General features: G+C 74.4%; 52 protein-coding genes and 1 pseudogene (1 of these 53 running past the window's edge). 39 read left to right on the top strand and 14 right to left on the bottom strand.

The window, feature by feature from the left end; genetic code table 11:
* Positions 1 to 214 precede the first annotated feature (214 nt).
* The 6 genes from V6U81_RS08500 (at position 215) to V6U81_RS08475 (ending at position 5,665) form a co-directional block, all read left to right on the top strand.
* Positions 215 to 634: a TraR/DksA family transcriptional regulator gene (locus V6U81_RS08500; protein ID WP_334486313.1), complete on the top strand. Its 420-nt coding sequence runs from the start codon at positions 215 to 217 to the stop codon at positions 632 to 634.
* 67 nt (positions 635 to 701) lie between these two features.
* Positions 702 to 1,316, top strand: a complete 615-nt coding sequence (gene lspA, locus V6U81_RS08495; protein ID WP_334486310.1) for a signal peptidase II — start codon at positions 702 to 704, stop codon at positions 1,314 to 1,316.
* A complete protein-coding gene (locus V6U81_RS08490) occupies positions 1,313 to 2,257 on the top strand; it encodes an RluA family pseudouridine synthase (protein WP_334486308.1) in 945 nt (314 codons plus the stop codon). The genes lspA and V6U81_RS08490 overlap by 4 nt, the downstream gene beginning before the upstream one ends.
* Before the next feature lie 34 nt (positions 2,258 to 2,291).
* Positions 2,292 to 3,194: a hypothetical protein gene (locus tag V6U81_RS08485; protein ID WP_420883994.1), complete on the top strand. Its 903-nt coding sequence runs from the start codon at positions 2,292 to 2,294 to the stop codon at positions 3,192 to 3,194.
* 95 nt (positions 3,195 to 3,289) lie between these two features.
* The gene (locus tag V6U81_RS08480) at positions 3,290 to 4,828 is read left to right on the top strand and encodes a MinD/ParA family ATP-binding protein (RefSeq protein ID WP_334486305.1); all 1,539 of its coding nucleotides are present in this window, start codon (positions 3,290 to 3,292) and stop codon (positions 4,826 to 4,828) included.
* A gap of 57 nt (positions 4,829 to 4,885) precedes the next feature.
* Positions 4,886 to 5,665: a DUF2567 domain-containing protein gene (locus tag V6U81_RS08475; protein ID WP_334486303.1), complete on the top strand. Its 780-nt coding sequence runs from the start codon at positions 4,886 to 4,888 to the stop codon at positions 5,663 to 5,665.
* Here the strand turns inward: V6U81_RS08475 and V6U81_RS08470 are convergent.
* Positions 5,580 to 6,278 (bottom strand): LON peptidase substrate-binding domain-containing protein, encoded by a 699-nt coding sequence (locus V6U81_RS08470; RefSeq protein WP_334486300.1) that lies wholly within the window; start codon positions 6,276 to 6,278, stop codon positions 5,580 to 5,582. The genes V6U81_RS08475 and V6U81_RS08470 overlap by 86 nt on opposite strands.
* A 107-nt stretch (positions 6,279 to 6,385) precedes the next feature.
* Between V6U81_RS08470 and hisD the strand changes: the two genes are divergently transcribed.
* From hisD to hisF, 12 genes are all read left to right on the top strand, one after another.
* Positions 6,386 to 7,708 (top strand): histidinol dehydrogenase, encoded by a 1,323-nt coding sequence (gene hisD, locus V6U81_RS08465; RefSeq protein WP_334486297.1) that lies wholly within the window; start codon positions 6,386 to 6,388, stop codon positions 7,706 to 7,708.
* Positions 7,705 to 8,790 carry a histidinol-phosphate transaminase gene (locus tag V6U81_RS08460; RefSeq protein ID WP_334486294.1) on the top strand — a complete coding sequence of 362 codons (1,086 nt, stop codon included), beginning with the start codon at positions 7,705 to 7,707 and terminating at the stop codon, positions 8,788 to 8,790. Before hisD ends, V6U81_RS08460 begins: the two co-directional genes overlap by 4 nt.
* A gap of 45 nt (positions 8,791 to 8,835) precedes the next feature.
* A complete protein-coding gene (gene hisB / locus V6U81_RS08455; protein WP_334486291.1) occupies positions 8,836 to 9,447 on the top strand; it encodes an imidazoleglycerol-phosphate dehydratase HisB in 612 nt (203 codons plus the stop codon).
* A gap of 8 nt (positions 9,448 to 9,455) precedes the next feature.
* A complete protein-coding gene (locus V6U81_RS08450) occupies positions 9,456 to 9,617 on the top strand; it encodes a hypothetical protein (RefSeq protein ID WP_334486381.1) in 162 nt (53 codons plus the stop codon).
* Positions 9,617 to 10,243 (top strand): imidazole glycerol phosphate synthase subunit HisH, encoded by a 627-nt coding sequence (gene hisH / locus V6U81_RS08445; protein ID WP_334486288.1) that lies wholly within the window; start codon positions 9,617 to 9,619, stop codon positions 10,241 to 10,243. The genes V6U81_RS08450 and hisH overlap by 1 nt, the downstream gene beginning before the upstream one ends.
* Before the next feature lie 24 nt (positions 10,244 to 10,267).
* Positions 10,268 to 10,591 carry a hypothetical protein gene (locus V6U81_RS08440; protein WP_334486285.1) on the top strand — a complete coding sequence of 108 codons (324 nt, stop codon included), beginning with the start codon at positions 10,268 to 10,270 and terminating at the stop codon, positions 10,589 to 10,591.
* Positions 10,592 to 10,607: 16 nt separating this feature from the next.
* Complete coding sequence (priA, locus tag V6U81_RS08435; RefSeq protein WP_334486282.1) at positions 10,608 to 11,336, top strand: bifunctional 1-(5-phosphoribosyl)-5-((5-phosphoribosylamino)methylideneamino)imidazole-4-carboxamide isomerase/phosphoribosylanthranilate isomerase PriA; 729 nt, start codon at positions 10,608 to 10,610, stop codon at positions 11,334 to 11,336.
* Positions 11,333 to 11,722, top strand: coding sequence for a RidA family protein (locus V6U81_RS08430; RefSeq protein ID WP_334486280.1), 390 nt, complete (start codon positions 11,333 to 11,335; stop codon positions 11,720 to 11,722). Before priA ends, V6U81_RS08430 begins: the two co-directional genes overlap by 4 nt.
* A 90-nt stretch (positions 11,723 to 11,812) precedes the next feature.
* On the top strand, positions 11,813 to 12,259 hold the full coding sequence (locus V6U81_RS08425; RefSeq protein WP_334486277.1) for a MarR family winged helix-turn-helix transcriptional regulator: 447 nt from the start codon (positions 11,813 to 11,815) through the stop codon (positions 12,257 to 12,259).
* 5 nt (positions 12,260 to 12,264) lie between these two features.
* Positions 12,265 to 12,696, top strand: coding sequence for an organic hydroperoxide resistance protein (locus V6U81_RS08420; protein ID WP_334486371.1), 432 nt, complete (start codon positions 12,265 to 12,267; stop codon positions 12,694 to 12,696).
* 42 nt (positions 12,697 to 12,738) lie between these two features.
* Positions 12,739 to 13,737 carry an NADP-dependent oxidoreductase gene (locus V6U81_RS08415; protein ID WP_334486274.1) on the top strand — a complete coding sequence of 333 codons (999 nt, stop codon included), beginning with the start codon at positions 12,739 to 12,741 and terminating at the stop codon, positions 13,735 to 13,737.
* Positions 13,738 to 13,813: 76 nt separating this feature from the next.
* Complete coding sequence (gene hisF / locus V6U81_RS08410; RefSeq protein WP_334486272.1) at positions 13,814 to 14,581, top strand: imidazole glycerol phosphate synthase subunit HisF; 768 nt, start codon at positions 13,814 to 13,816, stop codon at positions 14,579 to 14,581.
* Positions 14,582 to 14,977: 396 nt separating this feature from the next.
* Here hisF and V6U81_RS08405 read toward each other — a convergent pair whose 3' ends face one another.
* On the bottom strand, positions 14,978 to 15,436 hold the full coding sequence (locus tag V6U81_RS08405) for a hypothetical protein (RefSeq protein ID WP_334486270.1): 459 nt from the start codon (positions 15,434 to 15,436) through the stop codon (positions 14,978 to 14,980).
* Positions 15,437 to 15,493: 57 nt separating this feature from the next.
* Positions 15,494 to 16,147: a membrane protein YczE gene (yczE, locus tag V6U81_RS08400; RefSeq protein ID WP_334486267.1), complete on the bottom strand. Its 654-nt coding sequence runs from the start codon at positions 16,145 to 16,147 to the stop codon at positions 15,494 to 15,496.
* Between the two features lie 57 nt (positions 16,148 to 16,204).
* Here yczE and yczR point away from each other — a divergent pair, with 57 nt between their 5' ends.
* From yczR to V6U81_RS08385, 3 genes are all read left to right on the top strand, one after another.
* Positions 16,205 to 17,662: a MocR-like transcription factor YczR gene (yczR, locus tag V6U81_RS08395; protein WP_334486264.1), complete on the top strand. Its 1,458-nt coding sequence runs from the start codon at positions 16,205 to 16,207 to the stop codon at positions 17,660 to 17,662.
* A gap of 60 nt (positions 17,663 to 17,722) precedes the next feature.
* Entirely contained in the window at positions 17,723 to 19,006 is a 1,284-nt protein-coding gene (locus tag V6U81_RS08390; RefSeq protein WP_334486261.1) for a low temperature requirement protein A, read from the top strand.
* Positions 19,007 to 19,078: 72 nt separating this feature from the next.
* Positions 19,079 to 20,392, top strand: a complete 1,314-nt coding sequence (locus tag V6U81_RS08385) for a low temperature requirement protein A (protein WP_334486259.1) — start codon at positions 19,079 to 19,081, stop codon at positions 20,390 to 20,392.
* A gap of 60 nt (positions 20,393 to 20,452) precedes the next feature.
* Here V6U81_RS08385 and V6U81_RS08380 read toward each other — a convergent pair whose 3' ends face one another.
* The 3 genes from V6U81_RS08380 to V6U81_RS08370 form a co-directional block, all read right to left on the bottom strand.
* Positions 20,453 to 22,279 (bottom strand): AMP-dependent synthetase/ligase, encoded by a 1,827-nt coding sequence (locus V6U81_RS08380; protein ID WP_334486257.1) that lies wholly within the window; start codon positions 22,277 to 22,279, stop codon positions 20,453 to 20,455.
* Positions 22,280 to 22,423: 144 nt separating this feature from the next.
* Positions 22,424 to 23,371: a terpene synthase family protein gene (locus V6U81_RS08375; protein ID WP_334486256.1), complete on the bottom strand. Its 948-nt coding sequence runs from the start codon at positions 23,369 to 23,371 to the stop codon at positions 22,424 to 22,426.
* Between the two features lie 136 nt (positions 23,372 to 23,507).
* Positions 23,508 to 24,137 carry a TIGR03085 family metal-binding protein gene (locus tag V6U81_RS08370; protein ID WP_334486254.1) on the bottom strand — a complete coding sequence of 210 codons (630 nt, stop codon included), beginning with the start codon at positions 24,135 to 24,137 and terminating at the stop codon, positions 23,508 to 23,510.
* Between the two features lie 160 nt (positions 24,138 to 24,297).
* On the opposite strand from V6U81_RS08370, the gene V6U81_RS08365 reads away from it, so the two are divergent.
* Complete coding sequence (locus V6U81_RS08365; protein ID WP_334486251.1) at positions 24,298 to 26,175, top strand: ABC transporter ATP-binding protein; 1,878 nt, start codon at positions 24,298 to 24,300, stop codon at positions 26,173 to 26,175.
* 55 nt (positions 26,176 to 26,230) lie between these two features.
* Complete coding sequence (locus tag V6U81_RS08360) at positions 26,231 to 28,021, top strand: ABC transporter ATP-binding protein (protein ID WP_334486248.1); 1,791 nt, start codon at positions 26,231 to 26,233, stop codon at positions 28,019 to 28,021.
* Between the two features lie 59 nt (positions 28,022 to 28,080).
* Here the strand turns inward: V6U81_RS08360 and V6U81_RS08355 are convergent, their stop codons facing one another.
* From V6U81_RS08355 to V6U81_RS08345, 3 genes are read right to left on the bottom strand one after another with little or no spacing between them, the layout of a single operon-like run.
* Entirely contained in the window at positions 28,081 to 28,689 is a 609-nt protein-coding gene (locus V6U81_RS08355) for a TetR/AcrR family transcriptional regulator (RefSeq protein WP_334486246.1), read from the bottom strand.
* Positions 28,689 to 29,444 carry an ABC transporter permease gene (locus tag V6U81_RS08350; protein WP_334486243.1) on the bottom strand — a complete coding sequence of 252 codons (756 nt, stop codon included), beginning with the start codon at positions 29,442 to 29,444 and terminating at the stop codon, positions 28,689 to 28,691. The genes V6U81_RS08355 and V6U81_RS08350 overlap by 1 nt, the downstream gene beginning before the upstream one ends.
* Positions 29,441 to 30,187, bottom strand: coding sequence for an ABC transporter ATP-binding protein (locus V6U81_RS08345; RefSeq protein ID WP_334486240.1), 747 nt, complete (start codon positions 30,185 to 30,187; stop codon positions 29,441 to 29,443). The genes V6U81_RS08350 and V6U81_RS08345 overlap by 4 nt, the downstream gene beginning before the upstream one ends.
* A gap of 109 nt (positions 30,188 to 30,296) precedes the next feature.
* Between V6U81_RS08345 and V6U81_RS08340 the strand changes: the two genes are divergently transcribed.
* The 6 genes and pseudogenes from V6U81_RS08340 (at position 30,297) to V6U81_RS08315 (ending at position 35,286) form a co-directional block, all read left to right on the top strand.
* A complete protein-coding gene (locus V6U81_RS08340; RefSeq protein ID WP_334486237.1) occupies positions 30,297 to 30,683 on the top strand; it encodes a MerR family transcriptional regulator in 387 nt (128 codons plus the stop codon).
* Complete coding sequence (locus V6U81_RS08335) at positions 30,680 to 31,684, top strand: aldo/keto reductase (RefSeq protein ID WP_334486234.1); 1,005 nt, start codon at positions 30,680 to 30,682, stop codon at positions 31,682 to 31,684. The genes V6U81_RS08340 and V6U81_RS08335 overlap by 4 nt, the downstream gene beginning before the upstream one ends.
* Positions 31,685 to 31,986: 302 nt before the next feature.
* Positions 31,987 to 32,508 (top strand): annotated as a pseudogene (locus V6U81_RS08330) (phosphoribosyl-AMP cyclohydrolase); the annotation flags it as partial.
* Positions 32,509 to 32,673: 165 nt separating this feature from the next.
* Positions 32,674 to 33,093, top strand: a complete 420-nt coding sequence (gene hisI / locus V6U81_RS08325; RefSeq protein ID WP_420883995.1) for a phosphoribosyl-AMP cyclohydrolase — start codon at positions 32,674 to 32,676, stop codon at positions 33,091 to 33,093.
* Positions 33,090 to 34,643 carry an anthranilate synthase component I gene (locus V6U81_RS08320; RefSeq protein WP_334486231.1) on the top strand — a complete coding sequence of 518 codons (1,554 nt, stop codon included), beginning with the start codon at positions 33,090 to 33,092 and terminating at the stop codon, positions 34,641 to 34,643. Before hisI ends, V6U81_RS08320 begins: the two co-directional genes overlap by 4 nt.
* Before the next feature lie 55 nt (positions 34,644 to 34,698).
* Positions 34,699 to 35,286, top strand: coding sequence for a Trp biosynthesis-associated membrane protein (locus V6U81_RS08315; protein WP_334486228.1), 588 nt, complete (start codon positions 34,699 to 34,701; stop codon positions 35,284 to 35,286).
* On the opposite strand, the gene V6U81_RS08310 is transcribed toward V6U81_RS08315, so the two are convergent.
* Entirely contained in the window at positions 35,279 to 35,554 is a 276-nt protein-coding gene (locus V6U81_RS08310) for a hypothetical protein (RefSeq protein WP_334486226.1), read from the bottom strand. The two genes, V6U81_RS08315 and V6U81_RS08310, sit on opposite strands and share 8 nt — an antisense overlap.
* A gap of 496 nt (positions 35,555 to 36,050) precedes the next feature.
* Between V6U81_RS08310 and trpC the strand changes: the two genes are divergently transcribed.
* Genes trpC through trpA form a run of 3 tightly spaced genes read left to right on the top strand, consistent with a single transcriptional unit; the run spans position 36,051 to position 38,932 of the window.
* The gene (gene trpC / locus V6U81_RS08305; protein WP_334486368.1) at positions 36,051 to 36,854 is read left to right on the top strand and encodes an indole-3-glycerol phosphate synthase TrpC; all 804 of its coding nucleotides are present in this window, start codon (positions 36,051 to 36,053) and stop codon (positions 36,852 to 36,854) included.
* Between the two features lie 38 nt (positions 36,855 to 36,892).
* A complete protein-coding gene (gene trpB, locus V6U81_RS08300; protein ID WP_334486223.1) occupies positions 36,893 to 38,125 on the top strand; it encodes a tryptophan synthase subunit beta in 1,233 nt (410 codons plus the stop codon).
* A gap of 3 nt (positions 38,126 to 38,128) precedes the next feature.
* Entirely contained in the window at positions 38,129 to 38,932 is an 804-nt protein-coding gene (gene trpA, locus V6U81_RS08295; RefSeq protein ID WP_334486220.1) for a tryptophan synthase subunit alpha, read from the top strand.
* 360 nt (positions 38,933 to 39,292) lie between these two features.
* Here trpA and V6U81_RS08290 read toward each other — a convergent pair whose 3' ends face one another.
* The gene (locus V6U81_RS08290; protein WP_334486218.1) at positions 39,293 to 39,892 is read right to left on the bottom strand and encodes an NUDIX hydrolase; all 600 of its coding nucleotides are present in this window, start codon (positions 39,890 to 39,892) and stop codon (positions 39,293 to 39,295) included.
* A 102-nt stretch (positions 39,893 to 39,994) separates the two neighbouring features.
* Here V6U81_RS08290 and lgt point away from each other — a divergent pair, with 102 nt between their 5' ends.
* Together lgt and V6U81_RS08280 are read left to right on the top strand one after the other, a co-directional pair.
* Positions 39,995 to 41,254: a prolipoprotein diacylglyceryl transferase gene (gene lgt / locus V6U81_RS08285; protein WP_334486215.1), complete on the top strand. Its 1,260-nt coding sequence runs from the start codon at positions 39,995 to 39,997 to the stop codon at positions 41,252 to 41,254.
* 9 nt (positions 41,255 to 41,263) lie between these two features.
* A complete protein-coding gene (locus tag V6U81_RS08280) occupies positions 41,264 to 42,454 on the top strand; it encodes an FAD-dependent oxidoreductase (RefSeq protein WP_334486213.1) in 1,191 nt (396 codons plus the stop codon).
* Between the two features lie 4 nt (positions 42,455 to 42,458).
* On the opposite strand, the gene V6U81_RS08275 is transcribed toward V6U81_RS08280, so the two are convergent.
* Entirely contained in the window at positions 42,459 to 43,301 is an 843-nt protein-coding gene (locus V6U81_RS08275) for a GNAT family N-acetyltransferase (RefSeq protein WP_334486211.1), read from the bottom strand.
* Between the two features lie 146 nt (positions 43,302 to 43,447).
* On the opposite strand from V6U81_RS08275, the gene gltB reads away from it, so the two are divergent.
* From gltB to V6U81_RS08260, 3 genes are all read left to right on the top strand, one after another.
* Complete coding sequence (gltB, locus tag V6U81_RS08270) at positions 43,448 to 48,130, top strand: glutamate synthase large subunit (RefSeq protein WP_334486208.1); 4,683 nt, start codon at positions 43,448 to 43,450, stop codon at positions 48,128 to 48,130.
* A complete protein-coding gene (locus tag V6U81_RS08265; protein ID WP_334486207.1) occupies positions 48,123 to 49,655 on the top strand; it encodes a glutamate synthase subunit beta in 1,533 nt (510 codons plus the stop codon). The genes gltB and V6U81_RS08265 overlap by 8 nt, the downstream gene beginning before the upstream one ends.
* A gap of 269 nt (positions 49,656 to 49,924) precedes the next feature.
* Positions 49,925 to 50,449 (top strand): hypothetical protein, encoded by a 525-nt coding sequence (locus tag V6U81_RS08260; protein ID WP_334486205.1) that lies wholly within the window; start codon positions 49,925 to 49,927, stop codon positions 50,447 to 50,449.
* A 157-nt stretch (positions 50,450 to 50,606) separates the two neighbouring features.
* Here the strand turns inward: V6U81_RS08260 and V6U81_RS08255 are convergent, their stop codons facing one another.
* Positions 50,607 to 52,142, bottom strand: a complete 1,536-nt coding sequence (locus V6U81_RS08255) for a M1 family metallopeptidase (RefSeq protein WP_334486202.1) — start codon at positions 52,140 to 52,142, stop codon at positions 50,607 to 50,609.
* A 190-nt stretch (positions 52,143 to 52,332) separates the two neighbouring features.
* Here V6U81_RS08255 and V6U81_RS08250 point away from each other — a divergent pair, with 190 nt between their 5' ends.
* Positions 52,333 to 53,130 carry an SGNH/GDSL hydrolase family protein gene (locus tag V6U81_RS08250; protein WP_334486199.1) on the top strand — a complete coding sequence of 266 codons (798 nt, stop codon included), beginning with the start codon at positions 52,333 to 52,335 and terminating at the stop codon, positions 53,128 to 53,130.
* Between the two features lie 54 nt (positions 53,131 to 53,184).
* Here the strand turns inward: V6U81_RS08250 and V6U81_RS08245 are convergent, their stop codons facing one another.
* Positions 53,185 to 54,609 (bottom strand): alkaline phosphatase PhoX, encoded by a 1,425-nt coding sequence (locus tag V6U81_RS08245; RefSeq protein ID WP_334486197.1) that lies wholly within the window; start codon positions 54,607 to 54,609, stop codon positions 53,185 to 53,187.
* Between the two features lie 117 nt (positions 54,610 to 54,726).
* Here V6U81_RS08245 and V6U81_RS08240 point away from each other — a divergent pair, with 117 nt between their 5' ends.
* A protein-coding gene (locus V6U81_RS08240; RefSeq protein WP_420883993.1) for an FtsK/SpoIIIE domain-containing protein crosses the window boundary here: on the top strand, positions 54,727 to 57,028 show its 5' portion. It continues 308 nt past the right edge of the window; the window shows 2,302 of its 2,610 coding nt (coding positions 1–2,302); the start codon lies at positions 54,727 to 54,729; its stop codon lies off the right edge, out of view.

The raw sequence follows: 57,028 nt of genomic DNA, 5'->3' as shown, positions 1-57,028 counted from the left end.
CTTTTGCCCTGTTCAGGGCTTACTAGGGGCTGAATGGCGGAGCGTCGGTGCGGCACGTTGTCGGACGCCTGTACGTTCCGTATTCTTGCCAACCTCCGGAGTGCGCGGCGGAAGTAGCCGTGCGCCCGTTTGTGTACTTGGGGGACGCCAGGCCGGCGACCCCTGTCCGGTGCACCGCCGATCCGCCGCGTCGCCGCGGCCGAGGGAGCTGACGATGGCGAAGCCAGCCGACACCAGGACCGCCGGCCGCAAGCCGGTGGCGAAGGCCACCCGCAGTGCGGCGGAGACCGAGAAGATCCGGGCGGCCCTGGCGGCCCGCCGGGACGAGCTGCGAGCCGAGTACGATCAGACGCTGAGCGAGATCACCGAGCTGCAGCGCGACCGGCTGACCGACTCGGCCGGGGACGACCAGGCCGACACGGGCACCAAGACGTTCGAGCGCGAGCAGGAGATCTCCCTCGCCAACAGCATCCGGGAACGGATCACCCAGGTCGAGCGCGCGCTGGAGCGGCTCGACGAGGGTGGCTACGGATGGTGCGAGCGGTGCGGGAACCCGATCCCGGTGGAGCGGCTCGCCGCCTTCCCGTCGGCGACCCTCTGCGTGACCTGCAAGCAGCTGGAGGAGCGGCGCTGACGTCTGCTCCCCGGTGACCGCGCGAGACGGCGAACCTTCGCTGTCGGAACAAGTCGATGGGGAGTAGATGACCACAGCACCGTCCGCCGGATCCGGCACCGCTGAGCCGGGCGGGGGCACACCCCGCCGCCGGGCGCTGCGGGTCCTGGTCGGCATCGCGTTGACCGCCCTGGTGGCCGACCTGCTCACCAAGCACCTGGCGCTGCTGTTCCTCGACGACCGCGGCCCGGTACGGCTCCTCGGCGGGGTGGTCTACCTCACCCTGACCCGCAACAGCGGGGCGGCGTGGAGCATCGGCTCCGGCCACACCTGGGTCTTTCCGGTGATCACCATCGGCGTGGTCGGCTGGATCGTCTGGATGGCGCTGCGGCTGCGCTCGCTGCCGTGGGCGGTCTCGCTGGGCCTGGTGCTGGGCGGCGCGCTCGGCAACCTCACCGACCGGATCTTCCGCGCCCCCGGGCACTTCGTCGGGCACGTGGTCGACATGGTCAGCCTCTTCGACCCGTACGGCCAGGTCTGGCCGGTGTTCAACCTGGCCGACAGCTGCCTGGTCTCCGGGGTGCTGCTCGCCGTCCTGCTGGAGCTGACCGGGCGGCAGCGGGACGGCCGGCGGTCCGGTGACGCCGACGCCGCCCCGGCCACCGCGGCCCCGGCCGACGTCGACTCGCGGGAGCGGGCGTGACCTCCGCCTTCGCCGCGGGCGGCGACCACCGTTCCCTTCCCGTCCCGGACGGCCTGGACGGGATGCGCCTGGACCAGGCCGTGTCCCGGCTCTTCGGGCTCTCCCGTACCGCCGCCGCCGCGCTGGTCGACGCGGGCGACGCGCTGGTCGACGGCGTGGTCCGGCAGAACTCGCACAAGGTCAAGGCGGGCTCCTGGCTGGAGGTGACCCTGCCCGCGCCGGTCGCCCCGCCGACGGTGGTGCCGCAGGCGGTGCCCGGCCTCGACGTGGTCTACGCCGACGACGACATCGTGGTGGTGGACAAGCCGGTCGGCGTGGCCGCCCACCCGAGCCCGGGCTGGACCGGACCGACCGTGATCGGCGGCCTCGCCGCGATCGGGCACCGGATCTCCACCAGTGGCGCCGCCGAGCGGCAGGGCGTGGTGCACCGGCTCGACGTCGGCACCACCGGCATCATGGCGGTGGCCAAGAGCGAGCAGGCGTACACGGCGCTCAAGCGGGCGTTCAAGCACCGCGAGGTGGAGAAGCGCTACCACGCCGTGGTCCAGGGCCACCCCGACCCGTCGCGGGGCACCATCGACGCCCCGATCGACCGGCACCCGCACCACGACTACCGGTGGGCGGTGGTCTCCGGCGGCAAGCCGAGCATCACCCACTACGACACCATCGAGGCATTCCCGGCTGCGAGTCTGCTCGACGTGCGGCTCGAGACCGGCCGTACGCACCAGATCAGGGTGCACTTCTCGACGCTGCGGCACCCGTGTGTGGGCGACATCACCTACGGCGCGGACCCGACGCTCTCGGCCCGCCTCGGGCTGAGCCGGCAGTGGCTGCACGCCCGCTCGCTGAGCTTCCTGCACCCGCGCACCGGCGACGAGGTCACCTTCGTCAGCGAGTACCCGGACGACCTGGCGCGGGCGCTCGCCGTGCTGCGCGACTGACGTCATCCGATCCGATCCGAGGGGGCCAACGCCGGTGAGCGCCGCCGATCCGCCGCCGGCGACCGGCCGGCCCGACCGGGCCGGTCGGCCGGGCTGGCTGGTCTGGGTGGCGCTCCTCGCGGTCGGCGCGGTGCTGCTCACCGCCGGCTGGGCGGGCCGCCACGACGCGCCGGTGGGCGACCGCACGGTGGGCGAGGTGACCCGGGTGGGGGTCGCCACCGGCGACCCCATCCCCGGGTACCTGCGGGCGGCCGCGTCGGAACTGGCCGCGCTGCCCGCGACGGGAACGCCGTCCGGGACGTACGCCCTGGTCTCGTTCGACGCGTATCTGCCGCCGGGCGGGCTGCCGGCGGTGCTCGCCGGGGCGCCGGTCGCCGAGGTGGTCGCCCGGGTCCCGCTGCCCGACCGGCAGACCGAGGTCGTCCACCTGGCGGCGCAGCGGCTGCCGCAGGACGTGGTCGCCGGGATGGCTGCGGTGGCCGACCGCAAGGACCGCGAGGCCGCCGACCAGCGGACCCGGGCGGCCGGGTCCGCCGACCCGGAACTGCGCCGGGGGTACGACACCGGGGCGCAGGTCGCGGCGGCGGAGGCGGCGGCCTACCGGCGCGGGTGCGACTGCGTGTACGCGGCGGTGGTCCGGGCGGTGCCGGCCGTGCTGCGGGAGTTGGCGGGCCGGTCCGGGGTGCGGGTGGTGGATCCGGCGCCGGAGGTCGGCCGGCTCGACCGGACGGTCTTCACCCCGCCGCTGCCGGACCAGCGGGACGTGGTGCGGCCGCCGGCCGACGCCGGTCCCGGGGCGACGGGTTCCGGAATGGGGGATTCGTCGGAAGCTGCACGGGGTGTGATCGACCCCTCACCCGGCGGGTGGGCCGCCGGGGTAGGTCCCCGACGGGCGGCGACCGCCCCGACCTCGCCGGACAGCGGTCGCGGCGGGTAGACGACGTGGTCGCGTTGAGTATGTCCACCGGGGGATGTGCGCAGACCGGTGTGGTCCGAATAGGGTTTCGTTCGTAGCCTGTCAGGCGGAGATCGATGGCGCGGGGAGGGCGAGCCTTGGACGGCACCGAGTCCGGCTGGGGCCGGTCGGCCGAACCGGCACCGCGATGGCGGGCCCTGCTCGACCGTGCCCGCCTCAGCGGCCGCGCCGCGGAGCAGGGCGAGGCCGACCGCCGGGCCGACGAACAGTCGGCCCGTGAGTCGATGCCTCGGCGCGCGTCCGGCAACGGCTGGTCCGGTCGCGCCTCGGCCCCCGTGCCCCCGGCCGAGCCCGGATACACCCCGGACCCGTCGTACCGGGCCGAGGCCTCGTACCGGGTCGACCCGGCCTACCGGGTGGAGCCGAGTTACCAGCCCGAGCCGACGTATCAGCCGGAGCCGACGTACCAGCCCGAGTCGGGTTACCAGCCCGAGCCCCGCTATCCGGTGGAGCCGCCCGATCGGGTCGAGTCCCGCTACGCGCTGCTGGACAACGGCTACCGGCACGAGCCGCGGCCGGCCGAGTCCCGCTACGCCGCACTGCTCGACGGCGGCTACCGTCCGGGCTCCCCGACGACGTACCCGCAGCAGCCCGGCCACCCCGAGCCGGCGTACCCGGCCGAGCAGCCGGGCTATCCGGTGGAGCCGGCGTACCCGGAGCCCGCCCGGCCGGCCGAGCCGGCGTACCAGCCGGAGCCGGCCTACCCGCCGGCGGTGACCACCGACCGGGGCTACCCGGCGCGGATCGAGCCGGCCCGGATCGAGTGGCGCGCGCAGACGCCGCAGGACGAGCAGGAGCGGTCCGCCGGCATCCTCCGCCGGGACCTGGGCACCCCGCGGGTGCTGGCCTTCGCCAACCCCAAGGGCGGGGTGCACAAGACCACCGCCACCGTGCTCGCCGCGGCCACCGTGGGCAGCGTCCGCGGCCGGGGCGTGCTCGCCTGGGACGACAACGAGCTGCGCGGCACCCTCGGCCTGCGCGCCGGCAGCGCCCGGCACGCCCGGACCATCCGGCACCTGATCAGCGACCTCGCCCACATCGAGATCCGCGAGGGCGCCGAGCTGCTGGAGTCGCTCGACGACTACCTGCGGCACGCCTCCGACGGCTCGTACGACGTGCTGGCCGGCGAGGAGAGCCCGCGGTTCGCCCAGCGGCTCGACCAGTTCACCGTCAAGCGGGTGCTGGAGCTGCTGCGCCGCACCCACGACGTGGTCTGCGTCGACACCGGCAACAACGTGGAGAGCGCCAACTGGCGCACCGTCATGCAGGCCGCCGACCAGTTGGTCGTCACCACCGTCCCGCGCGAGGACGCCGCGTTCAGCGCCGACTGGATGCTGGACCTGCTGCACGAGGTGGGCATGGGGGAGCTGGCCGACAACGCGGTGACCCTGATCTCCTGCCCCACCCCGGGCCGCTCCGCGCTCCAGGACGACCTGGAGAAGCACTTCGCCACCCGGACCCGTGCGGTGGCCGTGGTGCCGTACGACCCGGCGCTGGAGACCGGCTCGTCGATCGAGTACCACCAGCTCCAGGCGGAGACCCGCCAGGCGTGGCTGCGGGCCGCCGCGGTGATGCTGGAGCCGTTCGCCCGCTGAGGGGAGTGTGCGGCCACCGCCGCTCCGCGGCGCGGCTGCGCCTGAGAGGATCACCGGGTGAGCCCGGACACCCCCGATCCGTACCGGCCCGTCGGCCGTCCCGACGCGCCGGACCGCACCGCCCCCGCAGCCGAGGGCGCCCCGATCCCGGCCGAACCGGCGACCCGCGTGGACCGGCCCCGACGTACCCCGGTTGCCGTCGTCGCCACGGTGCTCGGGCTCACCGTCCTCGGCGCGCCACTCGGGCTGCTCTGGGCGGCGATCGCGCCGGACACCCCGGTGCTGAAGACCGCCGAGGGGGCGGTCTACGCCCAGCCGCAGCCGGAGCAGCCGATCGCCGCCGACGGCTGGTTCAGCCTGCTCGGCCTCGGCTTCGGTGCGCTCGCCGCGCTCGGCCTCTGGGTGCTGCTGCGCCGCCGCCGCGGGCCGGCCGGGCTCGTCGCGGTGGCGCTCGGCTCGTTCGGGGCCGCCCTGGTGGCCTGGCAGCTCGGCCGTCGGATCGGCCTCTCCGGCTACCAGCGGCTGCTGGCCACCGCCCCGGACGGCACCCCGTTCGCCAAGCCGGCCGACCTGCGCGCCGGGGGGATCCGCTGGTTCCTGGACGTGCTGCCGCTGCCCTTCGGCGACCTGCTGCTGCCGGCGTTCGCCGCGGCGGTGACGTACACCCTGCTGGCCGGCTGGTCGCGCTGGCCGTCGCTGCGCCCGGAGCCGGCGCTCGACGGCCCGTGGCCGCCCGGCGGTCCGGGTGCGGTCAGTTGGGCGACGGGGGCGACGCAAGCTCCGACAGCGGCACCGGAACCGCCCGGACCTGGCGCAGCAGAGCCGCCTCGCGGTTGAGCAGCCGCAGCTCGGCGCGGAGCCGGGCGGTGGTGTCGTCGATGGCGAGCAGCTTCTGCCGGTCGGCCACGGTCAGCGCGGCCGTGGCCGCGACCAGGTGGGACAGCACCGTCGGGTCCTCCGGCAGCTGCTCGGAGATGTCCTCCGGGTCCGGCCGGATCAGGCCGAGGTACTGCCGGAACACCGCGATCACCCGGGCGGCCAGCAGGTCGGCCGTCTCGTCGGTGCCGGCCGGTTCGGGCAGCCACTCCACCTCGGCGGTCAGGTACGGCGTGGCGGTGTCGTCGACGTCGGCGATCCGGAACCGCCGCCGGCCCACGGTGACGATGTCGAAGCCCCCGTCGTCCAGCTCGGTCACCTGGCGCAGCTCGGCGGTGCAGCCGACCTCGTGCAGAGTCACCCCGCCGCCGCCCGGGGTCGGCGTCCCGCTGCCCGGGGCGACCTCCCAGCCGGCCGCGATGGCGACCACGCCGAACTCCCGCGGGGCGCCCTCGGGCAGCCCGACCAGGTGGCGGACCAGGGCCCGGTAGCGCTCCTCGAATATGTGCAGTGGCAGCACCAACCCGGGAAAGAGCACCGTTCCGAGCGGGAACACCGGCAGCCGTGCGGTCACGTCGTCGAGCCTAGCGGGAGCCCGCCCGTCCGGCGTGGCTCGGCTCACGCCCGCCGCGATGCGGGCGGCGCGGGTGGTCCCCAGGCGGGCCGCCTAGACTCGCAGGGGTGTTGAATCGGATCGACCTGCGCGGCGGTGTCCGTGACCCGCGCCGCCTGCTGCCCCGTGCCCAGCTCGACGTCTCCGTGGCCGTCGAGAGGATCCGTCCCCTCGTGGAGGCGGTCCGGCACCATGGGTACCCGGCGATCCGGGAGGCCAGCGAGCGCTTCGACGGGATCTCCCCGGACGTGCTGCGGGTGCCGGTCGAGACGATCGCCGAGGCCGAGGGGACGCTCGACCCCGAGGTACGCGCCGCGCTGCTGGAGTCGATCACCCGGGCCCGCAAGGTCCACGCCGACCAGCGCCGCACCGACCACGTCACCCAGGTGGTGCCGGGCGGTGTGGTGACCGAGCGCTGGGTGCCGGTCGACCGGGTCGGCCTCTACGTCCCCGGCGGCCTGGCGATGTACCCGTCGACCGTGGTGATGAACGTGGTCCCCGCCCAGGCGGCCGGGGTCCGCTCGCTGGTGGTGGTCAGCCCGCCGCAGCAGGACAACGGCGGCCTGCCCGACCAGCGGGTCCTGGCGGCCTGCGCGCTGCTCGGCGTCGACGAGGTGTACGCCGTCGGCGGCGCCCAGGCGGTCGCCATGCTGGCGTACGGCGCCGCGGTGGACGCCGAGGGCAGCGCGCACTGCGATCCGGTCGACATGATCACCGGCCCGGGCAACATCTGGGTCACCGCCGCCAAGCGGCTGCTGCGCGGGGTGGTCGGCATCGACGCCGAGGCCGGCCCGACCGAGATCGCCATCCTGGCCGACGACACCGCCGACCCGGCGCACGTCGCCGCCGACCTGATCAGCCAGGCCGAGCACGACCCCCTCGCCGCCAGCGTGCTGGTCACCCCGTCGGTCGAGCTGGCCGACGCGGTGGAGCGGGAGCTGGCCCGCCAGGTGCCGGCCACCAAGCACGTCGAGCGGGTCACCACCGCACTCAGCGGCGAACAGAGCGGCGTCGTGCTGGTCGACGACCTCGACGCCGGACTGCGGGTGGTCGACGCGTACGCGGCCGAGCACCTGGAGATCCAGACCGTGGACGCCCGCGAGTGGGCACTGCGGGTACGCAACGCCGGGGCGATCTTCGTGGGCGCCTGGTCGCCGGTGTCGCTCGGTGACTACTGCGCCGGCTCCAACCACGTGCTGCCCACCGGTGGCTGCGCCCGGCACTCCTCCGGGCTGTCGGTGCAGTCCTTCCTGCGCGGCATCCACCTGGTCGAATACACCGAGGACGCGCTGCGCGAGGTGGCCCCGCACGTGGTGACCCTGGCGAACGTGGAGGACCTGCCGGCGCACGGGCAGGCGGTCCGCGTCCGCTTCCCCGGGGACGCGTCGTGACCGGCCTGGACGACCTCCCGATCCGCGACGACCTGCGCGGCCTGACGCCGTACGGGGCGCCGCAGCTCGACGTGGCGGTACGGCTGAACACCAACGAGAACTCCTACCCGGTTCCGGAGCCGGTGGTGGAGGCGATCGGCAAGGCTCTCGCGGCCGAGCTGCGCGACCTCAACCGCTACCCGGACCGGGACGCGGTGGCGCTCCGCGCCGACCTGGCCGAGTACCTCGGCCACGGGCTCACCGTCGACCAGGTGTGGGCGGCGAACGGGTCCAACGAGATCCAGCAACAGCTGCTCCAGGCGTTCGGCGGCCCGGGGCGCAGCGCGCTCGGCTTCGTGCCGGCGTACTCGATGCACCCGCTGCTGGCGCTCGGCACCGGCACCCGGTGGATCCCGGCGCGGCGCGGCGTCGACTTCGGACTGACCGCCGCCGAGGCGGTCGCCCAGGTCCGCGAGCACGCCCCGGACGTGGTCTTCCTCTGCTCGCCGAACAACCCGACCGGCACCGCGCTCGACCCCGAGGTGGTCGCCGCGGTGCTCGACGTCGCGCCCGGCATGGTGGTCGTGGACGAGGCGTACGCCGAGTTCGCCCGGCCCGGCACGGTCAGCGCGCTCGCCGTGCTGCCCGGCCACCCGCGGCTGGTGGTCAGCCGGACGATGAGCAAGGCGTTCGGCTTCGCCGGCGGCCGGCTCGGTTACCTGGCCGCCGACCCGGCGGTCGTGGCGGCGGTGCAGCTGGTCCGCCTGCCCTACCACCTCTCGACGCTCACCCAGGCCGCCGCCCGGGCGGCGCTGGCGCACCGTGACGCGCTGCTCGGCACCGTCGACGCGATCATGCTCCAGCGGGACCGGATCGTCACCGAGCTGCGCGCCCGGGGCCACCGGGTGGCCGACAGCGACGCCAACTTCGTGCTCTTCCGAGTCGACGGCGACCAGGCCGCCGCCTGGCGCACCCTGCTCGACGCGGGCGTGCTGGTCCGCGACGTCGGCCTGCCCGGCTGGCTGCGGGTCACCGCCGGCACCCCCGCCGAGACCGACGCATTCCTCACCGCGATGGAGAAGGTCCGTGAGCGCGAGGAGTGAGCCGCTCCTGCGAGCCCCGCAGTCGCGAACGAAAGGTTGCACAGCATGAGCCGGACCGCCCGGGTGGAGCGGATCACCAAGGAGACCAAGGTTCTCGTCGAGCTCGACCTCGACGGCACCGGCAAGGCCGAGATCGGCACCGGGGTGGGCTTCTACGACCACATGCTGAACCAGATCGCCCGGCACGGCGGCTTCGACCTGACCGTGCGCACCGTCGGCGACCTGGAGATCGACGCCCACCACACGATGGAGGACACCGCGCTCGCCCTGGGCGCCGCGTTCGACCAGGCGCTGGGGGACAAGGCCGGCATCCGGCGGTACGGCTCGGCCACCGTGCCGATGGACGAGGTGCTCGTCCGGGCCGCGGTCGACCTCTCCGGCCGGCCGTACGTGGTGCACGACGAGCCCGCGCTGGCGCCGTACATCGGGCCGGTTTACCCGACCAGCATGACCCGGCACATCTGGGAGTCCTTCGGCCAGGCGGCCCGGATCACCCTGCACGTGGACGTGCTCCGGGCGGCCCGCCCCGGTGGGCACCCGGACGCGCACCACGTGGTGGAGGCGCAGTTCAAGGCGGTCTCCCGGGCGCTGCGCGAGGCCACCGCGATCGACCCGCGCAGCGCCGGCGCGATCCCCAGCACCAAGGGCGCGCTCTGATGGGGCCGGTGCTGCCGACCCTGCTGCTGATCCTGGCGGGCGTGCTCGTCGGCGGGGCGTGGTCGTTGTACCGGCAGGGCGCCCCGCGCGGCACCGTGGTGATCACCGGCCTGCTGGCCGCGTTGGCCACCGTCGCCGGGGTGCTCTGGCTGCTTCCCGGGGAGGGCTGATGACGAAGCGGATCGTGGTGCTGGACTACGGCTCGGGCAACCTGCGCTCGGCCGAGCGGGCGCTCGAACACGCCGGCGCGGACGTCACGGTCACCGACGACCTGACCGCCGCCGCCGAGGCGGACGGTCTGGTGGTGCCGGGTGTCGGCGCCTTCGCCGCCTGCATGGCGGGGATCGAGGCGCTCGGCGCGGGCCCGGTGATCGCCGAGCGGGTCGCCGCCGGCCGCCCGGTGCTCGGCATCTGCGTGGGCATGCAGATCCTCTTCGAGCACGGCGACGAGCACGGCGTGGTGAGCAAGGGTCTCGGGCTGCTGCCCGGCGCGGTGACCAAGCTGCCCGCCCAGCGGCTGCCGCACATGGGCTGGAACACCGTCGCTCCGCCGGCCGGTTCGGTGCTCTTCGCCGGGCTGCCCGCCGAGAGCCGGTTCTACTTCGTCCACTCGTACGGCGTGATCGAGCCGGCGGCGCTGGCCGCGGCCGGGGCCCGGGTGACCACCGCCCACCACGGCACGGACTTCGTGGCCGCCGTGGAGCGCGGTTCGCTGTCGGCCGCCCAGTTCCACCCGGAGAAGTCGGCCGAGACCGGGGCGGCGCTGCTGCGCAACTGGCTGGCCACGGTTGACTGAGCCCGCGCGAGCTGAGGTGGGACGGTGAGCAAGGAGCGGGCCCGCCGGCGCGTGGTGCGCGAGGCCGAGGCGGCCCGGGCGCGGGCGGTCCGGCAGCGCAAGCTGGCCCGCCGCCAGCGCCGGGGCGAGTTGGTCCGTCGGGTGACGCCGCGGTGGCGACGGGGCCGGACCGGCCGGCTGGGCCGGCGCAGCCGGTCGGAGCGCGCGGCGATCCTGGCGCTGACCCTGACGGCGCTGCTGCTGATCTGGACGTTCGTCGACGACCTGGCCCTCCGGCTGGTGCTGGTCGTCCTGCTGCTGCTGGTCCTGCCGGCGATCGTCGTGATCGCCCTGGACCGTCGGATCTGAATACGAGGAGACGAAGTTGAGCCTGACCCTGTTGCCCGCCGTGGACGTCGCCGACGGCCAGGCCGTCCGGCTCGTGCAGGGCGCCGCCGGCAGCGAGACGACCTACGGCGACCCGCTGGAGGCCGCGCTGGCCTGGCAGGCCGACGGCGCCGAGTGGATCCACCTGGTCGACCTGGACGCGGCGTTCGGGCGGGGCACCAACGCGCACCTGCTCGCTGAGGTGGTCCGGCAGCTCGACGTGAAGGTCGAGCTCTCCGGCGGCATCCGGGACGACGAGTCGCTGCGCGCGGCGCTGGGCACCGGCGCGGCCCGGGTGAACATCGGCACCGCCGCGCTGGAGAACCCGGAGTGGTGCGACCGGGTCTGCGCGGAGTTCGGCGACCGGGTGGCGATTGGGCTGGACGTGCGCGGCCGTACCCTCTCCGCCCGGGGTTGGACCCGCGACGGCGGTGACCTGTGGGAGGTGCTGGAGCGGCTGGACAAGGCCGGCGCGTCGCGCTACGTGGTGACCGACATCACCAAGGACGGCACCATGCGGGGGCCGAGCCTCGACCTGCTGCGCGAGGTCTGCGCCCGTACCGACGCGCCGGTGATCGCCTCGGGTGGCGTGTCGACCCTGGACGACCTGCGGGCCCTGGCGACCCTGGAGCCGTTAGGCGTGGAGGGCGTGATCGCCGGCAAGGCGCTCTACGCGGGCGCGTTCACGGTGGCCGAGGCGTTGGAGACGCTGCGGACCGCCGGATGACCGTGACCCGGCTCGGCTCGGGCGGTCCCTGGGAGGCCGCCTACGGCTACAGCCGGGTGGTCCGGGCCGGTGACCTGGCCTGGACGGCCGGCTGCACCTCGACGGTCGACGGGCAGGTCGCGCACGTCGGGGACGCGGCGGCGCAGACCGCGCAGGCGTTGCGGATCGGCCTGGACGCGCTGGCCGAGGTGGGTGCGGAAGCGGGCGACGTGATCCGGACCCGGATGTACGTGACCGACCGGATCTACGCCGACGAGGTGGGCCGGGCGCACAACGCGGTCTTCGGCGCGGTCCGCCCCGTGGCCACGATGGTGGTGGTGGCCGGGCTGATCGACCCGGAGCTGCTGGTGGAGGTCGAACTGGAGGCCTGGCTCGGCGATCGGTGACGCCGGCCGCCCCGTCCGCCGACGGTGGGGGCGGCCACACCGCGGCCCGATCGGTTGTGCACAACTTAATTGTGGGCTACCGTTCTCGACGTGACCGATGATCTGGTGCTGCGTCGACAGGTGTGCTTCGCGCTCTATGCCGCGTCGCGTGCCCTCACCGACGTCTACCGGCCCATCCTCGACGAGTTGGGCCTGACCTACCCGCAGTACCTGGTGCTGCTGGTGCTCTGGGAGCGCGGCGACGACGCCCCCACGGTCTCCGAACTCGGCGCCGCGCTGCGGCTGGACTCCGGCACGCTCTCCCCGCTGCTCAAGCGGCTGGAGGCGGCGGGCCTGGTGGTCCGGACCCGGTCGGCGCGCGACGAGCGACGGGTGGAGGTGGGGCTGACCGGTGACGGCGCGGCCCTGCGGCAGCGGATGGACGAGGTGCCGCTGCGGGTCGCCCGCGCCACCGGCCTCACCGAGGCCGAGCTGATCGGGCTCCGCGACACCCTCACCCGGGTCACCGAGACGATCCACCGACAGAAGGAGCAGTGACCACCATGCAGGTGCTCTACACCGCGTCCGCGCAGGCCACCGGCGACGGTCGGGACGGCCACGTCCGTACCTCCGACGGCACCCTCGACCTGGACCTGGCCATCCCGAAGGAGATGGGCGGCGCCGGCGGCGCCGCGAACCCGGAGCAGCTCTTCGCCGCCGGCTACGCGGCCTGCTTCCACTCGGCGCTGCGCCTGGTCGCCCGCAAGGCCAAGGCGGACGTCTCCAGCTCGGTCGTCGAGGCCGAGGTCGGCATCGGCCCGAACGGCAGCGGCGGCTTCGGCCTGACCGTCGCCCTCGTGGTCGACCTGCCCGCCGTCGAGCGGGCCGCCGCCGAGCAACTGGTCGAGGCCGCGCATCAGGTCTGCCCGTACTCCAACGCGACCCGCGGCAACATCGAGGTCGCCCTCACCGTCCGCGAGGCCGCAGCGGCCTGATCCCCGCCCGGCCCGTTCCTCGCGTACGAAAGGACGAACTCCATGAGCACCAACCGTGAGATCCACCTGGCCTCCCGCCCGCAGGGCTGGCCGACCGACGACAACTTCCGCCTCGTCACCACCGAGGTGCCCACCCCCGGGCCGGGCCAGATCGTGGTCCGCAACCAGTTCATGTCGGTCGACCCGTACATGCGGGGCCGGATGAACGACGTCAAGTCGTACGTGCCGCCGTTCCAGATCGACGCGCCGCTCGACGGCGGGGCGATCGGCGAGGTGGTGGCGAGCGAGGCCGACGGGATCAAGGTCGGCGACACCGTGCTGCACGGCCTCGGCTGGCGCGAGTACGCGCTGGTCGACGCCAAGGCCGCCCGGCGGGTCGACCCGACCCTCGCGCCGGTCAGCGCGTACCTGAGCGTGCTCGGCATGACCGGGCTCACCGCGTACGCGGGGCTGCTCGAGGTGGCCGGGATGAAGCCCGGCGAGTCCGTCTTCGTCTCCGGCGCGGCCGGCGCGGTGGGCAGCATGGTCGGCCAGATCGCCAAGCTCAAGGGCGCCGCCCGGGTGGTCGGCAGCGCCGGCTCGGCGGCCAAGGTCGAGCGGCTCAAGGCGCTCGGCTTCGACGCCGCGTTCGACTACCACGACGGCCCGGTGCGCGACGCGCTGAAGGCCGCCGCCCCGGAGGGCATCGACGTCTACTTCGACAACGTGGGTGGCGAGCACCTGGAGGCCGCCATCTCCTCGATGAACCTGCACGGCCGGGCCGCCATCTGCGGCATGATCTCCCAGTACAACGCCGACCAGCCGCCGGCCGCCCCGCGCAACCTGGCGCTGGTCATCGGCAAGCGGCTCACCCTGCGCGGCTTCCTGGTGGGCGACCACGGCAACCTGCGCGACGAGTTCGTGCGGGACGTGGCCGGCTGGCTGCGCGACGGCAAGCTCTCGTACGACGAGACGGTCGTCGACGGCATCGAGAACGCGCCGGCGGCCTTCCTCGGCCTGATGCGCGGCGAGAACCTGGGCAAGATGCTCGTCCGGGTGTGAGTTCCGATCCGACCCGCGGCGGTGGCCGGCCTCACAGGTCGGCCGCCGCCGCGTGCCCGTTGGATAGGCTCGCGGCATGACGGTGGCGGTACGGGTGATCCCGTGTCTGGACGTGGACGCCGGTCGGGTGGTCAAGGGGGTCAACTTCCTCGACCTGCGCGACGCGGGCGATCCGGTGGAGCTGGCCGCGGCGTACGACCGGGCCGGCGCGGACGAGTTGACCTTCCTGGACGTCACCGCCTCCTCCAGTGACCGGGGCACCATGCTCGACGTGGTCCGGCGCACGGCCGAGTCGGTCTTCATCCCGCTGACCGTGGGCGGCGGCGTCCGCCAGGTCGCCGACGTCGACACGCTGCTGCGCGCCGGGGCGGACAAGGTCGGGGTGAACACCGCCGCGATCGCCCGACCCGAGCTGATCGCCGAGATCGCCGACCGGTTCGGCCGGCAGGTGCTGGTGCTCTCGCTGGACGTACGGCGGGCCCCGGCCGGCACCACCCCGAGCGGCTTCGAGGTGACCACCCACGGCGGTCGCCGGGGCACCGGCATCGACGCGGTCGAGTGGGCGCGGCGCGGCGCCGAGCTGGGTGCGGGGGAGATCCTGCTCAACTCGATGGACTCCGACGGCACCAAGGCCGGCTTCGACCTGGCGCTGATCCAGGCGGTGCGGGCCGTGGTCGACGTGCCGGTGATCGCCAGCGGCGGCGCCGGCGAGGTGGCGCACTTCCCGCCGGCGATCGGCGCGGGCGCCGACGCGGTGCTGGCCGCCAGCGTCTTCCACTTCGGTGAACTGACCGTCGCGGAGGTCAAGGACGCGCTGAAGGCGGCCGGCCACCCGGTCCGCTGAGGCCGCCGCGGCCGCCGTGGCCCCGTGCCGCGGCCGGCACCGTGCCGCCCTCGCCGTGGCCCTGTGCCGCGGCCGGCGGGTGTGCCCGTGCCGTTTCGCCGCGTGCCGCTCCCGCCGCCGGTGTCCGTGCCGCTCTTGCCATCTGTGCTGCTCGTGGCCAGTGCCGGGCTGATGCATGGCGGTGGTGACCGATGCATGGCGGTGGTGACCCGCGCGCGACTCCGCCACATGGGCGTGTCGCGGGACGGGGGATGATTCCGTGGAGAGCGACATGACGCAGAGGCATAATTATGACTCACCGTCATATCGCTCTTTACGAAATTGTCTTCCGGCCAGGGCCACCGGCCACCGGCCAGGGCCACCAGGCGGCCCGGGTGGGACCGCTGCGACCGGGCGTCAGCGGCCGCCGCGTCCCTCGGGGGAGCGGCGCGGGGCCGGAATCGACCGGACGACGTACTCCTGCACGGCGGCGGCGTGGTCCTCCTCGGCCAGGTGCCAGTCGGCGCTCCCCGGGGCGTGTCGGCGGACCAGGATGCCCTGCACGGTGTCCACGGTGGTCGCCCCGCCGGCGCTGGGCCGGGTCCGCCAGAGCCGTTCCCCGTCGGCGGTGATCCGGAACCAGCCGTCGGAGACGCTGACCAGGCCGGCGCCGACGAGCCGTCGCACCGCCGCCTCCACCTCGTGCCGTTCCGGGATCGCCTCGTTGAGGTGGTCCGCGGTGGAGATCACGTCAGCCAACCGGACGCCCTCCGGGCGTCGGGTGTCGGCCGCGCGGCGGTGCCGCCCCGCGCCGCTCGCGATCACCAGTGACACGAAGATCCAGGCGTCCGTCCAGCGCCATCCGTTCTCCCCCATGCAGGAATGATGCCCGTAGGTGTCCGTGGTGGAAACACCTACGTGCCCCCTATCGCGTCAGCGCAGCTCAGCAAGGGTGGCGGTCGGAATGTCCGGGGTGGACTCGGCGGGAGTCGCGAAGATCGGGATGAAGAACTGGGCCAGCGGGCCGATGGCGAGCGCGTAGCCGACCGTGCCGAGACCCACCGTGCCGCCGAGCAGCCAGCCCAGCGACAGCACGGTCACCTCGATGACGGTCCGGACGAGCCGTACCGACCGGCCGGGGCGGCGGGCCGCGAACCCGGTCATCAGCCCGTCGCGCGGGCCGGGGCCGAGCTGGGCGCCGAGGTAGAGGCCGGTGGCGGCGCCGTTGGCGACGATGCCGGCGACCAGCAGCACGATCCGTGCGGCCAGCGGCAGGTCGGCCGGCAGCAGTGCCAGCGCGGTGTCCACCACCAGGCCGATCACCACCACGTTGCTGACCGTGCCGAGCCCGGGCCGCAGCCGCAGCGGGATCCAGAGCAGCAGCACGGTCGCGCCCACGATGATCGAGACGGTGCCGATGGAGAGATGGGTCTGCCGGGAGACCCCCTGGTGGAACACGTCCCACGGGTTCAGCCCGAGGCCCGAGCGGATCATCAGGGCCATGCTCACCCCGTACAGGACGAGCCCGGCGTAGAGCTGGGTGAGCCGCCGGACGGGCCGGTACCGGAGATTGCCAATCGGAGCCATGCATGCCACCCTAGGGGCCAATCCCGGCGGGAGAAGAGCCAATTTGGGAGGGGTGGCGTGACCAGTCAGGTGCGGGGTGCCCAATTGGCCCGACTGCTCGGCCAGTGGCACGCGCTCCCGGGCCGCCGCCGCAGCCCGGACTACGCCGCGCTCGCGGCCGCGGTCCGTGGCCTGCTCGCCGACGGCCGGCTCCCCTTGGGGGTACGCCTGCCGGCCGAGCGGGAACTGGCCGAGGCGCTGCGGATCAGCCGGACCACGGTCACCGCCGCCTACCGGGAGCTGCGCGAGAGCGGCCACCTGGCCAGCCGGCGCGGCGCGGGCAGCTGGACCATGCTGCCGGGCACCCACCGGGTGGCCAGCACCGGCCTCTGGACCCCGGTGGACGACCGCGACATGATCGACCTGGGGGTCGCCGCGCTGGCCGCCCCGCCGCAGCTCGTGCCGGCTGCCCGGGCCGCCGCCGAAGATCTGCCGCGCTACCTGGGCGGCGCCGGCTACCACCCGACCGGGATCATCGAGCTGCGCGAGGCGGTCGCCCGGTCCTACAGCGAGCGGGGCCTGCCCACCAGCGCCGAGCAGATCATGGTCACCAGCGGTACCCAGCACGCGCTGGACCTGGTGCTGCGCCTGGCGCTGGCCCCCGGCGGCAGCGTGCTGGTCGAGTCACCGACCTACCCCAACGCGCTGGCCGCGCTCGCCGCCCGCCGGGCCCGGATCGCCACCCACGGGCTGGCCACCGACGGCGCCGGCTGGGACGCCGACCTGCTGCTGGGCAGCGTCCGGCAGACCCGGCCCAAGCTTGCCTACCTGATCCCGGAGTTCCAGAACCCGACCGGCCACCTGATGCCGGCCGAGCTGCGCGAGCGGCTGGTCGCCACGGCGCACGCCGCCGGCACCGACCTGGTCGTCGACGAGTCCTTCGTGGACCTTCCGCTGGACGGCACCGAACTGCCCCCGCCGGTGGCCGCCTTCGACCGGCACAGCCGGGTGGTCAGCATCGGCGGGATGAGCAAGCCGTACTGGGGTGGGCTGCGGATCGGCTGGGTGCGGGCGTCCGCGCCGCAGGTGCAGCGGCTCGCCGCCGCCCGGGTCGGGGTGGACATGGCCAGCCCGGTGCTCGACCAGCTCGTCGCGGTCCACCTGCTCGCCGACGCCCCGGTCATCGTCGCCGCCCGCCGGGTCCAGCTCGCCGCCCAGCGCGACGCCCTGCTCGGGGCGCTCGCCGACCGGCTGCCTGACTGGCGGGTCAGCGTCCCGAGCGGCGGCGTCACCCTCTGGGCGGAGCTGGACGGCCCGATCTCCAGCGCCCTCGCCCGGGCCGCCGAGGAGGTGGGCGTACGGCTGGCGCCCGGCCCCCGGTTCGGCCTGGACGGCACCCTGGAACGCTTCCTGCGGCTGCCCTTCACCCTGCCCGCCGCGGACCTGGTCGAGGCGGTCGGCCGGCTCGCCGCGGTCCGCTACGACCTGGACCGGGCGGGTCGTCCGCAGTGGCGGGAGCCGTCGGTCATCGCCTGACCGGCTCGGCGCGCCGCCACGGGTGTCCCGGCGCGGCGCGCGGCTGCCACACTGTGCGCCGTGACGAACGGCGGCACGGCGCGGCGGGCGCCGCGGATGCGGGTGATGACCGAGGGTGCCACGGTCACCCCGCTGGAACTCTTCTTCGACCTGGTCTTCGTCTACGCGCTCACCCAGGTGACCGCGCTGATGGCGGCGAACCTCACCTGGTGGGGCATGCTGCACGGGCTGCTCGTGCTGGCCCTGCTCTGGTGGTGCTGGTGCTGCTACGCCTGGCTGGGCAACACCGTCCGCGCCGACGAGGGCGTGGTACGGGTGGCGCTCTTCGCGGTGATGGCCACCATGTTCGTGGTCGCGGTGACCATCCCCGAGGCCTTCAACGACCTGCGCGGCGGGCTCTCCGGCCCGGTGGTCTTCGCCTCCGGCTACCTGGTGGTCCGGGTGCTGCACCTGGTGATCTACTGGCACGCCGCCCGGGGCGACACCGGGCTGCGCCGGCAGTTGCTGCGCGCGTCCCTGCCGATGCTGGGCGGGGCGACCCTGCTCTTCACCGCCGCGCTGCTGCCCCAACGGCTCACCGACACCCCGAACGGTGAGGACACCCTGCGCACCGCGCTCTGGGGGCTCGCCCTCGCCATCGACTACGGCGGCATCATGGCGATCGGGGCGGCCGGCTGGCGGATCTTCTCGGCCGCGCACTGGACCGAGCGGCACGGGCTGATCATCATCGTCGCGCTCGGCGAGTCGCTGGTGGCGATCGGGGTCGGGGTGACCGCGCTGCCGATCTCCTGGCCGATCGTCGTGGCCTCGTTCCTCGGCATCGCGGTCGCCGCCGCGCTCTGGTGGGCGTACTTCGACGTGGTGTCGATCGCCGCCGAGCGGGTGCTGCACCGCGCGGAGGGCGCCGAGCGGGCGGCGCTGGGCCGCGACTCCTACACCTACCTGCACCTGCCGATGGTGGCCGGCATCGTGCTGCTCGCCCTCGGGCTGAAGAAGGTCCTGGCGTACGTCGGTGACGGCACCCACCACAGCCTCACCGACCCGCTGCACGGGCTGGGCCTGCTCGCCCTCTACGGCGGCGTGATCAGCTATCTGCTCGGCCACCTGGGCTTCCGGCTGCGCAACATGGGTTCGGTCAACTGGCCCCGGGCGGTCGCCACGGTGCTGCTGGTGCTGCTCGTTCCGGTCGCCGACCGGCTGCCCGCGCTGGCCGCGCTCGGACTGCTCGCGCTGGTCTGCGTCGGGATGATCACCGTCGAGGTGGTGCTCTTCGGGGAGGCCCGCCGCCGGCTGCGCGACTCGTTCCTCGACGAGCACGGCGCCGGCCAGGCGCCCGGCCACTGACCGTGGGCGGCGGCTCGGGGTGATGTCGGTGATCGACAGTCGGCGGGCCGGTGCGGTTGGAAGACTGCCGGTGTGGGCAGCGGTGGTCTCCGGTGGACGCGCGGGGTACGCCCCGGCGCGCCGGGCACCCGTACCAGCCGACTGGAGCTCTTCTACGACCTGGTCTTCGTCTTCGCCTTCCTCACCGTCACCAGCCTGACCGCCGGTGAGCCGACCGCGAGGAACCTGGTCGGCGCGCTGCTGGTGCTCTGCCTGCTCTGGTGGTGCTGGACCGGCTTCGCCGCCCTCGGCAACGCGGTCCGCACCGACCAGGGCGTGCTGCCGGTCGTCGGGTTCGTCACCGTCGCCGCCACCTTCCTGCTGGCGCTGAGCATGCCGGGGGCGTTCGTCGATCGGCCCGGCGGGCTGAACGGGCCGCTCTTCTTCGCCGGCTGCTACTTCCTGGTCCGGGCCTGCCAGCTCGCGGTCTTCGGGTGGGTCGCCTGGCCGGACCGGGACCGGCGGCGGCGCTGGCTGGTGCTCGCCCTGCTGCCGGTGGCCGCCACCGCGCTGCTGGTCACCGCCGCGGTGGCGCCGCAGCGACTGCTGCCCGGGGACGGCGCCCAGGGCCTGCTGCGGCTGGGCCTGTGGCTGGCGGCCCTGCTCGTGGAGTACGTCGCCGGTGTGCTGCTGGGGAGGGCGTACTGGGTGGTGGTCTCCGCCGGGCACTGGGCGGAACGGCACGCCCTGATCGTGCTGGTCGCGCTCGGCGAGTCGATCATCGCGCTGGGGTTCGGCCACAAGTTCGTCAGCGAGTTGCCGCTCACCTGGCCGGTGGTGGCGGCCGCGGTCCTCGGCATCGCCATCGCCTCGGCGCTCTGGTGGGCCTACTTCGACACCCTGGCCCTCGCGGTCGAGCAGGCGCTGCACCGCACCCGGGAACCGGTGGCGCGGGCCCGGCTGGCCCGGGACGCCTACACGTACCTGCACCTGCCGATGGTCACCGGGATCATCTTCTTCGCCCTCGGGCTCAAGGACCTGCTCGCCGAGATCGCCGACCCGGCCAGCCCGTCCCGGGGCGTACCGCTGGGGGGTTTCTGGGTCCTGGTGCTGCACGGCGGGGTGGCGCTCTACCTGCTCGCGCTGGCGGGGGTGGGGTGGCGCGCGCTGCGCGGGGTCCGCTGGGCGCCGCTGGTCGCGGTGGCGGTGCTCGCCGCGCTCTCCCCGGTCTCGGTGGGCGTGCCGGAACTGGACGCGCTGGCGCTGCTGGCGGTGGTCGCGGTCGTCTCGACGGTGGTGCAGACGGTGCTGGACGGCCCGCGCCGGCGCCGGACCCGCCAGGTCGCGCTGGAGGAGCAGCTCGCGGGCGAGGCGGAGCAGTCCCGGTGGCGCGGGGAGCACCTGTGAACGGCCGGTGGCCGTGTCCCGGGACGGAGGGACACGGCCACCGGTGTGGCACCGGCCGGCTCAGATCTCGGCGAGCGTGCCCTCGTACATCTGGTCGATCTGGGAGGCGAAGTTGGTCTCGACGCCGCGCCGCTTGATCTTCAGCGACGGGGTCATCTCGCCGTCCTCGATGGTCAGGTCGCGCGGCAGGATGGTCACCTTCTTGATGGTCTCCCAGCGGTTGAGCTTGGCGTTCAGCCGGGCGACGTGCTCCTCCACCATCGCCTGCGCCTCGGGGCTGGCGACGACCTCGGCGTAGTCGCGCCCCTCCAGCGGGCCGCCGGCCGCCCAGCCCTGGATGGCGTCCGGGTCCAGGCTGACCAGCATGGTGCAGTAGTTGCGGGCCTGCCCGATCACGATCGCCTGCGAGGTGTACGGGCAGATCGCCTTGAACATGCCCTCGATGTGCGACGGCGCGATGTACTTGCCGCCGGAGGTCTTGACCAGGTCCTTCTTCCGGTCGGTGATGCGCAGGTAGCCGTCGTCGTCCAGGCTGCCGATGTCGCCGGTACGGAAGAAGCCGTCCTCGGTGAACGCGGCCGCCGTCTCGGCCGGCAGGTTGTGGTAGCCGCGCATCACCGGCTTGCCGCGGACCAGGATCTCGCCGTCGGTGTCGATCCGGCACTCCAGGTCGCCCATCGGCCGGCCCACGGTGCCGATCCGCAACCCGTCGGGCGGGTTGACGAAGTTGCCGGCGCTGGTCTCGGTCAGGCCGTACCCCTCGGAGATGGGCAGGTTCGCGGCGGCGAAGAAGGTGGCGATCTCCTTGCTCAGCGGCGCCGCGCCGGAGACCAGCACCCGGATCCGGCCGCCCAGGCGGGCCTGGAGCTTGCTGAAGACCAGCTTCTCGGCCAGCCCGTACTTCAGCTTCAGGCCGGCCGGGACCGGCTGTCCGGCCTGCTCCAGCGCGACCTTCTCCTTGCCGACCCGGACGCCCCAGGCGAAGATCTTCGCCTTGAGGCCGCCGGCGCCCTGCGCGGTGGTGACCGCCTTGTTGTAGACCTTCTCGAAGACCCGGGGCGCGCCGCACATCAGCGTCGGCTTGATCACGCCGAGCATGTCGACGAGCTTGTCGACCCGACCGTCGACGTAGGTCGGCAGGCCGACGTGGGTGGAGCCGCAGAGCAGGGTCTTGCCGAACGAGTGGGACAGCGGCAGCCACAGGTAGTGCACGTCGTCCTCCCGCAGGAGGCTCGTCTCGGCCTGGACGACCGCCTCCCAGCACCAGCCGCCGTGCAGCAGCTCCACGCCCTTGGGGCGGCCGGTGGTGCCGGAGGTGTAGATCAGGGTGGCCAGGTGCTCCGGGCCGATCGGGGCGACCAGCCGGTCGATCAGGTCGGGCTCGGCGGCGAGCGCCCGGGCACCCTGCTCCTCCAGCTCGGCGAGGGTCAGCTGGGGCACGGCGGCGGCCGGGTCGGCGGCGCCGTCGAAGAGGACCACGTGGGTCAGCGCCGGCAGCTCGGCGCCGGCGATCTTCGCGGCCTGGGCCGGGTTCTCCGCGAACAGCACCTTCGAGCCGGAGTCCGTGATGATGAACGTCGCGTCCTCGGGCTCGGTGGTGGGGTAGACCGTGGTGGTCGCCCCGCCGGCGCACATGACGCCGAAATCGGCGATCACCCAGTCGAGCCGGGTGTTGGCCAGGATCGCCACCGGATCCTCCAGGCCGACGCCGAGGCCGTGCAGGCCGGCCGCGACCGCCTTGGCGCGGTGCCCGACCTGGTCCCAGGTCAGCCAGACCGGTCCGGAGTCGTCCGGGGCGGGGTGGGCGAATGCGTGCTGGTCCGGAGTAGCGGCCACGCGCTGGAGGAACATGTCAGGAATCGAACGGTACGGTACATCGAGAGCCATCGCTGTAGCCGCCTTCAGGGGTGGATGGCGTGACGGGGGTCACGTCGGTGTGCGGTTACCGAAGGGTATTGCCTGCCCGGGGGCGTCGGCTAGCCCCGGTACCTGTGAGCCCGCTGAGTCCCGCAAGGTGGAACGGCCCCGGGGTCAGGCGTACCGGTCGGCGCGCAGCGACCAGTCGTAGGTCGCGCGCACCCACGCCCGGCGGACGGCCAGGTACGGCCCGAGCGCGTCGTCCCCGCGGGCGGCCACCGCCGCGTCCCGCACCACGTACCGGGCCAGGCCGTCGTTGAACCAGTCGGTGGCCGTGCGGAACGCCGCCTCCGGTGCCCGCCCGGTCTGCGCCGCGATGACCGTGACCAGGTTGTGCGGGTCCGCCGCCGCGCCCCGCTCCTTTCGGTAGGAGAAGAGGTCGTTGCACCAGCAGATCAGGTCGGCGGCGAGGTCGTCGAGCGCGACCACCGCCGGGTCGGCCCGCCGGCCGGCGCCGGGCAGCCCGTCGTACGCCAGGTCGGTGAGGGTGACGCTCGGGCGGACCCCGCCCGTGTGCCGGCGCATCTGGAGGTACTCCGTCAGGTCCGGCACCCGCCGGTGCTGCCGGTTCGCCGCCTCCCAGAGCAGCGCGAGCAGGTACTCCCGCAGCTGACTGACCAGGCGGAGCAGCAGGCCGGGCCGGCGGTGGGCGCGGACCCGCAGGCAGATGTCGGCCAGCGCGTCACCGAGCGGGCCGGCGGGCGACGGCGGGCCAGTCGGCTCGCCGTGCCGGTCCAGCACGTCCAGCAGCGCGGCGACGGTCGGCGCCAGCCGGGCGGGCTCGGCCCCCAGCCCGTCGTCGTCGCAGGCGTCGTCCATCACGAACAGCCAGGAGATCAGGTCGGTGAGCAGCCGTAGCCGGTCGAAGGGCGCCTGCGGGCCGGCCCGGCCGGCCAGCTCCGCGGGTTCGGCCCCGCGCAGCCGGCGCAGCCGGCGACCGTCGTCGACCAGGTCGAGCCGGCGGGCCCAGGCCAGGCTCTCCCCGGCCACCTCGTCGGTGGCCGGATGCCGTCCGGAGGCGAAGGGAGGTTCGACCAGCGCCGCGACGTCGAAGCTCCGCATGTCGTCCCCTGTCCGGCCGCCCCGGGCGGGACTGGCGCGCAGGAGAGTACGACAGAAAGCATCGGCGAGGATCACTGGTAACTGGATCGCGCCGACCGGTTCGGCACCCGCCGTCCACCGGCGCGGGCGGGGGTGATCAGAGACCCAGGCGGGCGCCGCGCAGCCGCTCGGCCAGTGCCGGCGGGCCGTCGATCTGCACCCGGGCCACCCGCTGCCGCCCGGACAGGAACAGCACCAGCTCGCCGGGCGCGCCGACCAGCCGGAGCCGTTCGCCGCCCCGGCCCGTGGACAGCTCGCCGTGGCCAGGCGCCTGCACCAGCAGGTCGGCCGGGAACCGGCGCAGTGTCGCCCGGGCCAGCAGGCCCGCCGGCTTCCACAGCCGCGCCTGCAACCCAGCCGCCACCTCGCGCGGCTGCCAGCCCGGCCGGGCCCGGCGGACGTCCTCGTGGTGGATGAAGAACTCCATGGTGTTGGCGAGCTCGTCGGTGAGCGGGTTGCTCAGCGGGCTCCACACCGGTGGGCGGCGGACCCGCCCGACCAGCTCGGGCCAGGACTGCCCGGCGATCCGCAGGCGCACCCGCTCGGCGTACCCCCGCAGCGGCGGGAGCACGATGCCCCCCGCCGCGTCCGGCCGGCGCTCCCGCACCACCAGGTGGGCGGCAAGGTCACGGGTGGTCCAGCCCTCGTTGAGCGTCGGGGCGTCCGGTCCCAGGTCCAGCATCAGGTCGGCGAGCGCCTCGCGCTCCGCTCGGGCGTACCGCGGCATGCAGAGGATCGTAGGGCCGCGCGGGCCGGACGGCGCGCCGGGCGCGGCGCGGACCGGCGCGCCGGACGGGTGACGGTGGACATACCGGCCGGGTTCGGCGTAGGTGGCCGCGACCGGTAAGGATGAGGGAGAGAATTGTGGCCTTACGGCGGGGGAGAGCGTGGCGAGCGGGACAAGTCGGGACGTGCTCGGCAGGGGGATGTCGGTCCTCGGCCGGGCGATCCGGGAACAGCCGCGGATCTTCGCGGTCGCGGTCACCGGCAGCGTGCTCTTCGGTCTGATGGTGATCGCCAGCGCGTTCGTGGTCGGCCGGGTGGTCGGCGACGTGGTGGTGCCGGCCATCGAGCGCGGCTCGGTGGGGGTGGGCGTGCTGGCCCTGGCCGCCGCCGCGCTGATCGGGATCAGCGTGCTGCGGGTGGTGGGCATCTTCGGCCGTCGGCTCGGCGCGGGTTACATGCAGTTCCGCCTCCAGGCCGCCTACCGGCGCCGGGTGACCCGCCGCTACCTCGAACTCCCGCTGTCCTGGCACCACCGCAACGCCACCGGCACGCTGCTGTCCAACGCCAACTCCGACGTCGAGGCCGCCTGGTACCCGATCGCGCCGCTGCCCTTCGCGGTCGGCACGCTGGTGATGCTGGTCGGCGCGGTCGTGTCGCTCCTCTTCACCGACTGGGCGCTCGCCCTCGTCGGGCTCGCGGTCTTCCCCGCGCTCTTCGCGCTCAACGTGGTCTACTCCCGCCGGATGGCGCCCCGGCAGGCCCGGGCCCAGCGGCTGCGCGCCGAGGTCAGCGGCATCGCCCACGAGAGCTTCGACGGCGCCCTGGTGGTCAAGACGATGGGCCGCGAGGCCCAGGAGACCGCCCGGTTCGCCGACCGCGCCGGCGAGCTGCGCGACGCGCTGATCTCCGTGGGCCGGCTGCGCGGCGTGTTCGACCCGCTGCTGGAGACCCTGCCCAGCCTCGGCACCCTGGCCGTGCTGGTGGTCGGCGCGTTCCGGCTGCAGGCGGGCGCGATCGGCGTCGCCGACCTGGTCAGCGTCGCGTTCCTCTTCACCGTGCTGGCCTTCCCGGTCCGGGCCATCGGCTGGGTGCTGGCCGAGCTGCCGCGCAGCGTCGCCGGCTGGGACCGGGTCAGCCGGGTCCTCGACGCCACCGGCGAGATGCCGTACGGCGACCGCGTGCTCGACCCGGCCGACCCCACGCCGGCCACCCTCGCCTTCCACGACGTGCACTTCGGGTACGAGCCGGCCGAGGCGCACCTGCTCGGCGCGGAGGTGCTCGGCGAGGTGAGCTTCACCGTGCCGGCCGGGAAGACCGTGGCGCTGGTCGGGCCGACCGGCGCCGGCAAGTCCACCGTCACCTCCCTCGCGGTCCGGCTGGTCGACCCGCACTCCGGCGTGGTCACCCTGGACGGCGTCGACGTGCGGGACCTCACCGCCGCCTCGCTCGCCGGCACGGTCGCCCTGGTCGCCCAGGTGCCGTTCGTCTTCGACGACACCGTGCGGGCCAACATCGCCCTGGACCGGCCGGGGATCGGCGACGACGACGTCTGGGCCGCGCTGCGGCTGGCCGAGGCGGACGGCTTCGTCGCCGCCCTCCCCGACGGGCTGGACACCATGGTCGGCGAGCGGGGTACCTCGCTCTCGGGCGGGCAGCGGCAACGGTTGACCCTGGCCCGGGCGCTGGCGGGGCGGCCCCGACTGCTGGTGCTCGACGACGCGACCAGCGCGGTGGACCCGCGGGTCGAGGCGGCCATCCTGGCCGGCCTGCGCGCCCCGGCGTCCGGCCAGGGCGCCGCCGCGTCGATCCTGGTGGTCGCGTACCGGCGGGCCACCATCGCGCTGGCCGACGAGGTGATCTTCCTGGAGCAGGGGCGGGTGCTCGCCCGCGGCACGCACGCCGAACTGCTGGCCACCGTGCCCGGCTACGTCGACCTGGTCACCGCGTACGAGCAGGCCGAGCACGAGCGCGAGCAGAACCGGACGTACGAGGAGGTCACCCCGCTGACCTCCGGCCTGGAGATCGAGGTGGACCGGTGAGCGCGAGGAGTGCAGCGCAGCGGAGCCCCGCAGTCGCGAACGAAAGGCGGGCCCGGTGAGCGCGAACGCCACGGCGGAGGCCGAACCCGAGCAGCGGGCCGAGTCGACCTGGCGGACGCTGCGCCGCGGCCTGGCGCTCTCGCCGGAGCTGCGGACGGGGCTGGCCGGCACCCTCGCGCTGGCGCTGATCTACATGATCGGTCGGGTGGCCGTGCCGGTCGCCGTGCAGCGTGGCATCGACCACGGCATCATCGGCGGCCTGGACCTGGGCGTGGTGTGGCGGGTGGTCACCGTGACCGGCGCCGTGCTGGTGGTCACCACCACCTGCGGCTACCTGATGATGCGCCGGCTGTTCACGGTCAGCGAGACCGCGCTGGCCGGGGTGCGTACCCGGGCGTTCCGGCACGTGCACGACCTGTCGATGCTGCACCAGCAGTCCGAGCGGCGCGGTTCGCTCGTGTCCCGGGTGACCAGCGACGTCGACCAGATCACCCAGTTCCTCCAGTGGGGCGGGGTGATCCTGATCGTCAACCTCGGCCAGCTGGTGGTCACCACGGCCGTGATGCTGGCGTACTCCTGGCAGTTGACGCTGGTGGTGCTCGCCGCCTTCGCCCCGGCCGTGCTGGTGATCCGGCAGCTCCAGCGCCGGCTCGCCGGGGCCTACGGCGTGGTCCGGCAGCGGATGGGCACCCTGCTCGGCACGATCGCCGAGAGCGTCGTCGGGGCGCCGGTGATCCGGGCGTACGGCGTCGCCGGGCGGACCTCGCGGCGGCTCGACACGGCGATCGAGGGGCAGCGCGAGGCGCAGCAGCGGGCCATCCGGATCAGCATCCTGGGCAGCTCGGTGGGGGAGCTGGCGGCCGGCGTCGCGCTGGCCGGCGTGGTGGTCGTCGGGGTCACCCTCGGGGTGGACCGGACCCTGTCCATCGGCCAGCTCACCGCGTTCCTGTTCCTGGTCACGCTCTTCATCCAGCCGGTGCAGATCGCCACCGAGGTGCTCAACGAGGCGCAGAACGCGATCGCCGGGTGGCGGCGGGTGCTCGACGTGATGGACGTGGCCCCCGACGTGGCGGACCCGGGGGAGCAGGGCCGGGAGCTGCCGGCCGGCCCGCTGGACATCCGCTTCGAGAACGTGGGCTTCGCGTACCCGGGCGGCCCGCCGGTGCTGCACGACGTCACCCTGGACATCCCGGCGAAGAGCCGGGTGGCGGTGGTCGGGGAGACCGGCAGCGGCAAGACCACCTTCGCCAAGCTGCTCACCCGGCTGATGGATCCGACCGCCGGGGCGGTGCTGCTCTCCGGGGTGCCGCTGGACCGGGTGCGGTTCTCCTCGCTGCGCTCCCGGGTGGTGATGGTGCCGCAGGACGGGTTCCTCTTCGACGCCACGGTCGGGGAGAACGTCCGCTTCGCCCGCCCGGAGCTGACCGACGAACAGCTCACCGTCGCCTTCACCGAGCTGGGGCTGGCGGACTGGCTGGCCGGCCTGCCGTCGGGGCTGGACACCCCGGTCGGCGAGCGGGGCGAGGCGCTGAGCGTGGGGGAGCGGCAGTTGGTCGCGCTCGCCCGGGCGTACGTCGCCGACCCGGATCTGCTGGTCCTCGACGAGGCGACCAGCGCGGTCGACCCGGCCACCGAGGTGCGGCTGCAACGCACCCTGGACGCGGTCACCCGGGGTCGGACCACCCTCGCCATCGCCCACCGGCTCTCCACCGCGCAGGCCGCCGACGAGGTGATCGTGGTGGACCGGGGCCGGGTGGTGCAGCGCGGCCCGCACGACGAGCTGGTCCGCGATCCGCAGTCGGTGTACGGCCTGCTCTACGCCTCCTGGCTGGAGCAGACCCGGTAGAGCCCGGGGCGGCCGACCGCGAGCGGGCGGCGGCAGGGAGGACCTGCCGCCGCCCGCCCTCAGCCGGGTGGGCCGTCAGGCAGGTCGCCGGTGAGATAGCGCTGCACGGTAGGGCCGATCATGGCGACCAGGGTCTCCGGGTCGGCGGAGGCGACCGGCTCGAGGCGGATCACGTACCGCATCATGGCCAGGCCGGCGATCTGGGTTGCCACCAGCGCGCCGCGCAGCGGCACCTCGGCCGGATCGAGGTCGAGCTGGTCGAGGACCCGGCGCAGGATCTGGGTGACCAGGAACTCGCGCAGCAGGCGGGCGGTCCACTGGTTGCTCACCGCCGAGCGGAGCAGGGCCACTGCGGCGGTGCCGACCGGCGAGTCCCAGACGGTCAGGAAGGTGCGGACCAGCCGCTCGCCAACCTCCTCCCGGCCACCGGCCAGCACCCGCGGTAGCAGCTCGGCCGGGTCGATCGGGATCGACACGGTGGCCCGGAAGAGTTCCTCCTTGGTGCCGAAGTAGTGGTGCACCAGGGCCGGGTCCACCCCGGCGGCGGCGGCGATCGTCCGGATCGAGGCGGCGTCGAAGCCGCGCTCGGCGAACGTGGTGCGCGCCGCCGTGAGGATCGCCTCCCGGGTGTCGGGGTTGCCGGGCCGGCGGCCGGTGCGCCGCGCCATCACCCGCTGCGCCGGCGCAGGGTCGCCGCCGCCAGCACCAGGGCCGTCACCGCCGCGCCGGCCACGATCGCCACGTCCCGCCACATCAGGCCGGTCGGGTCGGCGTGCGCGCCGACCTCCTGGAGCGCCTCGACCGCGTACGACAGGGGGAACACGTCGCTGATCGCCTGGAGCCAGCCCGCCATCTGCCCGCGCGGCACGAAGAGCCCGCAGAGCAGCAGTTGGGGGACGACCACCACCGGCATGAACTGCACCGCCTGGAACTCGGTGCGGGCGAAGGCGCTGCAGAACAGCCCGAGCGCCACGGCCAGCACGGCGTTCACCGCCGCGATCAGGATGACCAGCGCGCTGCTGCCCGCCGTCTCCAGCCCGAAGAGCCAGTACGCCACCGCGGCGGCGACCGTCGCCTGGACCACCCCGGCCAGCCCGAACGCGAGGCCGTAGCCGAAGAGCAGGTCCAGCTTGGCCAGCGGGGTGGTGAGCAGCCGCTCCAGCGTGCCGGTGGTGCGCTCGCGCAGCATCGCGATGCTGGTCACCAGGAACATGATGATGAACGGGAAGAACCCGAGCATGATCAGCGCGACCCGGTCGAAGGTGGACGGCTGCCCGGGCGGGGTGGGCTGGTCGGCGTACATGTAGTAGACGATGGTGAGCAGCACCGTCGGCACCACGACCAGCAGCGCCACGGTCCGCCTGTCGTGCCGTAGCTGGCGCAGGATGCGCCCGGTGGTGGCGGCCAGGATGCGCGGGTTCATGACCTCTCCTCGCCGGCGGCGCCGTCGCGGCCCGCCTCACTCGCCCGGATCAACCGCAGGAACGCCTCCTCGAGATCGTCCACGCCGGTAGCGGCCCGGACCGCGTCCGGGGTGTCGTCGGCGACGAGCCGGCCCTCCCGGATCAGCATCAGCCGGTCGCAGCGGGCCGCCTCGTCCATCACGTGGCTGGACACCAACAGGGTGGTCCCGGTGGCCGCCATGGCGTGGAACCGGGCCCAGAGGTCGGCCCGGAGCACCGGGTCCTGCCCGACGGTGGGCTCGTCGAGGATGACCAGGTCGGGCTCCCCGACCAGGACGCAGGCCAGCGAGGCGCGGCTGCGCTGGCCGCCGGAGAGGGTGCCGACCAGTTGGGTGGCGGCGTCGGCCAGGCCGACGTCGGTCACCGCCCGGTCGGCGTCCGCCGCGTCGTGGCCCTGGAGGGCGGCGAAGTAGCGGGCGTTCTCCCGGACCGTCAGGTCGGCGTAGACGCTGGGCGCCTGGGTCAGGTAGCCGACCCGGTGCCGCAGGGCGGCCGTGCCGGCCGGCTGGCCCAGCACGGTGACCGTGCCCGAGCTGATCGTCTGCACCCCGACCAGCGCGCGCATCAGGGTGGTCTTGCCGCTGCCGCTGGGCCCGAGCAGCCCGGTGACCCTGCCGCGCGGCACCGCGCAGCTGATGCCGTCCAGCACCCGCCGTCGGCCCCGATCGACGACCAGGTCGCGCACCACCGCCGCGTCGTCCATCGCCCACCTCCCAAAGAACTCATCAAGTGTTGAACTCAACGGTAGATGAGTTACCCACGTCGGCGCAACGGTTGACTTCGAGTGCACTCGAACTGGAAGCCTGGCAGGCGTGGACATCAGCACGCAGGAGATGAGCCTCTCCGTGGGCGAGGCGGCGGCCCAGGTCGGCCTGACCACCTACACGCTGCGCTGGTACGAGCAGGAGGGGCTGGTCGCCCCGGTCGGGCGGGACTCGGCCGGCCGGCGGCGCTACACCGAGGGCGACGTCGAGTGGCTGCGCCTGCTCACCCGGCTGCGCCGGACCGGGATGCCGGTACGCGACATGCGCCGCTACGCCGAACTGGCCCGCCAGGGCGACCGGACCCTCGGCGCGCGGCGGGGGCTGTTCGAGGCGCACCGGGCCCGGGTGCTGGCCCGGATGGCCGAACTCGAGGAGGACCTCAAGGTGCTCAACTACAAGATCGACGTCTACCGCAAGGCCGAGGAGGGGCGATGATCCGCCGACGGATGGGCGTCAAGGGCCCCGAGGTCTCGGCCATCGGGCTGGGCTGCATGGGCATGAGCTTCGCGTACGGCACCGGCGACGACGCCGAGTCGACGCGGACCCTGCACCGCGCGCTCGACCTGGGGGTCAACCACCTGGACACCGCCGACATGTACGGCTCAGGCGCCAACGAGCGGCTGCTCGCCCCCGTGCTGCGGGCCCGCCGCGACGAGGTCTTCCTCGCCACCAAGTTCGGCAACCGGGCCCGCGGCGAGGGTTTCGGCGGCGCCGGCACCCCCGGCACGTTCGTGGACAGCAGCGCCGCCTGGGCCCGCGAGGCCTGCGACGCCTCGCTGGGCCGGCTCGGGGTGGACACCATCGACCTGTACTACCTGCACCGGCGCAACCCGGAGACGCCGATCGAGGAGACCGTCGGCGCGCTGGCCGAGCTGGTCGACGCCGGCAAGGTCCGGCTGATCGGCCTGTCGGAGGTCAGCCCGGCGACCCTGCGCGCGGCGCACGCCGTGCACCCGGTCTCCGCCGTCCAGATGGAGTACTCGCTGTTCAGCCGGGACGTCGAGGCCGAGATGCTGGCCACCTGCCGGGAGCTCGGGGTGGCGCTGGTGGCGTACTCGCCGGTGGGGCGGGGGCTGCTCACCGGGGCGATCACCGGGCGCGAGCAGCTCGCCGAGAACGACTGGCGCCGGACCGTGCCGCGGTTCGCCGAGGAGAACCTCGACGCCAACCTCCGGCTGGTCGAGGAGGTCCGGGCGGTGGCCGGGGAGATCGGCTGCACCCCGTCCCAGGCCGCGCTGGCCTGGCTGCTCGCCCAGGGCGAGGACATCCTGCCGATCCCGGGCACGAAGCGGGTGCGCTACCTGGAGGAGAACGCCGCCGCAGCGGACGTCCGGCTCAGCCCGGAGCAGCAGGCCCGGCTCCGCGACGCGGTGCCGGCCGGGGCGGTGGCCGGGGAAAGGTATACCGAGGCAGGAATGCGAACCGTCGGGCACTAGCCCCGCATCGGACAGGGCGTCCGTCATCGGGCATTGCGGCCCGATGGGGCGTACGGCACGATGGCGCGGTGGATCCCGCTCCGTTGCCGGACGGCGCCTTCCTCGACGACTGGACCGCCCGGCTGCGGGCCGCCGCCGAGCGCCCCGTCGTCGGCATCCTGCTGCGCGGAAGTCACGCCCGCGAGGGCGCCACCGCGCACAGCGACGTCGACCTGGACGTCCTGGTAACCGCCGATCACACCTCCGACGACGACACCGACGGCCCCGTCCCACCCGACCAGGCAGGGCGGGGCCGGGCCGAGATGACCCGGCCGTACGACGCCCGGCGGGCGTACCTCGCCGAGGTGGACGGGCGGATCGTGCACGTGTCGGTCGCCGCCCGGGACGTCCGTTCCTGGGTCGACCGGCTCGGCGAGCCGGCGGATTGGGCGTTCGGGCTGCCGGTCACCGCGCCCGCCCGGCTGCTCTGGGCCGACCCCCGCTGGCGGCCCCGGATCGACCTGCCGGTGCTCTGCCAACCGGCCGACCAGCCCCGGCTGGAGGAGCTGGTCGCCACGCTCGGCAAGGTGGCCGGCGCCCGTACGGTCGGCGACCCGCTCGGCGTCCGGCTGGCCGCCGCCGACCTGGCCCGGCTCTGCCCGTCGGTGCTGCGGCTGGCCAACCCGAGCGTCCGGGTGCACTCCCGCCGGACCGCCTTCGCCGCCGCGCTGGACCTGCCGGTCGCCCCGCCCGGCTACCGCGACGACATGCTGCGCTGCCTCGGGCTGCGCCCCGGCTCCACCGGCCAGGTCGGCGCTGCCGCCGCTCGCCTGGTCGCCGGGGTCGTCCCGCTGGTCCGCCCGTACGCCGGCGCGGTCGCCGAGGTGGCCGGGGCGGATCTGGCTGCCGCGCTCGCCGACGGTCGGCTGGATCGGTACGTCTCCCAGTTGGGCCGGGCGGCCTGCGGCGGGGACGCCCCGCAGGTACCCGCGCCGCGTGCGGGACAATGGGTGACTGTGCCCGTAGCTGACCCTTCCCCGAGCGACGGCGGCACCGCCGGCGCGGTCCGCCCGTCCCGCCTCGACCCGGCCATCGCCGAGCGGCTGCGCCGCACCCCGGACGGCCTGGTCGCCGCCGTGGTGCGCCAGCACGACACCGGCGAGGTGCTGATGGTCGCCTGGATGGACGACGAGGCCCTGCACCGCACCCTGACCACCGGCCGGGCGACCTACTGGTCGCGCAGCCGGCAGGAGTACTGGGTCAAGGGCGCCACCTCCGGCCACCACCAGTACGTCCGCTCGGTGGCGCTGGACTGCGACGGCGACGCGCTGCTGGTCGGCGTCGACCAGGTCGGCGCCGCCTGTCACACGGGCCACCGGACCTGCTTCTTCACCGAACTGCTCGTCAGCTCCGAGGGGGCGCACTCATGACCGACGGCGCGCTCAGCCCCGACCTGGGCACCTTCACCGAGCTGGCCACCCGCTGGCGGGTGGTGCCGGTGACCCGCCGGCTGCTCGCCGACGCGGAGACCCCGGTCGGGGTCTACCGCAAGCTCGCCGGTGGCCCCGGCACCTTCCTGCTGGAGTCCGCCGAGCAGGGCGTCGGCTCCGCCGGGATGTCCTGGTCGCGGTACTCCTTCATCGGCGTCCGCAGCGGCGCCACCCTGGTGGAGCGGGACGGCGTCGCCGTCTGGACGGGCACCCCGCCGGTCGGCGTGCCCGCCTCCGGCGACCCGGTCCGGGTGCTCCGCGAGACGGTCGACGCGCTCGCCGGCCCGGTCTGGGACCCGGCCAGCGACATGCCGCCGCTGACCGGCGGCATGGTCGGCTACCTCGGGTACGACCTGGTGCGGCGCTTCGAGAAGCTGCCCACGCTGACCGATGACGACCTCGGCGTGCCGGAGCTGGGCATGATGCTCGCCACCGACCTGGTGGTCCTCGACCACTACGACGGCTCGGCGATCCTGGTCGCCAACGCGGTGCTGCCGCCGCTCGACGCACCGGACCGGGAGCTGCTGGTGGCGGCCGCGTACCACCACGCGGTGGGCCGGCTGGACGCGATGACCACCGCGCTGTCCCGACCGATTCCGCCCATGATCTCCACGGTCGCCCGACCCCCGGTCGAGGAGGTGCGCAGCCGCACCCCGGACGGCGGCTACCCGAAGGCGGTCGAGGCGGCCAAGGAGGCCATCCGGGCCGGCGAGTGCTTCCAGATCGTGCTCGCCCAGCGCTTCGAGCGGGACACCCACGCCGACCCGCTGGACGTCTACCGGGTGCTGCGCACCACCAACCCGAGCCCGTACATGTACCTGCTGCGCTTCGACGGGTTCGACATCGTCGGCTCGTCCCCGGAGGCGCACCTGAAGGTCAGCACCGGCCCTGACGGCGAGCGGCGGGCGCTGCTGCACCCGATCGCGGGCACCCGGCCGCGCGGCGCCACCGGGGCGGCGGACGCCCGGCTCGCCACCGAGCTGCTCTCCGACCCGAAGGAGCGTGCCGAGCACGTGATGCTGGTCGACCTGGGCCGCAACGACCTGGGCCGGGTCTGCCGGCCGGGCACGGTGGAGGTCCCGGAGTTCGCCACCATCGAGCGGTACAGCCACGTGATGCACATCGTCTCGACCGTGGTGGGCACGCTGCGTGCGGACCGGACCGCCTTCGACGCGCTCGCCGCCACCTTCCCCGCCGGCACGCTCTCCGGCGCGCCGAAGGTGCGGGCCATGGAGATCATCGAGGAGCTGGAGCCGGTCCGGCGCGGGCTCTACGGCGGCACGGTGGGCTATTTCGGCTTCGGCGGCGACCTGGACATGGCGATCGCGATCCGGACCGCGCTGATCCGCGACGGGCGGGCGTACGTGCAGGCGGGGGCGGGTGTGGTGGCCGATTCCGATCCTGCCGCCGAGGACCAGGAGACACGGAACAAGGCCGCCGCGGTACTCGCCGCGATCGCCGCCGCCGAGACCCTCCGGCCGGCCCGGTGAGCGCGAGGAGTGCAGCGCAGCGGAGCCCCGCAGTCGCGAACGAGAGGCGGGCCCGGTGAGCGCGGGGGACGCGGCGGCGCCCGACGCCGCCGCGCCGTCCGCGCGGGGCCGGCGGGAGCTGACGTACGCGGTGCTGCTCTGCCTGGCCGGCGCGGGCCTGGCCTTCTGGGCGGCCACCCGGACCTGGTCGGTGGAGGTCGTCGCCCGGGGCGGTCTGCCGGCGGCGCGGCAGGCGCGCACCGGGGCGGACCTGCTGCCCTGGCTCTCCGCGCTGGCCCTGGTCGGGCTGGCCGGCGGTGGGGCGGTGCTGGCCACCCGGGGCCTGACCCGGCGGGCGCTGGGCGTGCTGCTGGCCCTGCTGGGCGCGGCGGTGGCCGTCGGCGGCGGGTACGGCGTGCTGGCCGGGTTCGCCGGCTCGGTGAGCCGGCAGTGGCCGGCACTGTGCCTGGTGGGCGGGGTCTTGGCCGCCGTCGGCGGGCTGCTCACCGCGTTGCGCGGCGGCGGATGGCCGGCGATGGGCGCCCGCTACGAGCGGCCCGGCCGCTCCGGGCCGGAGCCGGCGACGGACGGCCCGGTCGCGGGGCGAAGCAGCCGCGAGGCGTGGGACGCCCTGGACCGGGGTGAGGATCCGACGGTCAGCTGACCGGCTGGCGCTCGCGCCGCTCGCGGCGGTCCCGGGCGGCGGCGCGGGCGGCGGCCAGCTCGGCGACGAGCCGGTCCAGCTCGGCCCGCTGGTCGGCCCGGGCCCGGTCGGCGCAGACCGCCTCCCAGGCGTTGCCGCGGGCGGTGCGGACCCGACCCTCGCCGACCACGGCGCGTTCCAACGTGTGCACCATCCCGACCGCCAGTGAGGCGACGGTCCGGGAGATGGTGGTGAGTCCGATGGTCTGGTTCGGTCCCGCAGTGGTCATTGGGTCACCCCGCACGAAGAGATTCCGACGGTGGACAGGCGCGTCATCGAGTCTGCCCGGAACCGATGCTGCCGGGCTCACGTTTCGCCCCGGTGACGGCCTGGTCAACTGTCCCTCAGGGGTGAACGACCTGCATAGGGCCGTTCCTCCTTGAGCTTCGTCACAGCCGCCCCGAGGGGTCGGGGCGCGTGCTGCGGACGGCGGCCGGACGTGATCTGATGGTCTATGGCCGACGGTCGATGCCCCGGGGCAGGTGCGGAAGCGGGTGGGGGTGACGCCGGTCGATGGGCGCGGTGGCGCTGCGTGACGTGGCGTTCACCGGAAGTCGGGCATCATGCCACAGCCCGTTCCGTGAGGAGCGCCATACCCCCGGCACCCGTCGCCGGGTGGCGCCACCTAGCATCGGCCCATGACACCCGGAGAGGGGAGTCCGTTGGTGACTGCTGAGCATGGGCACGCGGAGGCGAACGAGGCCGGTCCGGCAGCGTCCGGAAGCGTGCTGGACGAGATCCTGGCCGGCGTCCGCGAGGATGTGGCGCGGCGGCAGGAGCAGCTTCCGCTGGAGCGGATCCGCGAGCTGGCCGCGGCCGCGCCGCCCCCGCTGGACGCGTACGCCGCGCTGCGCAAGCCCGGGGTGGCCGTGATCGCCGAGGTCAAGCGATCCTCGCCGTCCAAGGGCCGGCTGGCCGAGATCGCCGACCCGGCCGACCTGGCCGGCCAGTACGCCTCCGGTGGGGCGCGGGCGATCAGCGTGCTGACCGAGGGCCGCTGGTTCGGCGGGTCGCTCGACGACCTCGCCGCGGTGCGGGCCGCGGTCAAGGTGCCGGTGCTGCGCAAGGACTTCGTGGTCTCCAGCTACCAGGTGCACGAGGCCCGTGCCCACGGCGCCGACCTGGTGCTGCTGATCGTCGCCGCGCTCGAGCAGAACGCGCTGGTCGGCCTCCTGGAGCGGATCGAGTCGCTGGGCATGACCGCGCTGGTCGAGGTGCACGACGAGGAGGAAGCCGACCGGGCCCTGGAGGCCGGCGCGCAGGTGATCGGGGTCAACGCCCGTGACCTGCGTACCCTGGAGGTCGACCGCTCGGTGTTCGAACGGATCGCGCCCGGCCTGCCCAGCAGCGTCGTCAAGATCGCCGAGTCCGGCGTGCGCGGCCCGCACGACCTGATCCGCTACGCCTCGGCCGGCGCCGACGCCGTCCTGGTGGGCGAGGGTCTGGTGACTCAGAAGAGCCCGCGTGAGGCGGTCGCCGAGCTGGTCAACGCCGGGAACCACCCGGCGACGCCCCGGCCGGTGCGCTGACCCGCGCCGACAGCCGTTCGCTGCGAGAGGACACCGCGATGAGCGCCACCCCGTCGGCCCCGGCCGGCCAGGTTCCCGACGCCGCCGGTCACTTCGGCCCCTTCGGCGGCCGGTTCGTCCCGGAGGCGCTGGTCGCCGCACTCGACGAGCTGGACGCGGCGTACCGCAAGGCGATGACCGACGAGGGCTTCCTCGCCGAGTTCGCCGCCCTGCTGCGCGACTACGCCGGCACCCCCTCGCTGCTCTACACCGCCGAGCGCTTCTCCGCGAAGGTGGGCGCGCGGGTGCTCCTCAAGCGGGAGGACCTGAACCACACCGGCGCCCACAAGGTGCGCAACGTGCTCGGCCAGGCGCTGCTCACCAGGCGGATGGGCAAGAAGCGGGTGATCGCCGAGACCGGCGCCGGCCAGCACGGGGTGGCCACCGCCACCGCCGCGGCCCTGTTCGACCTCGAGTGCGTGGTCTACATGGGTGAGGTCGACACCGAGCGGCAGGCGCTCAACGTGGCCCGGATGCGGATGCTCGGCGCCACCGTCGTGCCGGTCACCGCCGGCTCGCGCACCCTCAAGGACGCGATGAACGAGGCGATGCGCGACTGGGTGGCCAACGTCGACGACACGCACTACCTGATCGGCACGGCCGCCGGCCCGCACCCGTTCCCGGAGATGGTCCGGGACTTCGTCCGGGGCATCGGCGAGGAGGCCCGCCAGCAGTGCCTGGACCTCACCGGCGGGCTGCCGGACGCGGTCGCGGCCTGCGTGGGCGGCGGCTCCAACGCGCTGGGCATCTTCCACGCGTTCGTGCCCGACACCGGCGTCCGGCTGTACGGCTTCGAGGCCGGCGGCGACGGGGTGGAGACCGATCGGCACGCCGCGAGCATCACCGGCGGCTCCTCCGGGGTGCTGCACGGCGCCCGCACGTACGTGCTGCAGAACTCCGACGGGCAGACGATCGAGTCGCACTCGATCTCGGCCGGCCTGGACTACCCGGGTGTCGGCCCCGAGCACGCCTGGCTGCACGACACGGGCCGGGCCGTCTACTCGCCGGTCACCGACGCCGAGGCGATGGCCGCGTTCGAGCTGCTCTGCCGCACCGAGGGAATCATCCCGGCGATCGAGAGCGCACACGCGCTCGCCGGCACCATCAAGATCGCTCCGACGCTCGCCGCCGAGCTGGGCCGGGAGCCGGTCATCGTGGTCAACCTCTCCGGCCGGGGCGACAAGGACGTGCACACCGCCGGCGAGTACTTCGGCATCCTCGACAAGGAGTAACTGATGAGCCGGATCGGGGTGGCCTTCGACAAGGCCCGCGCCGACGGTCGGGCCGTGCTGGTCGGCTGCATGCCGGCCGGCTTCCCGACCGTCGAGGGCAGCATCGCCGCGATGACCGCCATGGTGGAGGCGGGCGTGGACGTCATCGAGGTGGAGATCCCGTACTCCGACCCGGTGATGGACGGCCCGGTGATCCAGAAGGCCAGCGACATCGCGCTGGCCGGAGGCGTTCGTACCGCCGACACGCTGCGCATCGTGGAGGCCGTCGCGGCCACCGGCGCGCCGGTGGTCACCATGACCTACTGGAACCCGATCGAGCAGTACGGGGTGGACGCGTTCGCCCGCGACCTGGCCGCCGCCGGCGGCACCGGTCTGATCACCCCGGACCTCATTCCGGACGAGGCCGGCGACTGGTTGGTCGCCTCGGACGCCCACGGGCTGGACCGCACGTTCCTCGTCTCGCCCTCCTCGACCGACGCCCGGTTGAAGATGACGGTCGAGCACTGCCGGGGCTTTGTCTACGCCACCGCGATCATGGGGGTCACCGGCGCCCGGGCACAGACGTCCAACGCCGCCCCGATCCTGGTCAACCGGGTGCGGGCGGTCACTGAGCTGCCCGTCGGGGTCGGGCTCGGCGTCGGCACCGGCGCCCAGGCCGCCACCGTGGCCGGCTACGCCGACGGCGTGATCGTCGGCAGCGCGCTGGTCCGCTGCGTGCTGGACGCCCCGGACTCCGCTGCCGGCCTGTACGCCCTGCGCACGCTGAGCGCCGAACTCGCCGAGGGCGTGCGCAACCCCGCCCGCTGACCCCGCCCCGCTCTGCAGTTCGCCCGCTCGGGCCCTGCTGCGTCGGCACGGCTCCGCGCCGAGCTGGGATGTCGCGTCGCGCGACCGGGGACCTGGTCGGTCGGGGCTGTGCCCAACTGTCGGGCGTGTCGCCCCCGGCCGCCACTTCTCGCCGTGAGCGGTATGACTCAGCGTCATAAATATGCCGCAGAGTCATACCGCTTCTAGAGACGAGCGGGGGGTAGGTATCACGGTGCGTGACGCCCCGCCGTGCTGACCCAGGAGCCGCGCCGATCCAGGAGCCGCGCCGATCCAGGAGCCGCGCCGATCCAGGAGCCGCGCCGGGTCAGGAGTGACGCCGGGTCAGGAGCGGGCGCCGGGTCAGGAGCCGCGTCCAGCGGCGGGCGCGCCGCGCGGAGTGGGTGCGGTGGTCGCGCCGCCGCTGGTTCGAGCGCCCGCCCCGCCGGCGGTGGTCTCCGCCGAACCGGTGCCTGGCCTCGCCGGGACGGCGGCCGGAGCGGCCCCGCCGGCGCCGTCGGGGCGGAGGTCGCGGAGCACTCCCGCGCGCCCGGCCGCCGCGTCGGCGACCGCCGCCCGGGTCACCGGCGTCACCGCACCGGGCAGCCGCGCCGGGTCGTGCCAGGCGATCCGGCAGCCCTCCGGGGGCTCCCCGGCCGGCGTCGCGCCGGGACGGGCCCGGAAGACGTGCACCAGCACGTCGGGTGGCGACCCCGGGTCGCCGGCGCCGGGACGCGCGCAGCCCGACCCGGTGAGGTGGTAGATCCCGACCAGGTCGGCGACCTCGATCCGGCACCCGGTCTCGGCGTGGATTGCGTCGGCAATCGCGCCCACCGGGCACTCCGGGCGACGCAGCCGGCCACCGGGGAGCGCCCACCGGCCGCCCGGCTCGCGCCGGCAGAGCAGCACCCGGCCCGCCCCGTCGGTGACGACCGCAGCGACCGCCCAGGTGAGCGTGCTCATGACGACGAGCGTACGGAGGGGGACACCGGAAGTCATGCGTCGCGCGAACCGCGCCGGACCGGGGTGCCGCGAGAGCGGTCGACAACGGTAGCCTGTGCACCCGTGACCCTCGCCTCCATGACTCCCCAGGCCGCGCTGCCGAGTCCCACCACCGCGGTCTGGCAGCTCGGGCCGGTGCCGATCCGGGCGTACGCGCTCTGCATCATCGCCGGCATCGTGGTGGCCTGCCTGGTCACCGAGCGGCGACTGCGCCAGCGCGGCGTCGCCCCCGGCGCGGTGCTCGACATCGCCGTCTGGGCGGTGCCGACCGGCATCATCGGCGCCCGGATCTACCACGTGATCACCTCGCCGGAGAAGTACTTCGGCACCGGCGGTGACCCCTGGAAGGCCTTCGCCATCTGGGAGGGCGGCCTCGGCATCTGGGGCGCGGTCGCCGGTGGGGCGATCGGCGCCTGGATCGCCGCCCGGCAGCTCGCCATCCCGCTGACCGTGGTCGCCGACGCCCTCGCGCCCGGCCTGCCGCTGGCCCAGGCGATCGGCCGGTTCGGCAACTGGTTCAACAACGAGCTCTACGGCGGCCGGACCACGCTGCCCTGGGGCCTGGAGATCCACCGGATGGACCCGGACAACCCCGGGCACGCGCTGCGCGACGACGCCGGCCAGCCCATCCTGGAGCCGGGCCTCTACCACCCGACCTTCGCCTACGAGGCGCTGTGGAACATCGGCGTCGCCGCCCTGGTCTTCCTCGCCGACCGGCGCTTCCGGCTCGGCCGGGGCCGGGCCTTCGCGCTGTACGTGATGGGCTACACCGCCGGCCGGTTCTGGATCGAGCTGATGCGCAGCGACGAGGCCAACCGGATCCTCGGCGTCCGGCTCAACGTCTGGACGGCCGGCCTGGTCTTCCTCGGCGCGTTGATCTACTTCCTGCGGGTCCGGGGCCCGCGCGAGTACCTCGTCCCGATCGGGCTGCCGGCCACCCCGACCCCGGCCACCGGCGGCGACGTCTCCCAGGTCGACCTCTCCCACACCGGGGACGGGCCGCGGGCGGTGGCCCCCGAGGGCTACCGGGTGGTCGACGAGGAGCAGTTCCGGGCGTACCGGGAGACCGGAGCGGTGCCCGACGAACCCGCCGCCGTTTCGACCGGCAACGAGCCCACGACGACCGGTGACGAGCCGACCGAGCCGACCGGGACCGACGCCGATCGGGCGACCGACGCCGATCGGGCGACCGACGTCCACTCGGCGACCGACGCCGACCCGGCGGCCGGCGCCGACGGGGACGACGTCCGGAACGCGGACGTGCCGGAGCGGGACGACCGGGCCGGCGCCGCCGGCGGCCGCCCCGCCGACCGGGACAGCTGAGCGGCCCGCGTGCGTACCGCGGTGGTGGTGGGTGCCGGACTCGGCGGCCTGGCGGCGGCCGGCGCGCTGGCCCGCTCCGGCTGGCAGGTCACCCTGCTGGAGCGGGGCGACCGGGTCCGCCCGGAACCCACCGCGGTGGTGCTCTGGCCGAACGGGGTGCGCGCGCTGCATGCCCTCGGCCTCGGCGCCGGGCTGGACGCGATCGCCACCCCGTTGCCGGACACCGGGGTACGCCGCCCGGACGGCCACTGGCTGGTGCAGCCCCGGCCGACGCCCGCCGACCGGATGCCGGTGGTGGTGCACCGGGAGGACCTGCACGACGCCCTGATCGCCGGCCTCGGCGACCGGGTCGAGCTGCGGACCGGGACGGCCGTGGACACCGTCCGGGCCGTCGCCGGGGAGCGGCCCGCCGTGGGCGTCGGCCGACGGCTCGTCGAGGCCGACCTGGTGGTCGCCGCCGACGGGATCCAGAGCGCGGTACGCCGGCAGCTCGCCCCCGAGGCGACGGTCGTCAGTTCCGGCTGCGCGGCCTTCCGCGCGGTGATCCCCTGGTACGCGGCGCCCCGGCTCCCGGCCGACCAGCCGGTCGGCGGGGAGACGCTCGGGGCCGGTTACCGCTTCGTCGCGGCCTCGCTGGGCGAGCGCGGCTCCTCCGGCGGCTCCCGCCGGGGCGGCATCTACTGGGTGGCCACCACCGCCGGCGCGCCCCGCCCCGAACCGCCGGAGACCCAGCTCGCCCTGCTCAAGCGCTGGTACGCCGGCTGGCCCGCCCCGATCGGCGAGCTGCTCGACGCCACCGACCCGGCCGACCTGGTCCAGCAGGAGGTGCGGGAGCTGCGGCCACTGCCGAAGGCGTACGGCTTCCCGGCCGGACCGGGCGGTGTGGTGCTGCTCGGCGACGCCGCGCACGCCATGCCGCCGCACCTGGGGCAGGGCGCCTGCCTCGCCTTCGAGGACGCCGCCATCCTGGCCTCGCTGCTGCGCGAGTCCCGGCTGCCCGACGCCGTGCAGGCGTACGACCGGCTGCGCCGCCCCCGCGCGGCCACCGTGGTCCGGCAGACGAGGCGGATGTCGGCGGTCCTGCAGGCCCGCGGCCGGCTGGCGCTTCGCGCCCGCGACGCCGCCCTCGGCACGATCAGCCCCCGGCTGCTCTCCAGCGCCGCCTCCGCCGCGGCCCAGTGGCGCCCCCCGGCCCCCTGACCCGTCAGATCAGGGCGGCGGGTTCGGCGATGCAGGCGGTGCCGACGCGGCGGAAGCCGACCCGCAGGTAGACCCGGGCGATCTCCTCGCTGCCGGCGGAGAGGAAGATCAGGTCGGTGCCGGCGGCGCGCAGCTCGCGGGCGATGGTGGCGGTGACCGCCGCGCCCAGGCCGCGCCGGCGGGCGGCCGGCAGCGTCGCCACCCCGGCGATCTCGGCCACGTCGCCGACCCGCATCGCCATGCCGCTGGCCAGCGCGCCGTCCTCGGGCGTGGCGGCCAGCACCGACAGCCGCCGGCCGTCGGCGATCCGGGCCCGCTCCTCGTCCAGCGCCGCGACGTCCAGCTCGGTGATCGCGGCGTCCCGCTCGGCCGGACCGGCCTCGCCCCGGGCGGTGCCGGCCGCGGCGAAGCCGACCGCGGCGACCGCGCGCCGGGCGGCCACGTCGGCCGGGAAGCCGTCCGCGGCGGGGTCCAGCACCCGCACGGGTATGTCGGTGAGGGTCGCCGGGTCGGGCAGCGCGGCCGGGTCGAGCACCATCAGCGGCGCCTCCAGCGCGCGCAGCCCCGCGGCGCGGGCCGTGGCCAGCAGGTCCGGGGTGACCTCGTGGACCCACTCCAACGCCTCGGGCAGGCCCAGTTCCCGCTGCCGTTCCCGGACGGCGGCCACGTCGGCCGGCGAGGGCGGCGTGCGGGCGTCCAGCCGGGGACGGGCGTAGAAGGGCCAGCCGGGCCCGTCCCGGACGAACAGCACCAGCGAGCCGTACTCCTCGCCGTGCGCCGCATCGCGGGGCACCGCGTCGTAGAAGTGTTCCAACCGGGCGAACAGCTCACTGTGCAGGTGATCCACCGCGCGAGACTACACGTCCCAGAGTCTGGAAGGTGTGATCAATCCGCACTGGCCTTGCGGGGGTCGCCCTAACGTAGACTCAATAAACCGCCAAGGGCCGACGTCGTCCCGACCATGATCCAACCTGAGTGACGACAGGAGGCCCGGTGGCCTTTCCGTACCCTCTGAGCCCGCAGTCGGCCCCGCCCGCGACCGGTCTGTACGACCCGGCGTACGAGCACGACGCCTGCGGCGTGGCCTTCGTGGCGGATCTGTACGGTCGGCGATCGCACCAGGTCGTCGCCCGCGGCCTCGGTGCCCTGTGCCGCCTGGACCACCGGGGCGCCCGGGGCGCGGAACACAACACCGGTGACGGTGCCGGCATCATGATCCAGGTGCCGGACGAGTTCCTGCGCGCGGTGGTGGACTTCCCGCTGCCCCCCGCCGGCCAGTACGCCACCGGCCTGGTCTTCCTCCCCGACGACGACGCCGACGAGGCCCGTGCCCGCCGGGTGGTGGAGAAGTACGCCCTGGTCGAGGGCGCCGACCTGCTCGGCTGGCGGGACGTGCCGACCGACCCGAGCGGGCTGGGTGAGACCGCGCTCGCCGCGATGCCCCGGATCCGGCAGGTCTTCCTGGCCGCGCACCGGCTCACCGGCGGCCCGGCCGGCCCCTCTGGCTCCCCGCTGACCGGCCTCGACCTGGACCGGGTGGCGTTCTGCGTCCGCAAGCAGGCCGAGCGGGAGAGCACCGAGCGCGGCGTGCCGGCGTACTTCCCGTCGCTGTCGTCGCGGACGATGACCTGGAAGGGGATGCTCACCCCGGACCAGCTGCCGGCGTACTTCCCCGAGCTGACCGACGAGCGGGTGTCCAGCGCGATCGCGCTGGTGCACTCCCGGTTCTCCACCAACACCTTCCCGTCCTGGCCGCTGGCCCACCCGTACCGGTTCATCGCGCACAACGGTGAGATCAACACCATCCGCGGCAACCGGAACTGGATGCAGGCAAGAGAGTCGATGCTCAGCGGCGGGTCCTCAGCCGCCGGCGGGGCCGGCGGTCACGTGCCCGGCAACATCCGGCGGATCTTCCCGGTCTGCACCCCCGGCGCGTCCGACTCGGCCAACTTCGACGAGGTCCTGGAGCTGCTGCACCTGGCCGGCCGGAGCCTGCCGCACGCGGTGCTGATGATGATCCCCGAGGCCTGGGAGAACGACCCGGGGATGCGCGCGGACAAGCGGGCGTTCTACCGGTTCCACGCGAGCCTGATGGAGCCGTGGGACGGCCCGGCGTCGGTCGCCTTCACCGACGGCGAGATCGTCGGGGCGGTGCTGGACCGCAACGGCCTGCGTCCGGGCCGCTGGTGGCGCACCTCCGACGGCCTGGTCGTGCTCGGCAGCGAGGCCGGTGTGCTCGACCTGGACCCGGCCACGGTGGTCGCCAAGGGCCGGCTCCAGCCCGGCAAGATGTTCCTGGTCGACACGGTCAACCACCGGATCGTCTCGGACGACGAGATCAAGACCGAGCTGGCCGCCGCCCGGCCGTACGGCGACTGGCTGCACGCCGGTCTGATCGACCTGGGCGACCTGCCCCCGCGTGAGCACATCGTCTACACCCACGACTCGGTCCGGCGCCGCCAGCAGACCTTCGGCTACACCGAGGAGGAGCTGAAGATCCTGCTCGCGCCGATGGCCCGGGTCGGCGCGGAACCGATCGGCTCGATGGGCACCGACACGCCGATCGCCGCGCTGTCGACCCGGCCGCGGCTGCTCTACGACTACTTCCACCAGCTCTTCGCCCAGGTCACCAACCCGCCGCTGGACGCCATCCGTGAGGAGTTGGTGACCAGCCTGTCGTCCACCATCGGGCCGGAGGGCAACCTGCTCGACCCGGGCCCGGCGAGCTGTCGGCAGATCGTGCTGCCGTACCCGGTGATCGACAACGACGAGCTGGCCAAGATCCTCTCCATCGACGAGGACGGCGACCTGCCCGGTTTCAAGGCGGTCCGGGTCTCCGGGCTCTACCGGGTCCGCGACGGCGGGGCCGGCATCAAGGCCCGGCTGACCGAGATCTGCCGGCACGTCTCCGAGGCGATCGAGGACGGCGTGCGGATCCTGGTCCTGTCGGACCGGGACTCCAACGCCGACCTGGCGCCCATCCCGTCGCTGCTGCTCACCGCGGCGGTGCACCAGCACCTGGTCCGGGAGCAGACCCGCACCCAGGCGGCGCTGATCGTGGAGTCGGGCGACTGCCGGGAGGTGCACCACGCGGCGGTGCTGATCGGGTACGGCGCGGCGGCGGTCAACCCGTACCTGGCCTTCGAGTCGGTGGAGGACATGATCGCCACCGGCGCGCTGGTCGGGACGGATCCGGCCAAGGCGGTGCGCAACTACGTCAAGGCGCTCGGCAAGGGCGTCCTGAAGATCATGTCCAAGATGGGCATCTCGACCGTGTCGTCGTACTGCGGGGCGCAGGTCTTCGAGGCGGTCGGCCTGGACACCCGGCTGGTCGAGCGCTACTTCCGGGGCACCCCGAGCAAGATCAGCGGCATCGGGCTGAACGAGATCCACGCCGAGGTGGCCGCCCGGCACTCGCTGGCCTGGCCCGCCCCGGGCGCGGAGAACTCCGACCGGCTGGAGGTCGGCGGCGAGTACCAGTGGCGCCGCGAGGGCGAGCTGCACCTGTTCAACCCGGAGACGGTCTTCCTGCTCCAGCACGCCACCCGCAGCCGGCAGTACGACGTGTTCCGGCAGTACACCGCCAAGGTCGACGAGCTGGCCGCGCAGGCCGGCTCGCTGCGCGGGCTGTTCAGCCTGCGGACCGGGGTGCGCCCGCCGGTGCCGCTGGACGAGGTCGAGCCGGCCACCGAGATCGTCAAGCGGTTCGCCACCGGCGCCATGTCGTACGGGTCGATCTCGGCCGAGGCGCACGAGACCCTGGCCATCGCGATGAACCGCCTCGGCGGCAAGTCCAACACCGGCGAGGGCGGCGAGGACGTCGAGCGGCTGCACGACCCGGCCCGCCGCTCCGCGGTCAAGCAGATCGCCAGCGGCCGGTTCGGGGTGACCAGCGAATACCTGGTCAACGCCGACGACCTCCAGATCAAGATGGCCCAGGGCGCGAAGCCCGGCGAGGGCGGCCAGCTGCCCGGGAACAAGGTCTGGCCGTGGATCGCCCGGACCCGGCACGCCACCCCGGGCGTCGGCCTGATCTCGCCCCCGCCGCACCACGACATCTACTCCATCGAGGACCTCGCCCAACTGGTGCACGACCTGAAGTGCGTCAACCCGGCCGCCCGGGTGCACGTCAAGCTGGTCAGCGAGGTCGGCGTGGGCACCGTCGCGGCCGGCGTCGCCAAGCTCAAGGCCGACGTCATCCTGATCTCCGGCCACGACGGCGGCACCGGCGCGTCCCCGCTCAACTCCCTCAAGCACGCCGGCACCCCCTGGGAGCTGGGCCTGGCCGAGGCGCAGCAGACCCTGCTGCTCAACAAGCTGCGCGACCGGGTCACCGTGCAGGTCGACGGCCAGCTCAAGACCGGCCGGGACGTGCTGGTCGCGGCGCTGCTCGGCGCCGAGGAGTTCGGCTTCGCCACCGCCCCGCTGATCGTCGAGGGCTGCGTGATGATGCGGGTCTGCCACCTGGACACCTGTCCGGTCGGCATCGCCACCCAGAACCCGGTGCTGCGCGAGCGGTTCACCGGCAAGCCGGAGTTCGTGGAGAACTTCTTCCTCTTCCTCGCCGAGGAGGTCCGGGGCTACCTCGCCGAGCTGGGCCTGCGCTCCATCGAGGAGGCGATCGGCCAGACCGAGCTGCTCGACGTCGTCCCGGCGGTGCGGCACTGGAAGGCGCACGGGCTCGACCTGGCCCGCGTACTCCAGCTGCCGGAGCTGCCCGCGGGCGCGGCGCGCCGCGGCGTGCGGGCCCAGGACCACGGCCTGGAGCTGGCCCTGGACAACGAGCTGATGGCCCTGGCCCAGCCGGCGCTGCGCGACGGCAGCCCGGTCCGGGTGGAGGTGGCGGTGCGCAACGAGCACCGCAGTGTCGGCGCGATGCTCGGCGGCGAGGTGACCCGCCGCTTCGGCGGCGCCGGCCTGCCGGCCGACACGATCGAGTTCCTGCTGCGCGGCACCGCCGGCCAGTCCTTCGGCGCGTTCCTGCCGCGCGGGGTGACCCTGCGGCTGCACGGAGACGCCAACGACTACGTCGGCAAGGGGCTCTCCGGCGGGCGGATCATCGTCCGCCCGGACGCCGCCGCGCCGTTCGTCGCGACCGAGGCCGCCGCCGGCCAGCGGGCCGAGGACCAGATCATCGCCGGCAACACCATCCTGTACGGGGCCACCGGCGGCGAGCTGTTCCTGCGCGGCAGGGTGGGGGAGCGGTTCGCGGTGCGCAACTCCGGCGCGGTGGCCGTCGTCGAGGGCGTCGGCGACCACGGCTGCGAGTACATGACCGGCGGCACCGTGGTGGTGCTCGGCGAGACCGGGCGCAACTTCGCCGCCGGCATGTCCGGCGGCACGGCGTACGTGCACCGGCTGGACCGCGACCGGGTCAACGCCGAGCTGGTCGACCTCACGCCGCTGAGCGACGACGAGCGCGAGCTGCTGCACGAGCTGGTGCAGCGGCACGTCGCGGAGACCGACTCGGCGGTCGGCGCCGAGCTGCTCAAGCACTGGTCGGAGGCGGTGGAGGAGTTCACCGCGGTGGTACCCCGGGACTACCGCCGGGTGGTGGAGATCATGCGGGCCGCCGAAGCCGCCGGCCGCGACGTCGACGACGCGGTCATGTCTGCGCTGGCCGCGCCGGTGCCGCCCGCGCCGCGGACGGTGGCCCAGGAGGTGGCTCGTGCCTGACCCGAACGGTTTCCTGCGCTACGACCGGCGGCTGCCGGCCCGCCGCCCGGTGCCGGTGCGGATCACCGACTGGCGTGAGGTCTACCCGCCGGCGGGGGAGGAGCTGATCCGCGAGCAGGCCACCCGCTGCATGGACTGCGGCATCCCGTTCTGCCACGACGGCTGCCCGCTGGGCAACCGCATCCCGGACTGGAACGACCTGGTCCGGACCGGCAACTGGGACGCCGCGGTGGAGTCGCTGCACGCCACCAACAACTTCCCCGAGTTCACCGGCCGGCTCTGCCCGGCGCCCTGCGAGGCCGCCTGCGTGCTCGGCATCGGCGGCGGGCAGCCGGTCACCATCAAGCAGGTCGAGGTGGAGATCGCCAACGCGGCGGTGGCCCGGGGTGGGCTGAAGCCCCGCCCGGTGCCGCCGCCCACCGGCCGGTCGGTCGCCGTGGTCGGCTCCGGGCCGGCCGGACTCGCCGCCGCCCAGCAGCTCGCCCGCGCCGGTCACACCGTCACGGTCTATGAGCGTGACGACGCGATCGGCGGCCTGCTGCGGTACGGCATCCCGGACTTCAAGCTGGAGAAGCAGCACATCGACCTGCGGCTGGCCCAGCTCGCCGCCGAGGGCGTGCGGTTCCGCACCGGGGTGAACGTCGGGGTCGACGTCACCGCCGAGCAGTTGCGCGCCGAGCACGACGCGGTGCTGCTCGCCTGCGGGGCGCTGCAGGGTCGGGACACCCCGGAGACGCCGGGCCGGGAGCTGCGCGGGGTGCACCAGGCGATGACCCACCTGGTCGCCGCCAACCGGGTGGTCGCCGAGGCGGCTGCGGGGCAGCCCGGCGCCGACGGTGACGGCAGGCCGGCGCCGGCCGTTCTGCCGGACGGCACGCCGATCGACGCCGCCGGCAAGCACGTGGTGATCATCGGTGGTGGGGACACCGCCGCGGACTGCCTGGGCGTCGCCCACCGTCAGGGCGCGGCCGGGGTGCACCAGCTCGACCTCTACCCGGAGCCGCCGCACGACCGGGACGCCGACCGGGATCCGTGGCCGACCTGGCCGTGGGTGCTGCGCAACTACCCGGCGCACGAGGAGGGCGGCGACCGGGTCTTCGCGGTCGCCGTGCAGGAGTTCGTCGACGACGGCACCGGCCAGGTCAAGGGCGTCCGGATCGCCGAGGTGACCGTGGAGAAGCGGGACGGCCGGCGGATCGTCACCGCGCTGCCCGGCTCCGAGCGGGAGCTGCCGGCCGACCTGGTGCTGCTCGCCATCGGCTTCGAGGGCACCGAGCAGCAGCCGCTGCTGACCCAGTTCGGCGTGACCCGCAACGCCCGGGGCGCGGTCGACTCGGGGCCGGACTGGCAGACCGACGCCGACGGGGTGTTCGTCGCCGGTGACATGCACCGGGGTGCGTCGCTGATCGTCTGGGCCATCGCCGAGGGGCGGGCCGCCGCCGCGGCCATCCACTCCTACCTCGGCGGGGTCGGCACGTTGCCGGCCCCGGTGGACCCGGCCCGGCAGTCGCTGGCCGCGCGCTGAGCCGCCCGGGTGGCGGGTCCGGTCGACGTACCGGACACGTCACCCGCAGCACGAGGGGCGACCGACCGTCCGGCGCGATCCGCGGCGGGGCCCGGAGGAACTGGTCGGGCGCTACCAACCTGATGTCGTGGACGAATCAGGGGAGGCGGTTGCCGCCCGCCCGGGACCGGGCGGCAACCGCGCGCGGTGTGAGCGACGGCATGCCTTCCGCGGCCAGGTCGACTCGTTCCGGGAGTCCCCACCACGATGATCATCGTTACGCTACGGGGATGGAGATCGAGGAGCGCCTGCGGCGGACCCGTCGATGGCTGTGGATCGTCGTGGTGGGGCTCTTCCTCAGCGGGGTGACCGCGTTCCCGCTGGAGATCGAGGTGCGCTGGCTGCTGCGAGCGCTGGATCCGCTGGCCGGACAGTACCCGGAGCTGGTCACCTGGATCGGGCGGGTCCACACCGGATTGGTCGAGACCGGTGACCGCTACCCGTTCATGCTCTACGGCACCGACTGGCTGGCCTTCGCCCACCTGGTGCTCGCGGTGGCCTTCTGGGGGCCGCTGCGCGACCCGGTGCGCAACGTCTGGGTCGTCCAGCTCGGCATGATCGCCTGCGTCGGCATCGTACCGCTGGCACTGATCTGCGGCCCGATCCGGGACATCCCGTGGTTCTGGACCCTGGTCGACCTGTCGTTCGCCGTCGGCGCCTTCCCGCCGCTGTGGTTCGCCTACCGGCACATCCGCGCGATCGAGGTGGCCGGCGGCGCCCCGGCGACCTCGCCGGTGGCCAGCGCGGCGTCCTGACGGCACCGGGTCTACCAGGGGCGATTCGTCCACGACATCAGGTTCGTAGCGTCCGGGTCGCGGCCGCCGTCGTGGCTCCGGATGCCGAGGGCGCCGGCGGCGCCGCGCGGCCGGTGCCCGCCCCGAACTCCGGGGCGGGCACCCGACCGGCAGCCGGTCAGCGCGCCAGGAGTTGGTGCGCCTCGCGGATCTTCGTCCACGACGCCGGCTGGGCCGGCGCGGCCGTCACCCGAGCGGCTGTGGCGAGCTCCGGGCGGCCGGGGGTGAAGAGCCAGGTGGTGAAGAGGCCGTCCAGGTCCAGCCCGGAGATCCGCTCGGCGAGCGCCTGGAACTGCGCGGTGGTGCCGTTGCCGTACCGGTGCTCGGCCGTCCACGCGGGCAGGATCTCGAAGAACGCGTCGTCGCCGACGGCGAGCCGGAGCTGGTGCAGGGCCATCGCACCCCGGTCGTAGACCGCGTCGTCGAAGACCCGGTCGGCGCCCGGGTCACCCGGCAGCACCTGCCAGAACTCGGAGTCGGCCGGGTAGCCGGCGTAGGTGAAGTCGAAGAGCTCCTGCGCGGTGCCCTCACCCTGCTCCTCCGACCAGAGCCACTCGGCGTACGAGGCGAAGCCCTCGTTGAGCCAGATGTCGCGCCAGTCGGCGACCGAGACCGAGTCGCCGAACCACTGGTGGGCGTTCTCGTGCACGATCACGAACGGGTTCGCGCCGCGGCGCCAGAAGCTCGGGCCGTACACCGGGCGGGTCTGGGTCTCCAGTGCGAAGCCGATGCCGTCGATCGGCCCGGCCACGCCGCCCTGCGCCTCGAACGGGTACGGCCCGAAGAGGCCGCTCTCCCAGTCGACGACCTCCGCGGTCCGCTCGATGCTGGCCCGCGCCGCCGGCCCGCGCTCGCCCAGCGTGGTGCTGTACGCGTTGACCACCGGCTGCCCGTTGGGCGCGGTGTCGGTGACGATGTCGTACTGCCCGATGGCCAGGAACGCCTGGTAGGTGGCGCCGGGCCTGGTGCTGCGCCAGCTCCACCGGAACCGGTTGCTGGCCTCGGCCAGCGGCGCGCGGGGCTGCACGCCGTTGCTGACCACCTCGACCCCGGCGGGCACCGACACGGAGATGTCGAAGGTGGCCTTGTCGAGCGGGTGGTCGTTGGCCGGGAACCACCACCAGGCCGACTCCGGCTCGTTCACGGCGAGCGCGCCGTCCTCCGTACGGGTCCAGCCGGTGTAGCCGTTGACCAGCGTCTCCGAGGGGACGCCCGCGTACTTCACCACGATGGTGAGCAGCTGGCCCTTCGCGATGGGGCGCGGGGTGGTGACGACCAGCTCGTGCACGCCGTCGCGACGGAACGCGGCCGACCAGCCGTTGACCCGGACCGACTCGACGTCGAGCAGGAAGTCCAGGTTGAACCGGGAGAGGTCCTGAGTGGCCCTCGCCAGGATGGTGGTGGTGCCGGTGAGCCGGTCGGTGGCCGGCTCGTAGCGCAGGCGGACGTCGTAGTGGTCGACGTCGTACCCGCCGTTGCCGTAGTCGGGGAAGTAGCTGTCGCCCAGGCCGGGGCTGCCGGGTGTCGGCGCGGCCGCGACCGGGACCGGCCGGCCCCAGCCCGGTAGGGCGGCCTGGCCGGGGGTGCCGGGCAGCAGGGTGCCGGCGGTGGTGACGGTCAGGGCGGCGATGGCCGCCGTGAAAGCACGTCGCACGGGGTGGACTCCCTCCGTCGGGGTGTTCGCACCGTCAATTTAATCGACAGTTGTGAACGTGTCTGGCCCGTCCGGCGTGATCACCTGTTCACTTGATCTAAATGTTTCGATAGGATTACCGACCAGTAACAACCTTTGGCCACGCGCGCGGCACGAGGATCCACCACCCCTGCACCGTGGAGGTCCCGCCATGCCCCACCGCGCCCTGGCCCGCGCCGTCACCGCGCTGGCCGCCCTGCTCGCCACCGTCCTCGGCGTCGTGCTCTCCCCCGGCACCGCCCAGGCGGCCACCGTCAACTACGTCGCCCTCGGCGACTCCTACTCCTCCGGCGTCGGCGCCGGCCCGTACGACCTCTCCGGCTGCCTGCGCAGCCAGAAGTCGTACGCGCCGCTCTGGGCCGCCGCCCACGCGGTGACCAGCTTCCGATTCCCGGCCTGCGGTGGCGCCGTCACCTCGGACGTGATCAACAGCCAGGTGAACTCGCTGAGCACCAGCACCACGCTGGTCACCATCACCATCGGGGGCAACGACGCCGGCTTCGCCGACGTCATCACCAGCTGCCGGTTCGGCAGCACCACCACCTGCGTCAACGCCGTCAACGAGGCAAAGGCCTTCGCCACCGCCACGCTGCCCGGCCGGCTCGACGCGACCTACGCCGCCATCCGCAGCCGGGCCCCGAACGCCCGGCTGGTGGTGCTCGGCTACCCGCGGCTGTTCGAGACGAACTACTGCGGCTGGCTGGCGATGAGCACCTACAAGCGCACCATCCTCAACGAGGCGGCCGACGTGCTCGCCGCGATCACCGCCAACCGGGCCGGCGCGGCCGGCGCCACCTTCGCCGACGCCCGGCCGACCTTCGCCGGGCACGGCGTCTGCGCCGCCGACCCGTGGATCCGCGACGTCAGCGGCGTCATCGAGGCGTACCACCCGGACGCCGACGGCTACCGGTACGGCTACCTGCCGGCGCTGACCGCGGTGCTCGGCTGAACACGCCGACGGCCGGCGACCTCCCCAGGGGATCGCCGGCCGTCGGACGTCGGGTCAGGACCGGTCGGCGGACGGGTCCGCGTCGCTCGGCCGTCGCCACGGCCCGCTGATCGCGAAGACGTAACCGGGGCTCTGGATGTTGGCGAACAGGATCTTCCCGTCGGCGCTGAACGTCGGGCCGGTGAACTCGCTGTCGTTGAGCTCGTTGCGGGCCAGCGGGTACGCCTTGCCCTGCGCGGTCACCCCCACCAGGTGGGACAGGCCCTCGCCGTCCTCGGCCAGGATCACCCCGCCGTACGGCGACACGGTGATGTTGTCCGGGCCGTCGTAGTCGCCCTCGGCCGACGGGTCCGGGTTCACCCCGAAGATGGTCTTCAGGGTGACCGTCTGCGAGCGCGGGTCGTAGAACCAGACCTGGCCGTCGTGCTCGTTGACGCTGCCGTCGTCGTGCCGGGCGAAGCTGGCCACGAAGTACGCGCCGCCGTCGGCCCACCAGGCGCCCTCCAGCTTGCGGCTGCGGGTGACCTGCTCGTCGGTGAACTGCTTGCGCACCGAGACGGTCTTCGCGTCCCGGTCCGGCACGTCCACCCACTCCACCTTGTACCGGGTGCCCGGCGTGGTGGCCTCGGAAAGGTCGGCGACGTGCCGGCTGCCCTGGAAGCAGTTCATCGCCTGCAGCTCACCGGCGGTGTCGCCGTCCGGGCGCACGGCAAGGGCGCGCAGCGCGCCCTTGCCGCCCCGGAAGCCACTCGGCGGGGTCCACCGCAAGTACAGGCCGTTCGGGCCGCCGGCGTCCTCGGTCAGGAAGATCGAGTGGGTGTACGGGTCGACCGCCACCGCCTCGTGCGCGTAGCGGCCGAGGTACTTCAGCGGCACCGGGTCGAGGTTCTGCTCCCGGTCGTGCGGGTCGACCTCGAAGACGTACCCGTGGTCCCTGAGGTACTTGCCGCCGGCCCGCTGCTCGGTCTCCTCGCAGGTCAGCCAGGTGCCCCACGGGGTGATGCCGCCGGCGCAGTTGTTGTGGGTGCCGGCCACGCTGACGTACTCGCGCAGCCGCCGGCCCGCGCCGTCCACCTCGATGGTGGTGGTGCCGCCCCGGGCGCCCGGGTCGTAGGTCAGACCGGCCACCGCGGGCACGCCGAACGGCTCGCTGCCGCCGATCTCGTGGTTGTTGACCAGCACCGAGCCGGTCGGAGAGCGGAAGCAGCCGGTGCCGTCCGCGTCGCTCGGGGTGGGCTGGCCGCTCTCCAGCAGGGTCACCCCGGCCTGCGCGACGATCGTGTACGAGAAGCCCGGGGGCAGCGCCAGCAGGCCGGCCGGGTCCGGCACCAGCTCGCCGTAGCCGACGGCCGGGCGGACGGCGGCCCGAGCCGCCGCCGGACCGGCGATCGCCTCCAGGTTGCCGGCCACCACGATGCCGAGGCCGCCGGCTGCGCCGCCGCGCAGCAGGTTGCGGCGGGAAATGGGGGAGGAGGTCACGTGGTCACCTTCCAGATGGTCATCTTGTCGTCCGCCGTCAGGCAATCCGGGCCGGGGGAACAGCGCCCGGCCGGGCGAACTGCCGGCAGGTGAACATCGGGCCAACGGTCCCCGCCGATGGCTTCGTGCGCCGCCGGCCGGGCTCCGTTAGGGTTCCCCTCGACCAGGCGGACGTCGGTGGGGGAGCAGAGGGTGGGCAGGCTCGCGTCGGCGTACGGACAGGCGGTCACGGCGCACCGGCAGGCCCGGGAACGGTGGGCGGCGGCCCGCGCCCTGCTCGACCGGCTGGCGGGCCAGCCCGTGCCCGAGCGCACCGCCGACCTGGTGGCCCGGCTGGACCGGCTCGCCGGGGACCTGGCCGCCCCGACCAACGCCACGAGCACCCTCGGCGGGCCCGCCCCGGTACGGATCGGCGAGGCGTCCACCGTCGACGGTCGTTTCCCGCTGCTGCTGCCACTGGGCGCCGGCGGGCACCTCGCGATCAGCACCGACGCCCGTGACCCCCGGGTGGCGGTGCTGCTGCGGGTGCTGGTGCTGCGGCTGCTGGCCACCGCCGCGCCGGGCGCGGTCCGGGTGGTCGGCATCGACCCCGCCGCGCTGGGCGCCACCTTCCTGCCGCTGCGACCGCTGCGCGACGCCGGGCTGCTCGACGCGCCCGCCGTCACCGAGGCCGAGATCGACGTGCTGCTCGGCGCGGCCGAGACACACGCCCGCGCTGCCCAGCACGCCGGCCCCGGCGAGGGCGGTCTGCTGCTCGTGGTGGCCGCGTCCGCACCGGGCCCGCGCCAGCTCGCCCGGCTGGCCGCGCTCACCCACGCCGGGCCGGCCGCCGCGGTCTGCGTGCTGCTCGCCGGGCACCCGGCCGCGCTGCCCGGGCAGGCGCCGCCGCCGCTGGGCGCCACCACGACGCTCCGCCTCGACGAGCGGTACGCCTGGGTCGGTGACCCGCCCGGGCACCCGTTCAGCGCCGACGGCACCGGGCTGGCCGTACCGGTGCTGCTCGACGGCGACCCACCGGCGTCGGCGGTCCGCGCGCTCGCCGCGCGACTCGGCGCGGCCGTACGCGCCGACGAGGCGCTGCACGTCGCGGACCTGCTGCCCGAGCGGCGCTGGACGGACTCCGCGCGGACCGGGCTGCGGACGGTCGTCGGCCGGGCCGGGCGGGCGCCGGTCACCCTCGCCTTCGACGACGCCACCCCGCACTGGCTGGTCGGCGGGCGCACCGGCGCCGGCAAGACCGTCTTCCTGATCGACGTCCTCTACGGTCTGGCCGCCCGGTACTCCCCGGCCGAGCTGCGGCTCTACCTGCTCGACTTCAAGGAGGGCGTGAGCTTCACCGAGTTCGTGCCCACCGAACGGGACCCGTCCTTCCTGCCGCACGCCCGGGCGGTCGGCGTCGAGTCCGACCGCGAGTACGGCCTGGCCGTGCTCCGTGAGCTGCGCCGGGAGCTGAACCATCGGGCCGACGAGTTCAAGGCGCACGGCGTCACCAAGCTCGCCGACCTGCCGGCCGGGGAGGCGGCGCCCCGGATCGTCGCGGTGATCGACGAGTTCCAGGTGCTGCTCGCCGGCAACGACCGGGTGGCCCGGGAGGCCGTCGACCTGCTCGAGGAGCTGGCCCGCAAGGGCCGCTCGTACGGCGTACACCTGGTCCTGGCCAGCCAGAGCACCACCGGCGTGGAGGCTCTCTACGGCCGCGCCGAGTCGCTGTTCGGGCAGTTCGCGCTTCGGGTGGCGCTGCCCGGCGGCGGGGCCGTGCTCGGCCCCCGCGGCGAGGCCGCCGCGGCGACCGCCCTCGGCTCCGCGGTGGTCAACACCGCCGCGGGCGCGGCCGGCGCGGACACCCTGGTCCGCTTCCCCGACGCGCACGCCGACGCCAGGCAGATCGCCCGGCTGCGCTACGAGCTGTGGGACGCCCGGCCGGACGACGTGCCGCCACCCGCGGTCTTCCGGGGGTACGCGGCGGCGCACCTGGAGGACGATCCGGCCGGCACGGCCCTGCACCCCGGCGGCCGGCGTCCCTCGGCGCTGGTCGGCCGGACCGTCGATGTGGACGGCACGCCCGCCCGGTTCGTCCTCGATGCCACGCCCGGCCGGCACCTGGGCGTGGTGGGCACCTCGACCACCGGCGCCCACGTGCTGCGCGCCGCCGCGCTGAGCCTGGCCCGCCAGCACCCCCCGGGCGACGTGGAGTTCGTCCTCGCCCCGCTGGTCGAGGCCGCCGACGCGCTCGCCGACGACACCGCCGCCGGGCTCAAGGCCGCCGGCCACCCGGTGACCCTGGTCGACGCGGCGGGGCTGCGGCAGCGGCTCGGCGAACTGGCCGCCGACACCGGGACCGTCGGCAAGACCTACCTGGTGGTCTTCGGGGTGGACGCGGTCGGCGCCGCGCTGGTCCGGACCGAGCCCGGCACCTTCC

Source organism: Micromonospora lacuserhaii (assembly GCF_036902735.1).
In the GTDB taxonomy this organism is placed as follows: domain Bacteria; phylum Actinomycetota; class Actinomycetes; order Mycobacteriales; family Micromonosporaceae; genus Micromonospora.
Note: the sequence above shows the minus strand (reverse complement) of the source record. Positions and strands in the feature narration are given on the sequence as shown.

Coding starts and splice junctions, on each gene's coding strand:
- V6U81_RS08320 (WP_334486231.1), top strand. CDS start 33,090: ATGACCGACGGCGCGCTCAGCCCCGACCTGGGCACCTTCACCGAGCTG.
- V6U81_RS08405 (WP_334486270.1), bottom strand. CDS start 15,436: ATGGGGGAGAACGGATGGCGCTGGACGGACGCCTGGATCTTCGTGTCA.
- V6U81_RS08260 (WP_334486205.1), top strand. CDS start 49,925: ATGGAGATCGAGGAGCGCCTGCGGCGGACCCGTCGATGGCTGTGGATC.
- V6U81_RS08290 (WP_334486218.1), bottom strand. CDS start 39,892: ATGAGCACGCTCACCTGGGCGGTCGCTGCGGTCGTCACCGACGGGGCG.
- yczE (WP_334486267.1), bottom strand. CDS start 16,147: ATGGCTCCGATTGGCAATCTCCGGTACCGGCCCGTCCGGCGGCTCACC.
- V6U81_RS08370 (WP_334486254.1), bottom strand. CDS start 24,137: ATGCCGCGGTACGCCCGAGCGGAGCGCGAGGCGCTCGCCGACCTGATG.
- hisF (WP_334486272.1), top strand. CDS start 13,814: ATGACGGTGGCGGTACGGGTGATCCCGTGTCTGGACGTGGACGCCGGT.
- lspA (WP_334486310.1), top strand. CDS start 702: ATGACCACAGCACCGTCCGCCGGATCCGGCACCGCTGAGCCGGGCGGG.
- V6U81_RS08310 (WP_334486226.1), bottom strand. CDS start 35,554: ATGACCACTGCGGGACCGAACCAGACCATCGGACTCACCACCATCTCC.
- V6U81_RS08420 (WP_334486371.1), top strand. CDS start 12,265: ATGCAGGTGCTCTACACCGCGTCCGCGCAGGCCACCGGCGACGGTCGG.
- hisH (WP_334486288.1), top strand. CDS start 9,617: ATGACGAAGCGGATCGTGGTGCTGGACTACGGCTCGGGCAACCTGCGC.
- trpB (WP_334486223.1), top strand. CDS start 36,893: ATGAGCGCCACCCCGTCGGCCCCGGCCGGCCAGGTTCCCGACGCCGCC.
- V6U81_RS08415 (WP_334486274.1), top strand. CDS start 12,739: ATGAGCACCAACCGTGAGATCCACCTGGCCTCCCGCCCGCAGGGCTGG.
- trpA (WP_334486220.1), top strand. CDS start 38,129: ATGAGCCGGATCGGGGTGGCCTTCGACAAGGCCCGCGCCGACGGTCGG.
- V6U81_RS08335 (WP_334486234.1), top strand. CDS start 30,680: ATGATCCGCCGACGGATGGGCGTCAAGGGCCCCGAGGTCTCGGCCATC.
- V6U81_RS08250 (WP_334486199.1), top strand. CDS start 52,333: ATGCCCCACCGCGCCCTGGCCCGCGCCGTCACCGCGCTGGCCGCCCTG.
- V6U81_RS08380 (WP_334486257.1), bottom strand. CDS start 22,279: ATGGCTCTCGATGTACCGTACCGTTCGATTCCTGACATGTTCCTCCAG.
- hisB (WP_334486291.1), top strand. CDS start 8,836: ATGAGCCGGACCGCCCGGGTGGAGCGGATCACCAAGGAGACCAAGGTT.
- V6U81_RS08500 (WP_334486313.1), top strand. CDS start 215: ATGGCGAAGCCAGCCGACACCAGGACCGCCGGCCGCAAGCCGGTGGCG.
- V6U81_RS08375 (WP_334486256.1), bottom strand. CDS start 23,371: ATGCGGAGCTTCGACGTCGCGGCGCTGGTCGAACCTCCCTTCGCCTCC.
- V6U81_RS08430 (WP_334486280.1), top strand. CDS start 11,333: ATGACCGTGACCCGGCTCGGCTCGGGCGGTCCCTGGGAGGCCGCCTAC.
- V6U81_RS08345 (WP_334486240.1), bottom strand. CDS start 30,187: ATGGACGACGCGGCGGTGGTGCGCGACCTGGTCGTCGATCGGGGCCGA.
- V6U81_RS08480 (WP_334486305.1), top strand. CDS start 3,290: ATGGCGCGGGGAGGGCGAGCCTTGGACGGCACCGAGTCCGGCTGGGGC.
- V6U81_RS08350 (WP_334486243.1), bottom strand. CDS start 29,444: ATGAACCCGCGCATCCTGGCCGCCACCACCGGGCGCATCCTGCGCCAG.
- V6U81_RS08355 (WP_334486246.1), bottom strand. CDS start 28,689: ATGGCGCGGCGCACCGGCCGCCGGCCCGGCAACCCCGACACCCGGGAG.